This window comes from Stenotrophomonas sp. G106K1, from assembly GCF_037969685.1.
Lineage (GTDB): Bacteria > Pseudomonadota > Gammaproteobacteria > Xanthomonadales > Xanthomonadaceae > Stenotrophomonas > Stenotrophomonas lactitubi.
This window is the reverse complement of record NZ_JBBPFR010000005.1, coordinates 1-57,671: the sequence shown is the minus strand read 5'-3', so window position 1 is coordinate 57,671 and position 57,671 is coordinate 1. Positions and strand designations below refer to the sequence as shown.

51 protein-coding genes (1 of these 51 running past the window's edge) are annotated in these 57,671 nt (G+C 65.4%); 29 read left to right on the top strand and 22 right to left on the bottom strand.

Annotated features, from left to right (window positions below; genetic code table 11):
- From mtnA to ligA, 5 genes are all read right to left on the bottom strand, one after another.
- On the bottom strand, positions 1-22 hold the 5' portion of the coding sequence (gene mtnA, locus WKB25_RS06705) for an S-methyl-5-thioribose-1-phosphate isomerase (protein ID WP_099820757.1). The gene continues 1,043 nt to the left of window position 1, outside the view; only the first 22 of its 1,065 coding nucleotides appear in the window; it begins with the start codon at positions 20-22; its stop codon lies beyond the left edge, outside the window.
- A gap of 46 nt (positions 23-68) precedes the next feature.
- Positions 69-800, bottom strand: coding sequence for a DUF3011 domain-containing protein (locus WKB25_RS06700; protein ID WP_340569800.1), 732 nt, complete (start codon positions 798-800; stop codon positions 69-71).
- 137 nt (positions 801-937) lie between these two features.
- Positions 938-1,894 (bottom strand): EF-P lysine aminoacylase EpmA, encoded by a 957-nt coding sequence (gene epmA / locus WKB25_RS06695; RefSeq protein ID WP_340569557.1) that lies wholly within the window; start codon positions 1,892-1,894, stop codon positions 938-940.
- Positions 1,891-2,376, bottom strand: a complete 486-nt coding sequence (locus WKB25_RS06690; RefSeq protein WP_025876917.1) for a GNAT family N-acetyltransferase — start codon at positions 2,374-2,376, stop codon at positions 1,891-1,893. Before WKB25_RS06690 ends, epmA begins: the two co-directional genes overlap by 4 nt.
- A 50-nt stretch (positions 2,377-2,426) precedes the next feature.
- Entirely contained in the window at positions 2,427-4,898 is a 2,472-nt protein-coding gene (gene ligA, locus WKB25_RS06685) for an NAD-dependent DNA ligase LigA (RefSeq protein WP_340569799.1), read from the bottom strand.
- A gap of 182 nt (positions 4,899-5,080) precedes the next feature.
- Here ligA and WKB25_RS06680 point away from each other — a divergent pair, with 182 nt between their 5' ends.
- Positions 5,081-6,205 carry a pyridoxal phosphate-dependent aminotransferase gene (locus tag WKB25_RS06680; protein ID WP_340569556.1) on the top strand — a complete coding sequence of 375 codons (1,125 nt, stop codon included), beginning with the start codon at positions 5,081-5,083 and terminating at the stop codon, positions 6,203-6,205.
- 152 nt (positions 6,206-6,357) lie between these two features.
- Here WKB25_RS06680 and zipA read toward each other — a convergent pair whose 3' ends face one another.
- Together zipA and smc are read right to left on the bottom strand one after the other, a co-directional pair.
- The gene (gene zipA / locus WKB25_RS06675; RefSeq protein WP_340569555.1) at positions 6,358-7,095 is read right to left on the bottom strand and encodes a cell division protein ZipA; all 738 of its coding nucleotides are present in this window, start codon (positions 7,093-7,095) and stop codon (positions 6,358-6,360) included.
- Positions 7,096-7,141: 46 nt separating this feature from the next.
- Positions 7,142-10,645 carry a chromosome segregation protein SMC gene (smc, locus tag WKB25_RS06670; protein ID WP_340569554.1) on the bottom strand — a complete coding sequence of 1,168 codons (3,504 nt, stop codon included), beginning with the start codon at positions 10,643-10,645 and terminating at the stop codon, positions 7,142-7,144.
- 322 nt (positions 10,646-10,967) lie between these two features.
- Between smc and WKB25_RS06665 the strand changes: the two genes are divergently transcribed.
- Both WKB25_RS06665 and WKB25_RS06660 read left to right on the top strand, forming a co-directional pair.
- Positions 10,968-11,576 (top strand): DUF1963 domain-containing protein, encoded by a 609-nt coding sequence (locus tag WKB25_RS06665; protein ID WP_340569552.1) that lies wholly within the window; start codon positions 10,968-10,970, stop codon positions 11,574-11,576.
- Between the two features lie 9 nt (positions 11,577-11,585).
- The gene (locus WKB25_RS06660; protein ID WP_340569551.1) at positions 11,586-12,020 is read left to right on the top strand and encodes a hypothetical protein; all 435 of its coding nucleotides are present in this window, start codon (positions 11,586-11,588) and stop codon (positions 12,018-12,020) included.
- A 127-nt stretch (positions 12,021-12,147) separates the two neighbouring features.
- Here WKB25_RS06660 and rplI read toward each other — a convergent pair whose 3' ends face one another.
- From rplI to WKB25_RS06635, 5 genes are all read right to left on the bottom strand, one after another.
- Positions 12,148-12,600 (bottom strand): 50S ribosomal protein L9, encoded by a 453-nt coding sequence (gene rplI / locus WKB25_RS06655; RefSeq protein ID WP_099820764.1) that lies wholly within the window; start codon positions 12,598-12,600, stop codon positions 12,148-12,150.
- 105 nt (positions 12,601-12,705) lie between these two features.
- Positions 12,706-12,936, bottom strand: a complete 231-nt coding sequence (rpsR, locus tag WKB25_RS06650; protein WP_002804494.1) for a 30S ribosomal protein S18 — start codon at positions 12,934-12,936, stop codon at positions 12,706-12,708.
- Between the two features lie 11 nt (positions 12,937-12,947).
- The gene (gene rpsF, locus WKB25_RS06645) at positions 12,948-13,385 is read right to left on the bottom strand and encodes a 30S ribosomal protein S6 (protein WP_025876882.1); all 438 of its coding nucleotides are present in this window, start codon (positions 13,383-13,385) and stop codon (positions 12,948-12,950) included.
- 212 nt (positions 13,386-13,597) lie between these two features.
- Positions 13,598-14,143: a CbrC family protein gene (locus WKB25_RS06640; protein ID WP_340569550.1), complete on the bottom strand. Its 546-nt coding sequence runs from the start codon at positions 14,141-14,143 to the stop codon at positions 13,598-13,600.
- A gap of 323 nt (positions 14,144-14,466) precedes the next feature.
- Complete coding sequence (locus tag WKB25_RS06635; RefSeq protein ID WP_340569549.1) at positions 14,467-14,805, bottom strand: iron-sulfur cluster assembly accessory protein; 339 nt, start codon at positions 14,803-14,805, stop codon at positions 14,467-14,469.
- 130 nt (positions 14,806-14,935) lie between these two features.
- Here WKB25_RS06635 and asnS point away from each other — a divergent pair, with 130 nt between their 5' ends.
- The 11 genes from asnS to WKB25_RS06580 all read left to right on the top strand — a co-directional run bounded on the left by asnS (position 14,936) and on the right by WKB25_RS06580 (position 24,496).
- Entirely contained in the window at positions 14,936-16,330 is a 1,395-nt protein-coding gene (gene asnS, locus WKB25_RS06630; RefSeq protein WP_340569547.1) for an asparagine--tRNA ligase, read from the top strand.
- Between the two features lie 33 nt (positions 16,331-16,363).
- Complete coding sequence (locus WKB25_RS06625) at positions 16,364-16,663, top strand: hypothetical protein (RefSeq protein ID WP_340569545.1); 300 nt, start codon at positions 16,364-16,366, stop codon at positions 16,661-16,663.
- Positions 16,664-16,670: 7 nt separating this feature from the next.
- A complete protein-coding gene (locus WKB25_RS06620; protein WP_025876872.1) occupies positions 16,671-16,985 on the top strand; it encodes a hypothetical protein in 315 nt (104 codons plus the stop codon).
- 9 nt (positions 16,986-16,994) lie between these two features.
- Positions 16,995-17,633 (top strand): FMN-binding negative transcriptional regulator, encoded by a 639-nt coding sequence (locus WKB25_RS06615; RefSeq protein WP_340569544.1) that lies wholly within the window; start codon positions 16,995-16,997, stop codon positions 17,631-17,633.
- Between the two features lie 74 nt (positions 17,634-17,707).
- A complete protein-coding gene (gene can, locus WKB25_RS06610) occupies positions 17,708-18,370 on the top strand; it encodes a carbonate dehydratase (RefSeq protein WP_089236107.1) in 663 nt (220 codons plus the stop codon).
- 23 nt (positions 18,371-18,393) lie between these two features.
- A complete protein-coding gene (locus WKB25_RS06605) occupies positions 18,394-18,918 on the top strand; it encodes a 3-hydroxyanthranilate 3,4-dioxygenase (protein ID WP_340569542.1) in 525 nt (174 codons plus the stop codon).
- Positions 18,919-19,078: 160 nt separating this feature from the next.
- Complete coding sequence (gene kynU / locus WKB25_RS06600; protein WP_340569541.1) at positions 19,079-20,353, top strand: kynureninase; 1,275 nt, start codon at positions 19,079-19,081, stop codon at positions 20,351-20,353.
- A 29-nt stretch (positions 20,354-20,382) separates the two neighbouring features.
- On the top strand, positions 20,383-21,750 hold the full coding sequence (locus WKB25_RS06595) for an NAD(P)/FAD-dependent oxidoreductase (RefSeq protein ID WP_340569539.1): 1,368 nt from the start codon (positions 20,383-20,385) through the stop codon (positions 21,748-21,750).
- Entirely contained in the window at positions 21,750-23,189 is a 1,440-nt protein-coding gene (sbcB, locus tag WKB25_RS06590; protein WP_340569537.1) for an exodeoxyribonuclease I, read from the top strand. The genes WKB25_RS06595 and sbcB overlap by 1 nt, the downstream gene beginning before the upstream one ends.
- Positions 23,186-23,872, top strand: a complete 687-nt coding sequence (locus WKB25_RS06585) for a DUF2461 domain-containing protein (RefSeq protein ID WP_340569536.1) — start codon at positions 23,186-23,188, stop codon at positions 23,870-23,872. Before sbcB ends, WKB25_RS06585 begins: the two co-directional genes overlap by 4 nt.
- A 72-nt stretch (positions 23,873-23,944) precedes the next feature.
- Positions 23,945-24,496: a DUF2939 domain-containing protein gene (locus tag WKB25_RS06580; RefSeq protein ID WP_340569535.1), complete on the top strand. Its 552-nt coding sequence runs from the start codon at positions 23,945-23,947 to the stop codon at positions 24,494-24,496.
- A 159-nt stretch (positions 24,497-24,655) separates the two neighbouring features.
- On the opposite strand, the gene WKB25_RS06575 is transcribed toward WKB25_RS06580, so the two are convergent.
- From WKB25_RS06575 to WKB25_RS06565, 3 genes are all read right to left on the bottom strand, one after another.
- Complete coding sequence (locus WKB25_RS06575) at positions 24,656-25,600, bottom strand: 5'-nucleotidase (RefSeq protein ID WP_033831508.1); 945 nt, start codon at positions 25,598-25,600, stop codon at positions 24,656-24,658.
- A gap of 46 nt (positions 25,601-25,646) precedes the next feature.
- Positions 25,647-26,420 (bottom strand): NAD kinase, encoded by a 774-nt coding sequence (locus WKB25_RS06570; RefSeq protein ID WP_089236114.1) that lies wholly within the window; start codon positions 26,418-26,420, stop codon positions 25,647-25,649.
- Between the two features lie 211 nt (positions 26,421-26,631).
- Positions 26,632-31,608, bottom strand: a complete 4,977-nt coding sequence (locus tag WKB25_RS06565) for an NAD-glutamate dehydrogenase domain-containing protein (protein ID WP_340569532.1) — start codon at positions 31,606-31,608, stop codon at positions 26,632-26,634.
- 250 nt (positions 31,609-31,858) lie between these two features.
- On the opposite strand from WKB25_RS06565, the gene WKB25_RS06560 reads away from it, so the two are divergent.
- The 4 genes from WKB25_RS06560 (at position 31,859) to WKB25_RS06545 (ending at position 37,597) form a co-directional block, all read left to right on the top strand.
- Positions 31,859-32,515 (top strand): TetR/AcrR family transcriptional regulator, encoded by a 657-nt coding sequence (locus WKB25_RS06560; RefSeq protein WP_340569530.1) that lies wholly within the window; start codon positions 31,859-31,861, stop codon positions 32,513-32,515.
- Positions 32,515-33,780, top strand: coding sequence for an efflux RND transporter periplasmic adaptor subunit (locus tag WKB25_RS06555; protein WP_340569528.1), 1,266 nt, complete (start codon positions 32,515-32,517; stop codon positions 33,778-33,780). The genes WKB25_RS06560 and WKB25_RS06555 overlap by 1 nt, the downstream gene beginning before the upstream one ends.
- A 14-nt stretch (positions 33,781-33,794) precedes the next feature.
- Positions 33,795-36,968 carry a multidrug efflux RND transporter permease subunit gene (locus WKB25_RS06550; protein ID WP_340569526.1) on the top strand — a complete coding sequence of 1,058 codons (3,174 nt, stop codon included), beginning with the start codon at positions 33,795-33,797 and terminating at the stop codon, positions 36,966-36,968.
- 167 nt (positions 36,969-37,135) lie between these two features.
- The gene (locus WKB25_RS06545; protein ID WP_340569524.1) at positions 37,136-37,597 is read left to right on the top strand and encodes a hypothetical protein; all 462 of its coding nucleotides are present in this window, start codon (positions 37,136-37,138) and stop codon (positions 37,595-37,597) included.
- Between the two features lie 123 nt (positions 37,598-37,720).
- Here the strand turns inward: WKB25_RS06545 and WKB25_RS06540 are convergent, their stop codons facing one another.
- Entirely contained in the window at positions 37,721-38,869 is a 1,149-nt protein-coding gene (locus tag WKB25_RS06540; RefSeq protein ID WP_340569523.1) for an acyl-CoA dehydrogenase family protein, read from the bottom strand.
- 134 nt (positions 38,870-39,003) lie between these two features.
- On the opposite strand from WKB25_RS06540, the gene WKB25_RS06535 reads away from it, so the two are divergent.
- The 4 genes from WKB25_RS06535 (at position 39,004) to WKB25_RS06520 (ending at position 44,983) form a co-directional block, all read left to right on the top strand.
- On the top strand, positions 39,004-39,933 hold the full coding sequence (locus WKB25_RS06535) for a metalloregulator ArsR/SmtB family transcription factor (protein ID WP_089236121.1): 930 nt from the start codon (positions 39,004-39,006) through the stop codon (positions 39,931-39,933).
- A gap of 7 nt (positions 39,934-39,940) precedes the next feature.
- Positions 39,941-41,035 (top strand): homocysteine S-methyltransferase family protein, encoded by a 1,095-nt coding sequence (locus tag WKB25_RS06530; protein WP_340569521.1) that lies wholly within the window; start codon positions 39,941-39,943, stop codon positions 41,033-41,035.
- Between the two features lie 54 nt (positions 41,036-41,089).
- On the top strand, positions 41,090-43,774 hold the full coding sequence (metH, locus tag WKB25_RS06525) for a methionine synthase (protein WP_340569519.1): 2,685 nt from the start codon (positions 41,090-41,092) through the stop codon (positions 43,772-43,774).
- A 231-nt stretch (positions 43,775-44,005) separates the two neighbouring features.
- The gene (locus WKB25_RS06520) at positions 44,006-44,983 is read left to right on the top strand and encodes an alpha/beta hydrolase (protein WP_340569517.1); all 978 of its coding nucleotides are present in this window, start codon (positions 44,006-44,008) and stop codon (positions 44,981-44,983) included.
- 83 nt (positions 44,984-45,066) lie between these two features.
- Here WKB25_RS06520 and WKB25_RS06515 read toward each other — a convergent pair whose 3' ends face one another.
- From WKB25_RS06515 to WKB25_RS06495, 5 genes are all read right to left on the bottom strand, one after another.
- A complete protein-coding gene (locus tag WKB25_RS06515; RefSeq protein WP_340569516.1) occupies positions 45,067-45,750 on the bottom strand; it encodes a DUF2058 family protein in 684 nt (227 codons plus the stop codon).
- 10 nt (positions 45,751-45,760) lie between these two features.
- A complete protein-coding gene (locus WKB25_RS06510; RefSeq protein WP_025876828.1) occupies positions 45,761-46,000 on the bottom strand; it encodes a SlyX family protein in 240 nt (79 codons plus the stop codon).
- Complete coding sequence (locus WKB25_RS06505) at positions 45,993-47,342, bottom strand: UDP-glucose/GDP-mannose dehydrogenase family protein (RefSeq protein ID WP_340569513.1); 1,350 nt, start codon at positions 47,340-47,342, stop codon at positions 45,993-45,995. The genes WKB25_RS06510 and WKB25_RS06505 overlap by 8 nt, the downstream gene beginning before the upstream one ends.
- Positions 47,343-47,365: 23 nt before the next feature.
- Positions 47,366-48,343: an FKBP-type peptidyl-prolyl cis-trans isomerase gene (locus WKB25_RS06500; RefSeq protein ID WP_340569512.1), complete on the bottom strand. Its 978-nt coding sequence runs from the start codon at positions 48,341-48,343 to the stop codon at positions 47,366-47,368.
- A gap of 96 nt (positions 48,344-48,439) precedes the next feature.
- On the bottom strand, positions 48,440-49,027 hold the full coding sequence (locus WKB25_RS06495; RefSeq protein ID WP_340569511.1) for a glutathione peroxidase: 588 nt from the start codon (positions 49,025-49,027) through the stop codon (positions 48,440-48,442).
- A gap of 622 nt (positions 49,028-49,649) precedes the next feature.
- On the opposite strand from WKB25_RS06495, the gene WKB25_RS06490 reads away from it, so the two are divergent.
- The 6 genes from WKB25_RS06490 (at position 49,650) to WKB25_RS06465 (ending at position 53,993) form a co-directional block, all read left to right on the top strand.
- On the top strand, positions 49,650-50,009 hold the full coding sequence (locus tag WKB25_RS06490; RefSeq protein ID WP_012511573.1) for a GntR family transcriptional regulator: 360 nt from the start codon (positions 49,650-49,652) through the stop codon (positions 50,007-50,009).
- Positions 50,009-50,899: an ABC transporter ATP-binding protein gene (locus WKB25_RS06485; protein ID WP_340569508.1), complete on the top strand. Its 891-nt coding sequence runs from the start codon at positions 50,009-50,011 to the stop codon at positions 50,897-50,899. Before WKB25_RS06490 ends, WKB25_RS06485 begins: the two co-directional genes overlap by 1 nt.
- On the top strand, positions 50,896-51,921 hold the full coding sequence (locus tag WKB25_RS06480; RefSeq protein WP_340569507.1) for a hypothetical protein: 1,026 nt from the start codon (positions 50,896-50,898) through the stop codon (positions 51,919-51,921). The genes WKB25_RS06485 and WKB25_RS06480 overlap by 4 nt, the downstream gene beginning before the upstream one ends.
- A gap of 22 nt (positions 51,922-51,943) precedes the next feature.
- Positions 51,944-52,828, top strand: a complete 885-nt coding sequence (locus tag WKB25_RS06475) for a hypothetical protein (protein WP_340569505.1) — start codon at positions 51,944-51,946, stop codon at positions 52,826-52,828.
- A 30-nt stretch (positions 52,829-52,858) separates the two neighbouring features.
- Positions 52,859-53,461, top strand: coding sequence for a DUF2884 family protein (locus WKB25_RS06470; RefSeq protein ID WP_340569504.1), 603 nt, complete (start codon positions 52,859-52,861; stop codon positions 53,459-53,461).
- Between the two features lie 106 nt (positions 53,462-53,567).
- Positions 53,568-53,993, top strand: a complete 426-nt coding sequence (locus WKB25_RS06465; RefSeq protein WP_032951937.1) for a hypothetical protein — start codon at positions 53,568-53,570, stop codon at positions 53,991-53,993.
- A gap of 82 nt (positions 53,994-54,075) precedes the next feature.
- Here the strand turns inward: WKB25_RS06465 and WKB25_RS06460 are convergent, their stop codons facing one another.
- On the bottom strand, positions 54,076-55,515 hold the full coding sequence (locus WKB25_RS06460) for a class II fumarate hydratase (RefSeq protein ID WP_340569502.1): 1,440 nt from the start codon (positions 55,513-55,515) through the stop codon (positions 54,076-54,078).
- A 289-nt stretch (positions 55,516-55,804) separates the two neighbouring features.
- Here WKB25_RS06460 and purB point away from each other — a divergent pair, with 289 nt between their 5' ends.
- The gene (gene purB, locus WKB25_RS06455) at positions 55,805-57,172 is read left to right on the top strand and encodes an adenylosuccinate lyase (RefSeq protein ID WP_340569501.1); all 1,368 of its coding nucleotides are present in this window, start codon (positions 55,805-55,807) and stop codon (positions 57,170-57,172) included.
- Positions 57,173-57,671 lie beyond the last annotated feature (499 nt).

The following is a 57,671-nucleotide window of genomic DNA, read 5'->3' as shown; positions in this document are numbered from 1 at the left end:
CGAGGTCGGTGGCAGTGTTCATGGGCCCATTGTAGGGCCACGCCACGCGCGGATGGATCCTGTCCGGATCAGTTCACCGAGAATTCGGCGCGGCAGCCGCCGTCGACCCAGATGCCATTGCGGTTCCAGCCCCAGGTATTTCCTTCCTCGCACGGGGTGCTGGAAAGCTGGTTGGAGATGGTGGCGCTGGTGGAGATGCTGGCGCCACAGAAGCGGCGCTTCTTGGACTTGGATTCGCAGGTCAGCCGGCGCGGCATGTCGACGAAACGGCCCTGTTCGTCGGCCACCTCGAAGTCACCCTGGCAACCGCGGGTGGTCCATACCTCATTGCGCTTGTAGCCCCAGCCCTGCCCTTCCCGGCACGGCAGCACCGACAGCTGCCGCAGCAGCCGCACTGGCGCACCATCCAGGCGTACCGGACAACTCTGCGGGCGACCGTTGGACTCACAGCGCACGACCCGTCGCACCAGGCGCTTGCGACCCTCGGCCGAGGGCGCAGCACCATTCTCTGCACGGCGCGCGCGGAATTCGGCGCGGCAGCCCAGGGTCACCCACACGCCACTGCGGTCGGTGCCCCACTCGCTGCCACGGATGCAGCTGTTGCTGGACAACTGGCGGATCAGGTCGACGCCGTTGCTGACGTCGATATCACAGTGCACCCAGCCCATGTCGCGGGATTCGCAGGTCACCACTTCGGTGTCATAGCCAAGCGACTGCGCCGATGCGGTCGACGGAAGCAGGCCACCCCATATCGCCACGGAGTACATCGGTGCCGCTACGACCGCAAACCACTTGACCAAAGCCTTCCCCATGAATGGATGAACCACGACGCAAGTGTGCGGTATCGGCTGTGATAAGAGCATCATCGTGCTTGCTGAATCAAGCGCGACAAAGCGCGTTTTCGTTCAGCCTGCCAGGACCATGGGAAATCGTCGGGTCATGCGTGGGCGAAATCGAATGCAAGTACATCTGCAATGCGCGGTGTACGGTGCATCGCCATCAACAGGCGATCGATGCCAACGGCAACGCCGGCACAGTCGGGCATCAAAGGCAGTGCATGCAGCAACGCTTCATCCAATGCGGGCTGTACCTGTCCGCGGGCGTGGCGACGCTGCAGGTCATGCTGAAAACGCGCGCGTTGTTCAGCCGCATCATTCAGTTCGTGATAACCGTTGGCCAGTTCCACCGCGCCCAGGTACAGCTCGAAACGTTCGGCCAACGGCGGTGTGCCGGCGCGGATGCGCGCCAGTGCCGCCTGGCTGGCGGGCCAGTCGTGGACGACGGTCATGACCGCGTCATCGAAATGCGGTTGGATACGGTGGGTCATCAACAGATCCAGCCAGTCATCGCGGGTCAGGCCCAGCGGATCGATGTGCACCTCGCCCAGCGCGGCGCGCAGCGCTGCCTCATCAGCATCGAACGGGTCCACGCCTGCGTGCTGCTGGAACAGTTCGCGATAGCTCAGCACACGCAACGTCGCGCTGCGCCCCACCAGCGCCAGCGCCTGCCCCACCAGTTCAGCGGTTTCCTGCAGCAGGCGATGATGGTCCCAGCCAACCCGATACCACTCCAGCATGGTGAACTCGGGATTGTGGCGGCCGCCCGCTTCACCGTTGCGGAACACCCGGCCCAACTCATAGCAGTCGCCCACGCCGGCAGCGAGCAGTCGCTTGAGCGGAAACTCCGGCGAGGTGCGCAGCCAGCGGCGGCGACCGCCCGCATCGACGTGACCGCTGAAATCGGTGTGGAAGCTGTCGATGTTCGGCTCGGTGTTGCCCGCCACCGACAGGATCGGCGTCTCCACCTCCAGCACGCCACGCTCAGCGAAGAAGCGCCGCACCAATGCATTGAGGGTGGCGCGCTGTTGCAGGCTGCGCAGCAGTGCCTCGCTCACAGGATGCCCTCCGGGCGCGGATGGTCCAGCGGCAGGGTCAGCAGATCGCGGGTGTCGTCGATGTAGCCACTCGCCAGGTACAGGCGACGCGCCAGTTCGTTGTGATGGTTGACCTCCAGCCGCAGCCGGCTGACCCCGCGCCCCCGCGCGCGCTGTTCGCAGATGGCCAGTGCCCGCTTGCCACGGCCACGGCCACGCGCGCGATGGCTGAGATAGAGCTCGTCCAGCAGCATGAAATGGCCGCCCTGCTCCAGGCTGAAGCCCATCGCGATCACCGCATAGCCAACGACAGCTGCGGCCTCGTCCAGCCACAGCAGCACTTCGCCGTTGCGCGGATCGGCCAGCAGCGCATCGACACCACGGCGCACGCGCGCATCGTCGAATTCGATCTTGTCTTCGGCGTAGAAATCGCGCATCAGCGCGATCAGCAGTTCCTCGTCGGCACGGGTGGCCAGGCGGAAATCCAGCGGAGCAGTCTGCATCAGTGTTCTCTGCGGTTACGTGCCGGGCGCCTGCGCCCCCGGCCGGTTCATCATTCGTGTTCGGCCAGGTAGGCCAGCAGGCGCTCTTCATCCCACACCGGAACGCCCAGCGATTGCGCCTTGTCCAGCTTGGAACCGGCCTCGGTGCCGGCCACCACGAAACTGGTCTTCTTCGACACGCTGCCGGATACCTTGGCGCCCAGCCCCTCCAGGCGCTCCTTGGCGGTATCGCGATTGAGCTGGGCCAGCGTTCCGGTCAGAACCACCGTCTGCCCGTCCAGTGGGCCGGCAACCACTTCAGCCAGGGCCGGCGCACTGGCCAGGATGTGTTTCATCTCCACTTCGGCTGCCAGCAACATCGCGCCATGGCCCTCGCTGTCCAGCCAGTCGGCGACGCCGCGCGCGGTGTCATCGGGCAGGCCGGCGTTGACGAACTGGCCGTGCTCGGCGTCCAGCACCAATTGTGCGCTGGGCAGTGCTGCGACCAGCTTCTCGGCACGCAGGCGGGTGATGCCGGGAATCTCCGCTTCAACCAGCAGTTGGGCGAGGTCAAGACCTTCGCGCAGCTTTGCGCTCGGCGGATGCACGTCGCTGATGCGTACCTGACCCACCTGCAGCAGTGCATCGATGGCCTGCTGGTTGCCCTCCTGTTCGAAGAAGTGGCCCAGCGAGCGCGCCACCTCGCCACCGATATCCGGCACGCGCTTGAACAGCGGCCACGGCAGACGGCGGATCAACGCCAGATCGCCAAACCACTGTGCCAGCGCCTTGGCGGTGCTCTCGCCAACGTGCTCGATGCCCAGTGCGAACAGCACTCGCTCCAGCGTCGCATCACGGCTGGCGTCGATCGCAGCAATCAGGTTGTCAGCCCACTTGGTGGCGATCTTCTTCGTGTTCCATTCGAAGGCTGCCGGCTGCGCCAATGCCTGTGCGCGCCATCGCGCATCGTTGCCATCCAGCTTCAACACGGCGTTGAGCACCGCGCCGCTGCCTTCGGCCGGCAGGTGCAGTTTCAGGCTGGCTGCGAGTGCGGAAGGCTCTTCAGCATCCAGCACCAGCTTCAGGTGCAGCAGCTGGTCACGGGTGAGGCGGTACAGATCGGCCACGCTCTTGACGATGCCAGCGTCAACCAGGGTTTCGATGTACTTGTCGCCAAGGCCGTCGATATCCATCGCACGTCGGGAGGCGAAGTGGGCGATGGCTTCCTTGCGCTGTGCCGGGCAGGACAGCTCGCCCGAGCAGCGCCAGGCAGCAGCGCCTTCCTCGCGCACGATCTCCGAGCCGCATACCGGGCAGTTGGTCGGCATCTGCCAGGGCGTGGTGCCCGCAGGGCGGCGATCGAGGATGACGCTGACCACTTCCGGGATCACATCGCCAGCACGGCGCACGATCACGCTGTCGCCCACGCGCACGTCCAGCCGCGCGATCTGGTCAGCGTTGTGCAGGGTGGCGTTGGAGACGATCACCCCAGCCACCGCGACCGGCGCAAGACGTGCCACCGGGGTGGCAGCACCGGTGCGGCCGATCTGGATTTCGATGGCCTCCAGCGTGGTGCTCTGTTCCTGCGCCGGGAACTTGTGCGCGATGGCCCAGCGCGGTGCACGCGAAACGAAACCCATGGTCTGCTGGCCGGCGCGATCATCGAGCTTGTAGACCACACCATCGATATCGAATGCCAGGCTGTCGCGACGCTCGCCGATGTCCCGGTAGTACGCCAACAGGCCGTCACTGCCCTCCACCACCTTGCACAGGTCGCTGACCGGGAAGCCCCATTCGCGCAGCTGTGCCAGCGTGCCCGAATGCGTATCGGGCAACTCACCGCCCTGCACGTCACCGGTACCGTAGGTGAAGAAACTGAGCCTGCGTTGCGCGCTGATCTTTGGGTCAAGCTGGCGCAGCGAACCGGCGGCGGCGTTGCGCGGATTGGCCAGCACCTTGCCACCGTGCAGGCGCGCGCGCTCGTTGTAGGCCTCGAAGTCGGCGCGGGCCATGTAGACCTCACCACGCACCTCCAGCACATCCGGCCAGTCCTTGCCTTTCAGTCGCTTGGGGATGTCGCCGATCTCGCGCAGGTTGGCGGTCACGTCCTCGCCGGTGCTGCCATCGCCACGGGTGGCGCCCAGCACGAAATGGCCGTCCTCGTAGCGCAGGCTGATCGCCAGGCCGTCCATCTTCGGTTCGGCTGAAAAATGCAGGGTGCCGCGGCGCAGACGCTCATCAATGCGGCGCACGAAGTCGGCGACTTCCTCATCGCTGAAGGCATTCGACAGTGACAGCATCGGCACCGCATGGGTGACTTCGGCGAAGCGTCCCGAGGGGCGGGCGCCCACCTGCTGGGTCGGGCTGTCGGCACGGGCAAGATCAGGATGCTCGCGCTCCAGCACCTCCAGCTCACGCACCAAGCGGTCATAGTCGACGTCGGGGATCTCCGGCGCATCCAGCTCGTGATAGGCGCGGTTGGCCTGGGCGATCTGCCGGCGCAGGTCTTCGGCACGTTCGGCGGGGCTGGGGCTCATCGGAATCCGCGGGTTCTGGGATGGCCGGGAATTCTACCGCGCCTGCGCGTCAGGCCCTGTCTGTAGCGTCGAGCCAGGTTCAACGGGCGGCGAACAGCAGTCGAGCGTGGCATCGGCTCTACGCAACCGCTTGCCGGCAATCACTGCCAGCGCTAGCGTGCGTCGGTCGCCCTTCCGGAACCGCCTCCGTGACCTTGCCTGCCTCCCGTCGCCACTTCCTGCAACTGGCCGGCGCCGGCCTCGCCCTTGCCGGCAGCGGCCTGCCCCGGTCGGCCCAGGCACAGCCGGCGACCGTTGCCCCGCCAAACGCCGATGCGGGCGCGGTGCTGCTGAACTTCAACGAATGCCCCTATGGCCCCTCGCCCGCCGCCCAGCAGGCGGCGCGCGACAGCATCGCCGGCTGCGGGCGTTACCGCTTCGCCCTGGCCGGTGAGGTGCGTGACGCCTTCATCGCCCAGGCCGGCATTCCCGCCGACCATGTGCGCCTGTATCCGGGCTCCAGCGAACCGCTGAACCGTGCGGCGACACTGTGGACCGGCCTGCAAGCGGGCCTGGTGGTGGCCGACCCGACCTTCGAGACGCTGGGCGAGATGGCTGCCGCGCGCGGCGCCCAGGTGCAGAAGGTGCCGCTGCGCGGCGATGGCGCGCACGACCTGCGCGCGATGGTGGCCGCTGCCCACGCGCGACCGACCGGCCTGCTGTACGTGTGCAATCCCAACAACCCCACCGGCTCGATCAGTCCCGCCGACGAGCTGGCCTGGCTGCTGGCCAACAAGCCCGCCGGCACCCGCGTGCTGCTGGACGAGGCCTATCTGCAGTACAGCGAACAGCCCAGCCTGATTGCACAGGTGGCGCGGCGCGATGACCTGATCGTGCTGCGCACCTTCTCCAAGCTGTACGGCATGGCCGGCCTGCGTCTTGGCGTGGCTGCAGCACATCCGGAGCGCCTGCGCGAGCTGGCCAGCCTGGGCGAGAACCCGCTGCCGGTGCCCGCACTTGCAGCGGCACTGGCCAGCCTGCGTGACCCGCAGTTGATCCCGCAGCGTCGCCTGCAGAATGCCGAGGTCCGGCAGGCCACCATCGCCTGGCTGGGCAAGCGTGGCTTCAACTGCCTGCCGACCGAAGCGAACTGCTTCATGGTGGATGTGCAGCGTGACGGCGCTGCCTTCGCCAAGGCGATGGCGGACAACGGCGTGGTGATCGGCCGCAGCTGGCCGATCTGGCCGCAGCGCGTGCGCGTGACCGTGGGCACCGAAGACGAGATGGCGCGCTTCCGCAGCGCGTTCGCGAAGGTGGCGGGCGTGCCGGCCTGACCCTGTTGGTGGGGGCGAACCTTGGTTCGCCCCATCCACGCATGGCGTGGATCTACTACCGGCAGAACCTGAGTGCCCCCATCCACGCATGGCGTGGATCTACTGGTCTGGTGGGTGCCGACCGTTGGTCGGCACGCCAGGACCTGCTGCGCTTACCAGCGCGGGGTCTTTGTCAGCGGCGGGGCCTGGTGCTGGCGGTCATAGGCGCGCAGCTCATCACGGATGTGGGCGATGCGTTGGCGACCGAGCGCGTTGCGGCCGTCATCCAGTACCACGCCATCCAGCAGCTCGGCCATGCGCTGCACGGTCGGCAGCATCTTCTCCCAGGCATCCAGCGCGGTCAGCGGCGCCGGCAGGGTCAGGAAGAAGGCGATGGCCGGGGTTTCCATGGCGCGGATGTTACCCATGTCGAAGCTGCCCGGCTTCATGATGCTGGCCATCGAGAAGATCGGGCCGCGTTCGGGATGGCCCTCGACCAGCCGGTGGAAGACATTCATATGGCCAAACACCAGGCCGGTCTTTTCCGCTGCCACGACGATGTCTTCGCCACGCAGTTGTTCGCCGGCGCGGGCGGCCACGAACAATGAAACGATCTTGTCGAAATCCTGGGTCGCGCGCTTGCCCAGGTCGCTGGCCGCGCCATCGACGTCGGGCAATCCCAGTTCGGCCTGCTCGACCGTCTCGCCCATGCCAGGCTCGGCGCGGGCGTCGGCCACGGGCACGCCATCCTCGCCCAGCACCGGCTCACGGCGCTCGCCGCTGGTCGGCTCGGCGCTATCGAGGCGACGGCCCTGGGGCTTCTTCTTGGGACGGCCAAACAGGAAGATCGCAGCGACCAACAGCAGGCCGGCGGCCAGGATGCCGATGCGCAACAGTGCCGTGTCGGACATTCGTTAGGTTCTCCGGCTAGTTCATTCAGGTAACTAGGATGGCACGTCAGGCCGCGCCCGCCAATCGCGCGGCTTCTTCCAGGTCCACGCTGACCAGGCGGCTGACGCCCGGTTCGCGCATCGTCACGCCCGACAACTGGTGTGCCGCTTCCATCGTGGCCTTGTTGTGGCTGACGAACAGGAACTGCACCTTCTCGCTCATTTCCTTGACCATGTTGGCCAGGCGGCCGACGTTGGCTTCATCCAGCGGCGCGTCCACCTCGTCCAGCAGGCAGAATGGCGCCGGGTTGAGCTGGAAGATCGCAAACACCAGCGCCACGGCGGTCATCGCCTTTTCGCCACCGGACAGCAGCGAGATGCTCGAGACCCGCTTGCCCGGGGGGCGCGCCATGATGGTCACACCGGTGTCGAGAAGGTCTTCGCCGGTCAGTTCCAGGTAGGCGTGGCCGCCGCCGAACAGGCGCGGATACAGGGCCTGCACACCGGCATTGACCCGATCAAAGGTGTCCTTGAAACGGCCACGGGTCTCGCGGTCGATCTTGCGGATCGCATCTTCCAGGGTCTCCAGCGCCGTGGTCAGATCCACGTGCTGGGCGTCCAGATACTCCGAGCGCTGCGAGGCTTCGCCATATTCGTGGATCGCAGCCAGATTGACCGGCTCCAGCCGGCGCATGCGGCCATCGATCTGGTGCACGGCTTGTTCCCAGTCACCCAGGCGCGCCTCTTCGGGCAGCGTATTGATCACATCCTGCAGTACGAAACCGGCCTTCTCCACTGCGCCCTGCAGGGTTTCGGCACTGAGCACCAATGCCTGCTGGTCCAGCTTGCGCTGCGAAATACGCTCGCGCTGGGACAACGCCTGCTCGTCGCGCTGGTGGCGGGTCTGCTCGTAATTGCGCAGCTCGGCGTCGATGCCATCCAGCAGCGTGCGCGCCTCGGTCAGCACGCGATCGGCACGCACACGCTCTTCCAACGCGTTCTGGTGCTCTGCCTGCAGCGACTCGACCGGTGTATCGCCTTCGTCCAGCTGCGAATGCAGTTCGCCAAGGCGCGAATCCAGCTGGCCACGCTGGGTACTCATGCGTTCCAGCGCCTGGCTCAACGACGCCACCTGGGCGCGCTGCGATTCCAGGGTCAGCGCCAACGCGTGCGAACGCTCGCGCACCGCACGGGCGGCGTCGCGGGCCAGATCGCGCGCCTCGGTCAACTGACGGCGTTCGCCCTCCAGGGCCTGCCGGTTCGACTCCAGGTCGCCCATGCTGTTGACCGCATTCTCCAGCCGCGAACGCGCTTCACGCGCCTGCTCGCGATTGATGTCCAGGGTCTCCAGCAACTGGCGGAGCTCGCCTTCGATACGGTCGATGCGCGTACGCGCCGCCTCGACCTTGCCCTGCTGGCCCTGCAGCTGGCCGGCCAGTTCGGACACCGCACGGTGTGCCATGTACAGCGCCCGCTGCGCATCCTCGCGCTGCTGTTCGGCCGCCAACAGGTGCTCACGGAAATCGGCCAGCTGTTCTTCCAGTTCGGCTTCGCGCGACTGCAGCTGCTCGATCTGCTCGCGCAGTTCATTGATTTCGCGTTCGCGCAGCAGCGCGCCCTGCTTGGCGGCGCCGGAGCGCGATACGCGCACCCAGCCCTCGCCCAGACGCTCACCGCCCTGAGTGATGATGGAATCGCCCTCAGGCAGGTTGGCCTGCAGCGCATTGGCTTCGGCCAGGTCGCGCGCGCCGTGCAGACGCGCCAGCAGGCGACGGATCGGCGCCGGGCCACGCACACGTGCAGCCAGCGAGGTCGGTGCGACCTTCAGATCCGCGCCGTCATTGGCGACCAGCGCGATGCGGCCTTCGCCCAGCTCGCCCAACGCATCGACCAGGCTGGCCGGGTCGTCGACCAGCACGCCTTCGATCAACTGACCGAGGGCGCTTTCCACTGCGTTTTCCCAGCCGGCATCGACATCCAGGCGCTCACCCACGCGTGCGGCCGAATCCAGGCCACGCGACTTCAGCCAGGCCACCGCCGCGCCCTGCTCCTGGCCGAGTGCGGCCTGCTGCAGGGTTTCCAGCGAGGACAGGCGCCCCCGCAGACCATTGACCTGCTTGCGCAGTTCGGCCAGTTCGTTCTGGCCGTTGCGCTGCTGCTCCTGCACGGCGGCGACACCGTGCTTGCGCTCCTCGACCTGTTCGGTCAGTTCATCAAGCGCGGTCTTCTGCGTGTCGTGCTGCAGGTGCAGTTGTTCGAAGACTTCATCCAGCGCATCCACGTCAAGGCCTGCGCGCTCGGCCGCCAGCGCTTCGCGGCGACGATCGGCGTCAAGGATCTGCTTGTCCAGGTAGTCCACGCGGGTGCGCTCGACCTCGCCGGCGCGCGAGGCTTCCGAGCTCTGCGACGTGTGCTGCTCCCAACGCTGCTGCCAATCGGACAACCGCGCTTCCGCCTCGCGCAGGCCTTCCTGCTTGATCTCATTCTCTTCCTGCAGCGCTTCCAGCTGCGGGGTGGCCGCATCAACCGCTTCGCGCAGCACCATCAGCTTGGCTTCGTCACCACTGATGTGCTGGCCCAGTTCGGCCAGTGCCTGGCGGGTTTCATCGCGTGCCTTGTGCAGGCGCTGCGACAGTTCGCGCTGGTGCTGGATCTGCTGTTCGAGACGGGCCAGCGTGCTGCCCACCTGGTAGACCTCGGCCTGCGCGGCGTTGAGAGCGTCGGCGGCCTCCTCGCGGCGCACACGCGAGGTCTCGATCCGCGCCTCTGCGTCACGCTGGTCGGCAATCAGCTGCTGAAGCTTGGTTTCTTCCTGAGACAGGCCCTCGCGCAGCTTGGACAGGCGACCGTCCAGGCCGCGGTACTCCAACGCCTTCCACTCGGCGTCCTTGACCCGGCGCTCTTCCTGCAGCGCCTGGTACTGCTCGGCCTGTTTCGCCTGCCGCTTGAGGTGTTCGAGCTGCTTGGTGATTTCCTCGCGCAGGTCGCCAAGACGGTCCAGGTTCTCGCGGGTGTGGCGGATGCGCGTCTCGGTTTCCTTGCGGCGCTCCTTGTACTTGGAGATGCCGGCGGCCTCCTCCAGGTACACGCGCAGGTCTTCCGGACGCGCCTCGATGATCTGGCTGATCATGCCCTGCTCGATGATCGAGTAGCTGCGCGGGCCCAGGCCGGTGCCGAGGAACAGGTCGGTGATATCGCGGCGGCGGCATTTGGTGCCGTTGAGGTAGTAGTTGCTGCTGCCGTCACGGCTGACGGTGCGCTTGACCGAGATCTCGTTGAACGAGGCGTACTCGCCGGAAATCGTGTGGTCGGAGTTGTCGAAGATCAGCTCGACGGTGGCCTGCGAGACCGGCTTGCGGGCATTGGAACCGGAGAAGATCACGTCGGTAAGCGAGTCACCCCGCAGGCGGCTGGCCGAGCTCTCGCCCATGACCCAGCGCACCGCGTCGATGATGTTCGACTTGCCGCAGCCATTGGGGCCCACCACGCCGGTCATGTTGGTCGGCAGGTGCAGGGTGGTCGGATCGACGAAGGACTTGAAGCCGGACAGCTTGATCGTGGAAAGACGCATGGCGTGATTGGGTTCCGGGCAAGGGCCTTACGGCCGCCACCATAGTGGATGTCAGGTCAGCCAGCACCTCAAGCCATTGATTTCAAAAGAATTCAACAAGGCCAAGGGTGACGCAATGGAATGAGTATAGCGGGGCCAATGTTCCACGGGCGGGATGACGGGCGGGATGACGGGCGGGGAAAGCATCTAGCCGCCACCCGCTTTACGTCGAGATGTCGCTTTAAGGCCACACATATGCCTACCGTTTCAATCAAATAATTGATTCATATGGATATTTTTCAAAAGTCTCGCCGACCAACGGTCGGGGCGGCAATATTGGCGGATGAATAGAGCTAGCCAGCCCTTCTATCGAGAGCTGAGGTTTGAGAATCCCGGCCAGGCTTTGGATCTCGCTTTCCTGGGCGGTAGTCCGTACCTCTCTGTCGGCTCTGCATGGCCCTGCGAGACCAGCGGCAAGGCGATGCTTCATCTTGCAAGCCTCCCTGCATCGTTCATCCAAACGCACGTTCCGCAGGTCAACATCAAAGCGAATCTCTGCATATCGATTTTCACGCCCTATGACGTTCGGGACGATGCCTATATCGAGACTGCATTGCAGGCTGGCGGGCGGGTCATCGCCCATCTGCCGAGCGACCACAGCGTATCCAGCGCCAAGCACGCATTTACCCCACGCCTGATCAACACTGAGGCAATTCCCGCCCCGGACAGCGCCGATAACGGAATCGCCAAGATTGGGGGCATCCCTGCATGGCTTCAGGAACACAGCGCTGAAGGAGAGGAGTTCATTCTCCAGATCAACAGTTCCCGCTTGAACCGGGCAGCGCCGACGCATCGAGGAATTCTTGTCGGTGGGATGGGCTATCTGTTGCTTGATCGCAACATTCCCTCACCTTCGACAGACTGCGGACGATTCGTCATTCAGACGACTTGAGCAAGCCCAATGCAGATAAAGATCAGCGGCCAGTATGGCGATCCCCAGTCAGGAAACCTCTTCTTCCCACTTCAGCAGCGACTGAATACCTGCTTCGAGCACCATGTAACGGGGAACTACTTCCAAACCATCACAAGCCTGGCTATAGGCCTTCGCGTCTCCGGAAAGATCCAGGACTTCGAATCAGAGGGGCCTGAACGATTGAAGCTGTTCCTCAAGAAGCATCGGATGACGATGGATCTGGTCTACGCCCGCCAGCCGTGGGAAACGCGCAGCAGAACCATCCTCGCGCCTGTCGTGTCACACGATATCGCCTGTTGCCTCGGCATGATGGTCGAACGAGCGCGTCGCGCAGGAGAACTCCTCCAGCACGATCAATTACGAACCGATGTTGCCAATGCGCTCGCAGATTTTGAACGCCACTTCCTGCAAGTCGCTTCGTAGCAAGGGCTGGTACTGCAAGGCAACCAGTCGAGCATGGCTCGACTCTACATACCCGGCCATCGCCCAAAACAAAACGGGCACCCTTGCGGGCGCCCGTTCTGGTGATACCAGGCCTTGCGGCGTGGGATCAGGCCTTTTCGGCTTCAACCACGACCTTGACGGTGGTCTCGACGTCCGCGTGCAGGTGCACCAGGACTTCGTACTCGCCAATGTTGCGGAAGGCGCCTTCGCCCAGGATGACTTCGCTCTTGCTCAGCGGCAGGCCAGCAGCGGTGAAGGCATCGGCGATTTCGCGGGCGCCGACCGAGCCGTACAGCTTGCCTTCGGTCGAAGCGTTGGCGGCGACGGTCACGCTCGCGCCTTCCAGCTTGGCCTTGCGGGCTTCAGCGTCGGCGTGGATGGACTGGGCCTTGGCTTCGTATTCAGCGCGCTTGGCTTCGAACTCGGCCTTGTTGCTCTCGGTGGCCGGAACGGCCTTGCCCTGCGGCACGAGGAAGTTACGGCCGTAGCCCGGCTTCACGTCGACCAGGTCGCCCAGGTTGCCGAGGTTGGTGACTTTCTGCAGGAGGATCAGCTGCATGGTATTGCTCCAGATAAGTTATTCGTTAGCGAGGCGCGTGCCCCGCAACAAAGGCTGTCCGAATAGCTGGCACAGCGGGGGCAGCGCGAAGCTGCCCCGCTGGCATCAGACGTCGTGGTTGTCGGTGTACGGAATCAGGGCCAGGAAGCGAGCGCGCTTGACGGCGGTCGCCAGCTGACGCTGGTACTTCGACTTGGTACCGGTGACGCGGCTCGGCACGATCTTGCCGTTCTCGGTCAGGTACTGGCGCAGGGTGTTGAGATCCTTGTAGTCGATCTCCTTGACACCTTCGGCCGTGAACTTGCAGAACTTGCGGCGACGGAAGAACTTGGACATGTCAGTGCTCCTTAGGCGGCCGAAGCGGCGTCGTCGCCGGCATCGTTGTCAGCGGCGGGGGTGGTTTCGCCTTCTTCGTCATCACGACGACGACGCTCACCACGCTCGGGCTTGTCGCCCTTCTCATCCTTGCTCTTCATGATCAGCGACTGCTCGGTGTCAGCCTCGTCACGCTTGATGACCAGGTTGCGCAGCACGGCGTCGTTGAAGCGGAAGCTCTCGGTCAGTTCGGTCAGAACAGCCTGGTCGACTTCGATGTTCAGCAGCACGTAGTGCGCCTTCACCAGGTTCTGGATCGGGTACGCCAGCTGGCGGCGGCCCCAGTCTTCCAGACGGTGGATGGTGCCGTTGCCGTTCTCGACCAGCGACTTGTAGCGCTCGATCATGGCCGGGACCTGCTCGCTCTGGTCCGGATGGACCATGAACACGATTTCGTAATGACGACTCATGTTTTTCTACCTTTCGGATGTGGCCTTGCGGCCGGACAGCCCCCCGCCGTTGATACCGCGGTGGGGCAAGGGATCCTGCCAGAGAGGCAGGAAGCCGCGCATTATGGCGCAGATGGGGGGCGTGAACAAGGCGCTGACCTTCAGGGGCCAACGAGGGGCCGCAGGCAGCGCCCCGGAATCCAACCAATCTCCTTGAAATTCAACAACCTGAACTACGCCAGATCAACATGAAGCCGGTGCTGGCCGCACTGCAGGCACCGGAACAGGCAACCGACCATCTGCCCCTCGCGTGTCAGGTGCCGCAGCACCCAGTCGGCATCACGCGGGTTGACCGCTGCCACGTCGGGCCGGACCTCCTCCAGGATCGGCGCCAGGTCATCGCGGCCGGCATAGCCCAGGAACGCACAGGGAGTATTGCAGTGGGTCAGCCAGACCGGCTGCTGCCAGGAGAAGTAACCCGGGGTACGCTCGCAGATCTCCAGCAACTGCTCGCGGGGAATGGTCGGTGGCGGATCGGCCGGGTCCGGCGACACGCCCTCGATGTCGCTCCAGCCGATGAAATCGCCCTGGAAACGCTCAACCGCTCGGCCATCGGCAATGCACCAGGGACACAGATAGTCCGGCGCATCGCCGGCACAATAGAACGTGCACAGGTAGCGCAGCGCCCGCGGCTCGCCACAGCAATCGCAGACACCCGCCACCTCCTCGAAGGAGATCGCGTAGGCGTTGGGAGAATAAGCAAAAACCGGTCGTTCCATCCGTGGATCCTCTGCGCTAACGTCCAGCCATGGACCGCCTCACACGAATCCGAGACTGGATCAACCGCGACAATGGTCGCCTGTTCCGTGTGGGCAACGGCCCGATCAGCGGCGCTACGGCCCTGGGCTTTCTGAGCTTGGTGGCGGCACTGCTGATGCATCTTCTGCACGACGCCACAGGGCTGCCAGGCGCCTTTGCAGCGACCGGCCTGATGACAGGCGGGGCGTCGTTGGCCTGGGCTGCCTGGCGCAACCGTCGGTGACCAAGGCCAGAGCGCCGCAACGTCCGTGCCGACCAAGGTCAGCCCCCACCCAAGCGGGGCTCAGGCCTTGTCGGCGTCGGTGGTGAAGCTCTCGCCGCAGCCACACTCGGCGGTGGCATTCGGGTTGCTGAACGTGAAGGTCTCGCTCAGGCCGTGCTTGCCGAAGTCGATCACGGTGCCATCCACCAGGGCCAGGCTCTTGGCGTCGACGTAGATCTTCACCCCGTCCTGGTCGAACACGGTGTCGTCCGGGCGCTCGTCGCGGGCCAGGTCGGTGATGTGGCCCCAGCCGGAGCAGCCGGTCTTGGTCACGCCAAAGCGCAGGCCCAGCGCGCCGGGGGTCTGGGCGACGAAGCGCTGCACGCGCTCGAAGGCAATAGGGGTCAGGCTGACAGCCATGGTGGATCACTCCAGAGGTACCGGGACATTATAGGGAGCCGATGACCGCAGAAATGCCTCGCAAGCAGAACGCTGCAACCGGTAAACTCCCGTGTTCAGAGATCGAGTCGATCAGCAGAGGATTCAAGTCATGACGGTGGTCAGCGTTGAACATGCGCTTGCCGGGAAGATCCCGGAAGGTGGCGAAGTCACGGTACGCGGTTGGGTGCGCACGGTGCGCGGTTCAGCAAATCTGGCTTTCGTGAATGTGACCGACGGCTCCTGCTTCGCCCCGATCCAGGTCGTGGCCGGTGACGCGCTGGCCAACTTCGACGAGATCAAGCGCCTGACCACCGGCTGCTCGCTGGTGGCCACCGGCACTTTGGTGAAGTCGCAGGGCAAGGGCCAGTCGTTCGAGATCCAGGCCAGCGCGGTCGAGGTGGTCGGCTGGGTCGAAGACCCGCTCACCTACCCGATCCAGCCCAAGCCGATGACGCCGGAGTTCCTGCGTGAAGTGGCGCACCTGCGCCCGCGCACCAACCTGTTCGGCGCAGTCACCCGCATCCGCAACTGCCTGGCCCAGGCCGTGCACCGTTTCTTCCACGAGAACGGCTTCAACTGGATCAGCACCCCGATCATCACCACCTCCGACGCCGAAGGTGCCGGCCAGATGTTCCGCGTGTCCACCCTGGACATGGTGAACCTGCCGCGTGACGCCCAGGGCGGGATCGACTTCAGCCGCGATTTCTTCGGCAAGGAGACCTTCCTGACCGTGTCCGGCCAGCTGAACGTCGAGGCTTACTGCCTGGCGCTGAGCAAGGTGTACACCTTCGGCCCGACCTTCCGCGCCGAGAACAGCCACACCACCCGCCATCTGGCGGAGTTCTGGATGATCGAGCCGGAAATCGCCTTCGCCGACCTGGCAGAAGACGCACGCCTGGCCGAAGAATTCCTGAAGTACCTGTTCCGCGCGGTGCTCAACGAGCGCGGCGACGACCTGGCCTTCATCGCCGAGCGCGTGGACAAGAACGCGATCACCAAGCTGGAAGACTTCATCAACGCGCCGTTCGAGCGCATCGATTACACCGATGCGGTCAGCCTGCTGCAGAAATCGGGCCGGAAGTTCGACTTCCCGGTCGAATGGGGCCTGGACCTGCAGACCGAGCACGAGCGCTGGCTGACCGAGGAACACGTCGGCCGCCCGGTGGTGGTGACCAACTACCCCGAGCACATCAAGGCCTTCTACATGCGTCTGAACGATGACGGCAGGACCGTCGCCGCGATGGACGTGCTGGCTCCGGGCATCGGCGAGATCATCGGCGGCAGCCAGCGCGAAGAGCGTCTGGATGTGCTGGATGCACGCATGGCGCAGTTCGGCCTGGATCGCGAGCATTACAGCTGGTACCGCGATTTCCGCCGCTACGGTTCGGTGCCGCATGCCGGTTTCGGCCTCGGCTTCGAGCGCCTGGTGGTCTACGTCTGCGGCCTGTCCAACATCCGCGATGCGATCCCCTACCCGCGCGCCCCGGGCAGCGCGGACTTCTAAGCCCACACGCACGACCACGGAGGTACTGCCCCCATGACCCTGTTCTTCGCCCTGTGTTTCGTCGGCGTTGCAGTGGCCGGGTTCAGTGCCTTCGTGATTTTCTGGCCGCTGACCCTGGTGCATGTGCGCGATCGCCATCCGGCGCTGGCGCAACGCTTCGGCAGTGGCGCCTTCCTCAGGCCCGATGCGCTGGGCTGGCTGCTGCGGCGCGAATACCGCACCCAGCCGGACCGCTCGCTGTCCGGGCTGGCAACGCCCGCCTGGGTATCGCTGCTGACCCTGCTGGCCGGACTGGGCATGGCTGCCCTGCTCTGGCTGGCCTCGCTCTGGTAAGACACACATGAACGACCTTTCCCACGTCCGCGACAGCTGGTGGCTGGCCAGCCTCGGCAACACCCTGATCTGGGCACGCCTGCGCATCCGCGAAGCCGGCACCGCCGAAGTGCTGGACAGCGATGGCAATACGCTGAGCTACGACAGCGAGGACACCGCCCGCTCGCAACTGTTCGACGCCGAGTTCGTCGAGTACGACGGCCTGGATGAAGAAGATGCGTTGGTGCGCGGCTTCTCGCTGCATGAAGTGCAGCCACCGCAGGCAGGCAGCGACGAAGGCCTGCGCGGGCGCATGGTGCAGTCACTCGGCAGCCGCGCCTGAGGCCAACCGATGTTCACCCCGCGCGCTTTCGCCGAGACCGACCTGCTGTGGCTGGATCGCCTGTTGGCGCGCGATCCATTCGTCACCGTGCTCACCGCCGGTGGCGATGGCCTGCCGGAACTGACCCGGTTGCCGGTGCTGTACCAGCGCGACGGCGACCACATCGAGCTGCGCGGCCACTGGGCCCGTGCCAACCCGCAGGCACGCCACAACGGTGCGGCCAAGGTGCTGGTGGACGGGCCGCATGGCTATGTCTCGGCCAGCTGGTACCCGGACAAGGAACCTGCCGCGCGGGTGCCTACCTGGAACTACGCCGCCGCCGAGCTGCGCGGCCAGCTGCAGCCCTTCGACGAGACCGATGCCCTCGCCCAGCTGGTCAGCGATATCAGCAACCACTTCGAGGCCAGCGTCGGCCAGGCGTGGAAGTTCGAACCCGAGCGCGACGACCACCGGCGCCAGCTGCGCGGCATCGTCGGCTTCCGCTTCACCGTGGAACAGGTGCAGCTGAAGCTGAAGCTGAGCCAGAACCACCCCGAGGCCAACCAGCAGGCGGCGATCGCCGAACTGGAACGCCTGGACACCCCTCATTCCACCGAACTGGCGCAGTGGATGCGCCGGTATCGCGACGAAGCCGCCGCAGGCAGCTGAGCGCTCTGTTTCCCGCGACGACGCGACCAGAACGGCCGCGCCTTGCCCCCACCTGACGTCAGGGACATCCGAACATGAAAGACATCCACAAGCTGCTGCAGAACAACCGCGAATGGGCTGACCGGATCGAGAAGGAAGATCCGGACTTCTTCCATCAGCTGGCCAAGCAGCAGCATCCGGAATACCTGTGGATCGGCTGCTCCGACTCGCGCGTGCCAGCCAACCAGATCATCGGCATGGCCCCGGGTGAGGTGTTCGTGCATCGCAACGTGGCCAACGTCGTGGTGCACACCGACCTGAACTGCCTCAGCGTGATCCAGTACGCCGTGGACCAGCTGAAGGTGAAGCACATCCTGATCGTCGGCCACTACGGCTGCGGCGGCGTGCACGCCAGCTTGAACAACACGCGGGTGGGCCTGGCCGACAACTGGCTGCGCCATGTCGGTGACGTGGCACAGAAGCACGCGGCGATCATGGATGCGATCGAGGAGCCGGAGCTGAAGCATGCACGCCTGTGCGAACTGAACGTTATCGAGCAGGTGGTCAACGCCTGCCGCTCGACAATCGTGCAGGACGCCTGGGCACGCGGCCAGAAGCTGATGGTGCACGGCTGGGTGTACAGCCTGAAGGATGGCCGCGTGCGCGAAATGGGTATCGACGTGGGCGCACCGGAAGACCTGCAGCCTGCGTATGAGAAGGCCCTGTCCTACGTTCCGCGCCGCGGCCGCCGCGACTGACCCTCCCTCCCACGGACACTCCCATGCTTGCCTCCCCCATCAATCTGCTGGGCTGGATCGAGGAAAACCGGCATCTGTTGAAGCCGCCGGTCGGCAACAGGATGATCGACAACGGCGATTTCATCGTGATGGTGGTCGGCGGGCCGAACAGCCGCACCGATTTCCACTACGACGAAGGCCCGGAGTGGTTTTACCAGCTGGAAGGCGAGATGGTGCTGAAGGTGCAGGAGGATGGCGCGGTGCGCGATATTCCGATCCGTGCCGGCGAAATCTTCCTGCTGCCGGGCAAGGTGCCGCACTCACCGCGGCGCCCACCCGGCGGCGTCGGCCTGGTGGTGGAACGCAAGCGCCTGCCGCATGAGCGCGACGGCGTGATCTGGCATTGCGAGCGCTGCAACCACAAGCTGTACGAAGAGTACTTCACGCTGCAGAACATCGAGACCGACCTGCCGAAGGTGTTCGCGCGCTACCAGGCCAGCCTGGAACTACGCACCTGCAGCGAATGTGGCCACGTGGATCCGTTGCCGGTGCCAGCCCGGGCTGGCTGACAATCCGCCCTTGTAGAGCCGAGCCCATGCTCGGCTGTGGGCCCACGTAGCCGAGCATGGGCTCGGCTCTACAGGCTTGGCGGCATGCATGCATCCCCGCCACCGGCTACGCCATGCCAGGCGCTACACTGGCAGCCCCGTTGCAGCCTGTTGCCCGACCATGTCCGACCTGCTCAGCCGCACCCACGCCATTGCCCTTGATGCCGCCGATCCGCTGCGGCCGCTGCGGCAGGAATTCCTGATTCCGCGCCACGGTGGTGGTGAGCAGACCTACTTCGTCGGCAACTCGCTGGGCCTGCAACCGCGCGGCGCGCAGGCGGCGGTGCAGGAAGTGATGAAGCAATGGGGCGAACTGGCGGTGGAAGGCCACTTCACCGGGCCGACCCAATGGCTGTCGTACCACCGCCTGGTCAGCGCACAGCTGGCTCGCGTGGTCGGTGCGCTGCCCAGCGAAGTGGTGGCGATGAACACGCTGAGCGTGAACCTGCACCTGATGATGGTCAGCTTCTACCGGCCCACGGCCGAACGCCCGGTGATCCTGATGGAAGCCGGCGCGTTCCCGACCGACCGCCATGCGGTGGAGGCGCAGATCCGCTTCCATGGCTTCGACCCGGCCGACTGCCTGGTGGAAGTGCAGCCGGATGAAACCAACGGCACGATCTCGATGGCCGCGATCGAACGCGCGATCGCCACGCACGGTCCGCGCCTGGCGCTGGTGCTGTGGCCTGGCGTGCAGTACCGCAGCGGCCAGGCCTTCGACCTGGATGCGATCACCCGCGCAGCACGCCTGCAGGGCGCACGCATCGGCTTCGACCTGGCGCACTCGGTCGGCAACCTGCCGCTGCACCTGCATGACGTCGCCCCGGACTTCGCCGTGTGGTGTCACTACAAGTACCTCAACAGCGGCCCGGGCGCCGTGGCCGGTGCGTTCGTGCACGAGCGCCATCATCGCGACACCACGCTGCCGCGCTTTGCCGGCTGGTGGGGCCACGACGAAGCCACCCGTTTCCAGATGGCACCGCAGTTCCAGCCTGCGGTCGGTGCCGAGGGCTGGCAGCTGAGCAATCCGCCGATCCTTGGCCTGGCGCCGCTGCGTGCATCGCTGGACCTGTTCGAACGCGCCGGCATGGAATCGCTGCGCAGCAAGTCGCTGGCGCTGACCGGCATGCTCGACGCACTGGTACGCGCGCGCCTGCCGCAGGTTCTGGAGATCGTCACCCCGGCCGAGCCGGAGCGCCGCGGCTGCCAGCTGTCGCTGCGGGTGATCGGCGGCCGCGAGCGCGGACGCGCCCTGTTCGAGCATCTGCGCGCCATCGGCGTGCTGGGTGACTGGCGCGAACCGGACGTGATCCGCATCTCGCCCACTCCGCTCTACAACCGCTACCTCGACGTGCACCACTTCGTCGAGGAAGTGGAAGCCTGGGCCGGCCTGTAAGCCGCCCTCCCCTACTGCTGGACAGTTCGTTGATCGCACATGCATCCCGCTCGCTGAGCATTGTCGGCGCCGGCCTCGCCGGCTCCCTGCTGGCCATCCTGCTGTCACGGCAGGGCTGGCGCATCACTCTGTACGAACGCCGTGGCGATCCGCGCATCGCCGATTACGAAAGCGGTCGCTCGATCAACCTGGCCCTGGCCGAGCGCGGACGCAACGCGTTGCGCCAGGCCGGCGTGGAAGATGAAGTGATGGCGCGTGCGGTGATGATGCGCGGGCGCATGGTGCATCCGCGCGAAGGCGGGCCGCAACTGCAGCGTTATGGCCGCGACGACAGCGAAGTGATCTGGTCGATCCATCGCAGTGACCTGAACACCACGCTGCTGGAACTGGCCGAGCAGGCCGGTGCCACCGTGCATTTCCACCGCCGCCTGCACACCGTCGATTTCGATGCCGGCTACGCGCGCTTCATCGATGATCGTGACGACAGCCCGCACGATATCCGCTTCGATACGCTGGTGGGTGCCGACGGCGCCGGCTCGGCGCTGCGTGCGGCGATGAACCGGCGCGAACCGCTGGGCGAGGACATTGCCTTCCTCGACCATTCCTACAAGGAACTGGAGATCCCGCCTACCGACGATGGCGGCTTCCGTATCGAGCGCAATGCGCTGCACATCTGGCCGCGCGGCCACTACATGTGCATCGCCCTGCCCAATCACGAGGGCACGTTCACCGTCACCCTGTTCCTGCCCAACCAGGGCGATCCGAGCTTCGCCACGGTCACTACCGGCGCCCAGGCTGAAGCACTGTTCGCGCGCGAGTTCGCCGATGCCCTGCCGCTGATTCCCAACCTGCGCGCAGACTGGGAGCAGCATCCGCCGGGCCTGCTCGGCACGCTCACCCTGGAACGCTGGCACCAGCAGGACCGCGCCGTGCTGATCGGTGATGCCGCGCATGCCATGGTGCCGTTCCACGGCCAGGGCATGAACTGCGCGTTCGAGGACTGCGTGGCACTGGCCCGCCATCTGATGGAGGCGGACGACCTGCAGAGCGCGTTCGCCGCATTCGAAGCCGAGCGCAAGCCGAACGCGCGTGCGATCCAGCAGATGGCGCTGGAGAACTATCTGGAGATGCGTGACAGGGTGGCCGATCCGGCCTTCCTGCTGCAGCGTGAACTGGAGCAGGAACTGCAGCGGCGCTGGCCGACGCGCTTCGTGCCGCACTACACGATGGTGACCTTCCTGCACACGCCCTATGCCGAGGCACTGCGCCGCACCGACCTCCAGCGCGAGATGCTGATCGCCGCCACCGCAGGCCACGATACCCTGGACAACATCGACTGGAACGCACTGGAGGCGCAGATCCATGCGCGGCTGCCGGTGCTGGAGGGCGCACACTGATGGCCGACAGCTTCCTGTTCTACGACCTGGAAACCTTCGGCCAGGATCCGCGTCGCACCCGTATCTCCCAGTACGCGGCAATCCGTACCGACAGCGATCTCAACGAGATCGACACGCCGGTCAGCTTCTTCGTGCGCCCGGCCGATGATCTGCTGCCCTCGCCGATGGCAACGATGGTCACCGGCATCACCCCGCAGCAGGCGCTGGCCGAAGGCATCAGCGAAGCCGAAGCATTCGATCGCATCAACGAGCAGCTCTCGCGCCCCGGCACCTGCGCGCTGGGCTACAACACACTGCGCTTCGACGACGAGTTCATCCGCTACGGCCTGTTCCGCAACTTCCACGACCCGTACGAACGCGAGTGGCGCAACGGCAATTCGCGCTGGGACCTGCTGGACATGCTGCGGCTGATGCATGCCATCCGCCCGGATGGCATCCACTGGCCCAAGCGCGAGGACGGTGCCACCTCGTTCAAGCTCGAACACCTGGCCGAGGCCAATGGCGTGCGCGAAGGCGATGCCCACGAAGCACTGTCGGACGTGCGCGCGACGATCGGCATGGCGCGCCTGTTCAAGCAGTCGCAGCCGCGCCTGTGGGACTACGCATTGAAGCTGCGCGACAAGCGTTTCGTCGGCAGCCTGCTCGACATCACCGCTTTGAAGCCGGTGCTGCATATCTCCATGCGCTACCCGGCCAGCCGCCTGTGCGCCGCGCCGGTGCTGCCGCTGGCGGTACATCCGACCATCAACAACCGGGTGATCGTGTTCGACCTCGACGGCGACATCGATGACCTGCTGGAACTGCCCGCCGAAGTGATCGCCCAGCGCCTGTACCTGCGCGCCAGCGAACTGCCCGAAGGCGTCGCCCGGGTGCCGTTGAAGGAAGTGCACCTGAACAAGGTGCCGGCACTGGTGGCCTGGAACCACCTGCGCGCCGATGACCACGCACGACTCGGGCTGGACGTAGCAGCGATCGAAGCCAAGGCCGAACGCCTGCGCGCGTTCGCGCCGCAGTTGGCCGAGAAGGCGCGCCAGGTCTATAACCAGCCGCGCGCGGCGAGCGTTTCCGATGTGGATGCATCGCTGTACGACGGCTTCCTCGGCGCCGGCGACAAGCCGCTGCTGGCACTGGCACGGACCACGCCACCGGAACAGCTGGCAGCACTGGAAGGCCGCTTCCGCGACCCGCGGCTGCCCGAGCTGTTGTTCCGCTACCGCGCCCGCAATCATCCCGGCAGCCTCGCACCGGAAGAACGCGAGCGCTGGAATGCCTATCGCCGCCAGCGCCTGTTCGGCGAGGAAGGCCTGGGCGAACTCAATCTGGTCCAGTACCAGCAGCAGCTCGACGCGCTGGCGGCCGAGGCACCCGACGACGTTCGCCGCGCCACGCTGCTGCAATCGCTGCGTGACTGGGGCCAGCACCTGCAGGAGGACCTGTGAGCACCTATTTCTCCGATGCCAGTTTCAAGTTCCTGCGCAGCCTGGCGCTGCACAACGACAAGACCTGGTTCAACGACCATCGCCAGCAGTACGAAGACCACGTGCGGCAGCCGTTCCTGCGCCTGCTGGGCGACCTGCAGCCGGCGCTGACCGAGGTGAGCGGACACTTCCGCGCAGACACCCGTGGCGTGGGCGGCTCGTTGTTCCGCATTCACCGCGATGCGCGTTTCTCCCATGACAAGTCGCCGTACAAAACCTGGCAGGGCGCGCGCCTGTTCCATGAGCGCCGCCGCGAAGTGGCCGCGCCCTCGTTCTACGTGCACCTGCAGCCGGGCGAGAGCTTCGTCGGTGCTGGGCTGTGGCATCCCGAGCCGGAAACCCAGCGCCGCGTCCGCCACTTCATCCTCGACAACCCCGGCAGCTGGAAGGCAGCCGCGCATGCACCGGCGCTGCGCAAGCGTTTCGACTTCGAGGAAACCGAGAAGCTGGTGCGTCCACCGCGTGGCTTCCCGGCCGACTTCGAATTCATCGATGACCTCAAGCATCGCAATTGGGTGATGTGGCGTTCGCTGGATGATGCCACGATGACCGGCCCGCGCCTGCTGTCCACGCTCGGCAAGGACCTGGCGGCGTTGGGGCCGTTCGTCGACTACCTGTGCGCCGCGCTGGATCTGGAGTTCTGAACGGCGCCGGGGCCATCACAGGCATCACCCGTCGTTCACCACCAGCACCCCCACTTGCGGCAGGCTGTACACATGAAGAAGCTCATTGGCATCCTCGTTCTGCTGATCGTCGTGGTAGCGGGCTGGTGGTTCGGCGGCCCTTACCTGACCGTGCATGGCCTGTCCAAGGCCATCGAACAACGCGACACCGCGCGCCTGGAACGCTACGTGGATTTCCCCCGCGTGCGCACCAGCCTGCGCGCCCAGCTCAATGATTACCTGGTGCGCCAGGCCGGGCCCGAGGTAGCTGCCAGTCCTTTTGGCGCGCTGCTGTACGGGTTGGGTGACCAGTTGGGCGGCGCCGCGGTGGAAACCATGGTCACCCCCACCGGCATCGGCGCGATGCTTCAGGGCCACGTGCTGTGGAAGCGCGGCCGCAATGAACTGCAGGGGGGCGATGCCTTCGGCACGACCGAACCGGCGCGCCCATTGAAGAACGCCGAACACCACTTCGAAGCGCTGGACCGCTTCGTGGTCGACGTCGATCGCGGCCCCGGCCAGTCACCGTTGAAGGTAGTGCTGGAACCGCAGGGCCTGCGCTGGAAGGTGGTGGACCTGCAGTTGGGGATGTCGGGAAGCCCGTAGCCCCGCTCTGGTAGACGCCCACCTTGGTGGGCGCGGCTGCGCCGCGATGCCAACCAAGGTTGGCAACTACCAGGGCATGGCGCTCTGGTAGACGCCCACCTTGGTGGGCGCCGATACATGGCAGTGCCAACCAACGGTTGGCACCCACCGGCCATGGTTTCAGCCCTCGTTGGCGACACCATGCGGCACATGACCGGCGGCCACGTGTTCACGTGCACTGTCGATGTTGTGCTGCGAATCATCGAAGAAGATATCGGCACCGAACGCCTGCAGGAACGGGCCCTTGTGCCGGCCACCGAGGAACAGTGCCTCGTCCAGGCGCACGCCCCATTCGCGCAGGGTGCGGATCACCCGCTCGTGCGCCGGTGCCGAACGCGCGGTCACCAGCGCCGTGCGGATCGGCGCACTGTCGCCGGCCGGAAACACTTCCTGCAACGTATGCAGTGCAGAGAGGAAACCGCGGAACGGGCCGCCACTGAGCGGCTCGCGTGCACGCTCGCGTTCGTGCCGGCCGAAGGCTTCCACGCCCTGCTCGCGCGAAATTCGCTCGCTCTCATCGCCGAAGATCACCGCATCACCATCGAAGGCGATACGCAGCTGACCGGCCGGGCGGGTGATGTCGATCTGGTCGGCGGCAGCGGCAGCGGTCTCGCCCGGTGGCTTGGGCAGGATGGTCGCCGCGGCGATGCCATGGCGCAGCGCGCTGCGCACCGATTCCGGATTGGCCGACAGGAACAGGTCGGTGCCGAACGGCTTCACGTATGGCCAGGTCGGCTCACCGGCGGTGAAGGTCGCGCGGATGATGCCCAGCCCGTAGTGCTGGATGGAATTGAAGATGCGCAGGCCGGTATCGGCCGAGTTGCGCGACAGCAGGATCACTTCCACGCGCGGGTTCTCGGGGCTGGCGCCCTGGTTCAGCGCCAGCAGCTTGCGCACCACCGGGAAGGCCACGCCCGGCCCGAGGATGTCGTCCTCGTGCTGGCGCTGGTACTCGGCATAGGCGGCCACGCCATCGCTCTCGAACAGCGCATGGCTTTCTTCCAGGTCGAACAGCGCACGCGAGGTCACCGCGACGGTCAGCAAACGGGGGGAGTTGTCGCCCATCGGTGGGGTCCTTCAAGCGGTCGGCAGGGCCGGCCGCCTATTGTCGTCAAAAAACGAACTGTTCGCTCAGGATCCGGTCTTCCAGGTTGTGCTCCGGGTCGAACAGCAGGGTCACCCGGTGCTCGCGCGACTCACGGATCGTCACTTCGACCACATCGCGGGTCTCGTGCGAATCGGCGGTGACGCTGACCGGACGCTTGTAGGGATCGAGCACGCGGAAGCGCACTTCGGTGTCGGCCTTGAGGATGGCGCCGCGCCAGCGCCGCGGGCGATACGGGGCCAGCGGCGTCAGGGCGATGGTGTGCGAGCCCAGCGGCAGCACCGGCCCATGCGCCGAGTAGTTGTAGGCGGTGCTTCCGGCCGGGGTCGCCACCAGCACACCATCACCGATCAGTTCGCCCACCCGCTCCTGGCCATTGAGGTCGATGCCGATATGCGCCGCCTGCCGGGTCTGCCGCAGCAGCGAGACGTCGTTGTAGGCCAGCGACCCGGTGGTGGTACCCGATTCGGTCAGCGCCACCATTTCCAGCGGGCGCAGGTGGGCCGGCTCGGCGCGGGCGATACGCGCGTGCACGTCGTCGTCGCCACGGTACTGGTTCATCAGGAAACCCACCGTGCCCAGCTTCATCCCGAATACCGGCTTGCCCAGGTGTCCGTGCCGATGCAGGGTCTGCAGCATGAAGCCATCGCCACCGAGCGGGCACAACACGTCGGCCTGGTCCGGCGCGTGGTCGCCATAGCGCGAGACCATCGCTGCGCGGGCCATCTGCGCCGGTTCGGTGGTACTGGCCAGGAAAGCGATGCGGGGGGTGTCGCTCATCGGTGGATCCAGGGGAAGGCGTGGTGGAGAGCATAACCGAGCGCCGGGGGTTGGACCCCGCGTGGCGGATGACCGGCACATCCGCCTGACAGGTTCAAGGCCGGCGTCAGGTCAGGTGGTTGCAGAAGATCGAAGGCAGAAACAGAACGGCCCCGCTTTCGCGGGGCCGTTCCGGTTCACGCACGCCGGGCATGGCCCGGCGCTACATCACTTACGCGCCGTGGGCGGCGAGCTGCCCCAGGCGCTGGACTGCGACCGAAACGGTCGGGTAGTCCAGGGTCTTCTGCTCGGCCAGTTCGGCCAGCATCGCCAGGGTGAAGCGCAGGCTGCTGTCGTCACGGCCGATCCACGCGGCCACCTTGGCTTCAGCGGTGCCGCCCTTGGTGGCCAGCACCTGGCCGGCCAGGCTGCGGTGGTGTGCCGCCAGCTCGTCGCGCAGCACGCCACGTGCCACCGCGTGCCAGCGGCCGTTGACCTCCAGCGCGTCGATCTGCTCGAACAGCCACGGCAGCTGCAGGGCGTCGCCCAGGCGGAAGTGGATCTTGGAGACATCCACCGGCTTCAGCTTGCGGGTACGGGCCAGTTCGATGATGTCGAACGCCGGCTCCAGGAAGTGCAGTTCGGCCAGCTGCTGTGCCAGTGCCGACGGCAGGCCCTTTTCCTTCCACTCGGCCACCAGGGCTTCGTAGGTCGGACGCTGCGAATCCGGCAGTACACCCGACGCAACACGGATGTCGTTGAACGGACCCTGGTAGCGGTTGACCGCCTCGGTGATGCCCGGCATCGGGCCGGGGCGCGACAGCAGCCAGCGTACGAACGAACGCTGCAGCTTCCAGATCACTTCCAGCGCATCGATCTGCACCGACTCCGGCAGGGTGCCGTCAAGGGCGTCGATCTGCGCCCACAGCGCGCGGGCATCCAGCGTTTCGCGGCTGATGGTGTAGGCCTTGGCGACCTCGGCAATGGAGCGGCCGGTGTCTTCCTGCATGCGCATCAGGAAGGTGGCGCCCATGCGGTTGATGGTCTGGTTGGTCACGGCCGTGGCGATGATTTCGCGCTTCAGGCGGTGACGCTCCATCGCGTCGGCGTACTTCTTCTGCAGCGGGGTCGGGAAGTAGCGCTGCAGTTCCTTGGACAGGTACGGATCTTCCGGGATGTCCGAATCCAGCAGCTGGGCGAACGCCACCAGCTTGGAATAGGACAGCAGCACCGACAGCTCCGGACGGGTCAGGCCCTGGCCGCGCGCCTTGCGCTGGGACAGCTCGGCATCGGACGGCAGGAACTCGATCTGGCGATCCAGCAGGCCCTGCTGTTCCAGGGTACGGATGAAGTGCTGCTTGGAACCCAGGCGCTTGACCGCCATCCGCTCCATCAGGCTCAGGGCCTGGTTCTGGCGGTAGTTGTCGTTGAGCACCAGCGCGGCGACTTCGTCGGTCATCGACGCCAGCAGCTTGTTGCGCTGCTCGACGGTCAGCTTCTTGGCCCGCACCACATCGTTGAGCAGGATCTTGATGTTGACTTCATGGTCGGAGGTATCCACGCCGGCCGAGTTGTCGATGAAGTCGGTGTTGAGCAGCACGCCAGCCTGGGCGGCTTCGATGCGGCCGAGCTGGGTCATGCCCAGGTTGCCGCCCTCGCCCACCACCTTGCAGCGCAGCTCGCCACCGTTCACGCGCAGGGCGTTGTTGGCGCGGTCGCCGACATCGCTGTGCTGCTCGCTGGTGGCCTTGACGTAGGTACCGATGCCGCCGTTCCACAGCAGGTCGACCGGCGCCTTCAGGATCGCGCTCATCAGATCGTTCGGCGACAGTGCCTTGACGCTCTCGTCCAGGCCCAGCACCTCACGCACCTGCGGGGTGATCTCGATCGACTTCAGGCTGCGCGGATACACGCCGCCGCCCTTGCTGATCAGCTTGGCGTCGTAGTCCGCCCAGCTCGAGCGCGGCACGGTGAACAGACGCTCACGCTCGACGAACGTGGTCGCTGCATCCGGGTTCGGGTCCAGGAAGATGTGGCGGTGATCGAACGCAGCGACCAGGCGGATGTGGCGCGACAACAGCATGCCGTTGCCGAACACATCGCCGGACATGTCGCCGACGCCGACGGCGGTGAAGTCCTGGGTCTGGCTGTCACGGCCCAGTGCACGGAAGTGGCGCTTGACCGACTCCCATGCGCCGCGCGCGGTGATGCCCATGCCCTTGTGGTCGTAGCCGACCGAACCACCGGAGGCGAACGCATCGCCCATCCAGAAGCCGTGCGCGATTGCCAGGCCGTTGGCGATGTCGGAGAAGGTCGCGGTGCCCTTGTCGGCAGCCACCACCAGGTACGGATCGTCCATGTCATGGCGCACGACATCCATCGGCGGCACGATCTTGTTGTTGACGATGTTGTCGGTGATGTCCAGCAGGCCCTGGATGAACAGCTTGTAGCAGGCCACGCCGTTGGCGAAGATCGCATCGCGATCGCCGTTCACCGGCGGCATCTTGGCGAAGAAGCCGCCCTTCGCGCCGACCGGCACGATGACGGTGTTCTTGACCATCTGCGCCTTGACCAGGCCCAGCACCTCGGTACGGAAGTCTTCGCGACGATCCGACCAGCGCAGGCCACCACGGGCGACGGCACCGAAGCGCAGGTGGGTACCTTCCACGCGCGGGCCGTACACGAAGATTTCGCGGTACGGACGCGGCTTCGGCAGGTCCGGCACCAATGCCGAATCGAACTTGAAGCTGATGACATGGCCGTGCTGGCCGTTGGCATCGGTCTGGTAGTAGCTGGTGCGCAGGGTCGCATCGATCACGCCCATGAAGGAACGCAGGATGCGGTCCTCGTCCAGGCTCGACACGCGGTCCATCAGCTTCAGCAGCGCTTCGCGCGCGGCCTGCATCTGCGCATCGCGGTCACCCTTGCGGGCGTCGACCACGGTCTTGAGCACCTTCAGGGTTGCCTCGTCGCCGGCAGCCAGCACGTCGAGGTGGGCCTTCAGCTGCGCCTGGCCGGCGGCGATGTCTTCCTTGCTTTCATGGCCGGTGGCCGGATCGAAGCGGGCTTCGAACAGTTCCACCAGCAGGCGTGCCAGCAACGGGTAGCGGGTGAAGGTGCCTTCGACGTAAGCCTGCGAGAACGGCACGCCGGTCTGCAGCAGGTACTTGCAGTAGCCACGCAGCATGGCGACCTGGCGCCAGTGCAGGCCGGCAGCCAGCACCAGGCGGTTGAAGCCATCGTTCTCGGCATCGCCGTGCCACACGCGGGCAAAGGTCTCACCGAAGGCTTCATCGACGCTGGCCGCGTCGATCGCACCGGCGGTCGATTCGACCTCGAAGTCCTGCACGTACACCGGCGCGTTGTCCACCGACAGGCGGTACGGACGCTCGGCGATCACGCGCAGGCCCATGTTTTCCATCATCGGCAGCGCGTCCGACAGCGGGATGTCATCCAGCTGGCGATACAGCTTCAGGCGCAGGCCATCGCCGGACTCGCGCGGCACGGCCTGCAGGCTCAGGCGCAGGTCGTCCGGGCCGGTCAGCGCATCGAGCTGGCTGACATCGTTGGCGGCAACGGCGGTGCTGTTGTCTTCGATGTAACCGGCCGGCAGCGCCTTGCCGATACGCGCAGCGATGCGCAGGCCTTCGGCTTCGCCATGGCGGCTGACCAGCGCTTCGCGCAGGTCGTCCTGCCAGTTGCGCAGCACCTGGGCCAGCTTCTGCTCCAGTTCGGCGGTATCGACGTCGAGCATTTCGCCCGGCTTCGGACGCACGATCAAGTGCACCTGGGCCAACGGCGATTCACCCAGCACCACCGAGCTGTCCACGTACTCGCCGTGCAGCGCGTCCTTGAGCATCGCTTCGATGCGCAGGCGCACGTCGGTGTTGAAACGCTCGCGCGGCAGGTAGACCAGCGCGGAAATGAAACGGCTGTACTTGTCACGACGCAGGAACAGGCGGCTGCGCACACGCTCCTGCAGGCCCAGCACGCCCATCGCGGTGCGGAACAGTTCGTCCTCGCTGGACTGGAACAGTTCTTCGCGCGGCAGGGTTTCCAGGATGTGGCGCAGGGCCTTGCCGCTATGGCTGGAGCCAGCCAGGCCGGACTGCTTCATCACGTGTTCGTAGCGCTGGCGCACCAGCGGGATCTCCCACGGGCGGCGGTTGTAGGCGCTGGAGGTGAACAGGCCGAGGAAGCGCTGTTCGCCGATGATCTTGCCCTTGGCGTCGAATTCCAGCACGCCGATGTAGTCCATGTAACCGGCGCGGTGCACGCGCGAACGGGCATTGGTCTTGGTCAGGATCAGCGCGTCCTTCAGCCCGGACGTGGTGTTCAGGCCTTGGGCAGCCAGGGTCTTGACCGGACGTGCGGCCGACTTGTCCTTGCCGCGCATCAGCCCCAGGCCGGTGTCGTTCAGCGGCGCCAGCACTTCTTCCTTGCCCTGCTTCTCGACGCGGTACTCGCGGTAGCCGAAGAAGGTGAAGTGGTTGTCGGCCGCCCAGCGCAGGAACTCCTGTGCTTCCTTGCGCGAGGCAGCGTCGACCGGCAGCTGGCGGCTGCCGAGATCGTCGGCCAGCGCCAGCGCCTTGTCCTGCATCGGCTGCCAGTCGCGCACGATGGCGCGCACTTCGTCCAGCGCCTTGTTGATGGCCTGCTCGATGTCTGCCATGGCTTCGGCCGGCTGGCGGTCGATCTCCAGCAGCATCACCGATTCCAGCTGGCCCTCGCCCACCTTGGTCAGCTTGCCGGCCTTGTCACGGGTGAACTGCAGCACCGGGTGGCCCAGTACATGCACGCCAACGCCATGCTCGGCCAGCGACATGGTCACAGTGTCGACCAGGAACGGCATGTCGTCGTTGATGATCTGCAGCACGGTGTGCGGCGATTCCCAACCGTTGGCCTTCGCCGTCGGGTTGAAGACGCGGACGTTGGCCTTGCCGGACTTGCGGGCGCGGGCGAATTCCAGCGTTTCGGCAGCAAGCGCGGCCCATTCCTCAGCGCTGTGATGGGGGAACTCGTCGGCCTCCATGCGCTTGTAGAAGCTGGAGGCGAATGCCACTGCCTCGGCCTGAGCGGCCGCGGGGTAACGCTTGCGCAAGGCCGTGTACACCGGCTCCAGGGAGAAACCAGCGGTCACTGCGACCTCCGACTCAACTGGTTTGCTTTTGTTTTTCACGGTCTTGGCTGCGGTTTTTTGCGGTTTCATGGCAGAGCGGCGCGCTTGCTCAGTTGGGAAAATGAAATTGTAGCCCTACCGCACGAAAAGGCCTTGCTGCAGGACGGAATAACCAGATTCGGGTTTGCTGCGGTTTAGACGCCCTATTCAGTTCGCACCGGTATGGGCATCGCGGACGCACAGCGTTGCCGACAGGATCGGCAAAACGTGTTACCGGAAGACACATGCGGCAACATCGGCGCGATTCCACAATCCTGAACTGGACGGTATAGTCCACCGCGTGAATCCGGCCTACCTTCCTGTCGCCCTCGACGCGCGTGATGAGCGCGTGTTCGATGCCGTGCGCGAACTGCTTGCCCAGCAGGGCATGCAGATGAGCATGGACGCAGTTGCCCAGCACGCCGGCTGCTCGAAGCAGACCCTGTACTCGCGCTACGGCAACAAGCAGGCCCTGCTGCGGCGGGTGATGCAGCGCCACGTCGGTCACGCAACCGGGGCCATGCTGCGTGCACTCCGCGGTGACGACCTGCGTGGCAGCCTGCTGCAGTTCGCCACCGACTTCCTGGAGCACTTCAACCAGCCCCACGTCGGTCAGGCCTGCCGCCTGATCGCCGCCGATGCAGCACAGTTTCCCGAAGAGGCGCGTACGCTGTACCGGCATGGCGCCGGCGCGCTGACGCTTCATCTTGCTGAATGGATTGAAACCGTTTGCAGTCGTGGTCTGCTGCGGCATGACGACCCGCACTTCATGGCCGAACTGCTGCTGAGCATGATCGCCGGTCAGGATTTCGACAAACAGCGCTTCCATATCCCCCATCGTGATGACGCTGCGTTGCGTCGGCGCTGGGCAGAGTTCTCCGTCGATGGCTTCCTGCGCGCATTCGCGCCGCAGCCCTCGCCGGCCCCGTCTTCAAACCAACCCCGGAGTTCCTCCTGATGACCGCCCCACTCCGCACCCTTGCCTTGACGTGCGCCGTTGCTGTCGCCGTAGCAGCCTGCAAGAAGCCGGAACAGCCGACGCCCCCACCGCCGGAGGTGGGCGTGATCGACGCCAAGCCGCAGACCCTGCCGCTGCAGCGCGAGCTGGTCGGTCGCCTGTCGCCGTTCCGCAGCGCCGATGTGCGCGCCCGCGTACCTGGCGTGCTGCTCAAGCGCGTCTATCAGGAAGGCAGCGAGGTCAAGCAGGGCCAGACCCTGTTCCTGATCGATCCGGCACCGCTGCGCGCCTCGCTCAGCGCCTCCGAAGCCCAGCTGGCTTCGGCCCGCGCGACCTACGCCAACGCCAAGGTCGCCGCTGACCGCGCCCGTTCGCTGGCACCGCAGAAGTTCGTGTCCAAGGCCGACCTGGACAACGCCGAGTCGGCCGAGCGCACCGCGCTGGCCGCGGTCAAGCAGGCCGAAGCCTCGGTGACCAGCAGCCGCATCAGCCTGGGCTATACCAACGTCACCGCCCCGATCAGCGGCGTGGCCAACAAGCAGCAGGTGACCGAGGGCGCGCTGGTCGGCCAGGGCGATGTGACCCTGCTGACCACCGTGGACCAGCTCGACCCGCTGTACGTGAACTTCTCGCTGAGCGTGGATGAACTGACCCAGCTGCGTGCGCAGCAGGCCAAGGGCACGCTGGCCCTGTCCGGCGACGGCAAGGCCACGGTCAACGTCAAGCTGGCCGACGGCAGCACCTACAGCGAGCCGGGCACGCTGGACTTCTCCTCGACCACGGTCGACCCGGCCACCGGCGCGGTGTCGCTGCGTGCGGTGCTGCCGAACCCGCAGAAGATCCTGCTGCCGGGCGCCTTCGTCAGCTTCCAGGCCAACCTGGGCGAGCGCAACCACGCCTACCTGGTGCCGCAGCAGGCGCTGCTCCGTGACACCACCGGCGGCTATGTGATGGTGGTTGGCGCCGACGGCAAGGTCGTCCGCAAGAACGTCAAGACCGACGGCGCGCAGGACGGCAACTGGCTGGTCAGCGAAGGCCTGGCTGCCGGTGACAAGGTGGTCGTCGCCGGCGTGCAGAAGGTCAAGGAAGGCACGCCGGCCACGGCCAAGCCGTGGACCCCGGGCCAGGACGCCAACGGCAAGCCTGCCGCCGGCGGCGCTGCTCCGGGCGCGCCTGCCGCAGCTCCGGCCGACGCCAAGGCACCGGCCAAGGCTGACCAGGCCGACAAGGCCGAGCCGGCCGCCACCGAATCGAACAAGCAGTAACGGGACCTTCCGTCATGCCTAAATTTTTCATCGAACATCCAGTCTTCGCCTGGGTGGTGGCGATCCTGATCTCGCTCAGCGGCGTGATCGCGATCCTCAACCTCGGCGTAGAGTCCTACCCCAACATCGCCCCGCCGCAGGTGACCGTCTCGGCCACTTACCCGGGCGCGAGCGCGGACACCACGGAGAAGTCGGTCACCCAGGTGATCGAGCAGCAGCTGACCGGTATCGATCACCTGCTGTATTTCAGCTCCTCGTCCGCGTCCAACGGCCGCGCCTCGATCACCCTGACCTTCGAGACCGGTACCGATCCGGACATCGCCCAGGTGCAGGTGCAGAACAAGGTCTCGCTGGCCACGCCGCGACTGCCTTCGGAAGTCACCCAGCAGGGCGTGGTGGTGGCCAAGGCCAACGCCGGATTCCTGATGGTGGTGGCGCTGCAGTCCGATACGCCGACCATCAACCGTGACGCGCTGAACGACATCGTCGGCTCGCGCGTGCTCGACCAGGTCTCGCGCATCCCCGGCGTCGGCAGCACCCAGCAGTTCGGTTCCGAGTACGCCATGAACATCTGGCTCAACCCGGAGAAGATGCAGGGCTATGGCCTGTCGGCCAGCCAGGTGCTGGCGGCGGTACGGGCGCAGAACGTGCAGTTCGCCGCCGGTGCGCTGGGCTCCGACCCGTCGCCGGAAGGCCAGCACTTCACTGCAACGGTATCGGCCGAAGGCCGCTTCAGCTCGCCGCAGGAGTTCGAGAACATCATCCTGCGGGCCAATGCCGATGGCTCGCGCGTGCTGTTGAAGGACATCGCCCGCGTTGCCTTCGGCGCCAACAACTACGGCTTCGATACCCAGTACAACGGCAAGCCCACCGGCGCCTTCGCGATCCAGCTGCTGCCGGGCGCCAACGCCCTGAACGTGGCCGAGGCCGTGCGCGGCAAGATGGACGAGCTGCAGCCCAGCTTCCCGTCCGGCGTCACCTGGTTCTCGCCGTACGACAGCACCACCTTCGTCAAGATCTCGATCCAGGAAGTGGTCAAGACCCTGTTCGAAGCCGTGTTGCTGGTGTTCCTGGTGATGCTGATCTTCCTGCAGAACTTCCGCGCCACCCTGATCCCGACGCTGGTCATCCCGGTGGCCCTGCTGGGTACGTTCCTGGGCATGTGGATGATCGGCTTCACGATCAACCAGCTGACCCTGTTCGCGATGGTGCTGGCGATCGGCATCGTGGTCGATGACGCGATCGTGGTGATCGAGAACGTCGAACGCATCATGACCGAGGAAGGACTGGCGCCGAAGCCGGCCACGCAGAAGGCGATGACCCAGATCACCGGCGCGGTGGTGGCCATCACCGTCGTGCTGGCGGCAGTGTTCATCCCCTCGGCCCTGCAGGGCGGTGCGGCCGGTGAGATCTACAAGCAGTTCGCCCTGACCATCGCCATCTCGATGGCGTTCTCGGCGTTCCTGGCACTGGGCTTCACCCCGGCGCTGTGCGCGACGTTCCTCAAGCCGACGCACAACGACAACCCGAACATCGTCTACCGCACCTTCAACAAGTACTACGACAAGATCAGCCACACCTATGTGGGCCACATCACCTCCGCGGTGCGCCATGCCCCACGCTGGATGATCCTGTTCGTGGTGCTGACCGCGCTGTGCGGCTTCCTGTTCACCCGCATGCCGGGCAGCTTCCTGCCTGAAGAAGACCAGGGCTATGCACTGGCGATCGTGCAGTTGCCGCCGGGATCGACCAAGAGCCAGACCAACGAAGCGTTCGCACAGATGCGTGGCATCCTGGAAAAGCAGGATGGCTATGAAGGCATGCTGCAGGTGGCCGGCTTCAGCTTCGTCGGCTCCGGCGAGAACGTGGGCATGGGCTTCATCCGCCTGAAGCCGTGGGAAGAGCGCAAGTTCACTGCTCCGGAATTCATCCAGAACATGAACGGCGCGTTCTACGGCATCAAGGAAGCGCAGATCTTCGTGGTCAACCTGCCAACCGTGCAGGGCCTCGGCCAGTTCGGTGGCTTCGACATGTGGCTGCAGGACCGCAGCGGTGCCGGTTACGAGCAGCTGACCCAGGCCCGCAACATCCTGCTCGGCCAGGCCGCGCAGAAGCCGGACCATCTTGTCGGCGTGCGCCCGAACGGTCTGGAAAACGCCCCGCAGCTTCAGCTGCACGTGGACCGCGTGCAGGCGCAGTCGATGGGCATGTCGGTGTCGGACGTGTACAGCACCATCCAGCTGATGCTGGCCCCGGTGTACGTCAACGACTTCTTCTACGAAGGCCGCATCAAGCGCGTGACCATGCAGGCCGATGGTCCGTACCGCACCGGCCAGGAATCGCTGAAGAGCTTCTACAGCCCGTCCAGCCTGACCACCAATGCCGATGGCACCAACGCGATGATCCCGTTGAGCACGGTGGTCAAGTCCGAATGGGTCTCGGCACCGCCGTCGCTGAGCCGCTACAACGGCTATTCGGCGATCAACATCGTCGGTTCGCAGGCACCGGGCACCAGCTCGGGTGAAGCGATGCAGACCATGGAAGGCATCGTCAACGACGACCTGCCGGCGGGCTTCGGCTACGACTGGTCCGGCCTGTCCTATCAGGAAATCCTGGCCGGCAACGCCGCGACGCTGCTGCTGGTGCTGTCCATCGTGGTGGTGTTCCTGTGCCTGGCGGCGCTGTATGAAAGCTGGTCGATCCCGGTGGCGGTGCTGCTGGTGGTACCGCTCGGCGTGCTGGGTGCACTCGCCCTGTCGATGATGCGTGGCCTGCCGAACGACCTGTTCTTCAAGATCGGCCTGATCACCGTGATCGGCCTGGCCGCGAAGAACGCGATCCTGATCGTGGAGTTCGCGGTGGAACAGCGTGCGGCGGGCAAGACCCTGCGCGATGCCACCATCGAAGCGGCGCGCCTGCGGTTCCGCCCGATCCTGATGACGTCCTTCGCGTTCATCATGGGCGTCATCCCGATGGCGATCTCCACCGGTGCCGGCGCCAACTCGCGTCACGCCATCGGTACCGGCGTGATCGGCGGCATGCTGTTCGCCACCCTGCTCGGCCTGCTGATGATCCCGGTGTTCTTCGTGGTCGTGCGGCGCATGCTGGGCGACAAGCTGGATGAACCGTCGAAGGAATTCCTCGGCCGCCAGCGTGATGCGGAAAGCGCCCACCGCCCGGATCGTTGATCCGACGGTGAGTTGAAACGAGAAAGGCCCCGGAGCGATCCGGGGCCTTTTTCTTTGCTGCTTTTCTGTAGAGCCGAGCCCATGCCCGGCCGCTCATGTCGCAGCCGGATTCGTCAACTACGAGTCCCGATGAATTCAAGGGCCATAACGCACACGATATCGCCCAGATGGCGACCGCTCGGTTCCGACTTGAATCACAGATCGGTGAAGCGTTCACCGGTGCCACCACCAACTCCACCATCTGGAACAGCATGGCGACGTTTCTCTCTTCCATTGGCCTGAGCTTCGTCAGCAAGGCGCTTGGCATCGACGGAGCGATATACGTCATCACGTGGCGGGACGGTTCCAAGACAACCCTCCTCATCCGCGCCGACTCCGTTAACGAGGCCAAATACGTACAAGGCGGAAGCAAGGATGCACAGGGCAAACGCATCCCCGACGGCGCCGCCAGCAATCCGGATACCGCACAGGGCTTTGCTGGTGTCTATCAGTTCAAGGACAAGGAGGCGATGCTGCGCTGGATCGATACCGCACGCCTCTACGGCGTGACGGTCATCGAAGGCAGCGGCATCGCAGGCGGGCTGGATTGTCGCTGGGATGGACGGACACTGACCTGCAGAGGCAATTGATCGGGAAGCACACTCCGATGAAGAAGCCTTGGAGTGACCCAAGGCATTTTGCGCTGCGCTTCGAGGTGGGTGCGGACCTTGGTCCGCACCATCCACGCATGGCGTGGATCTACCCGATGGCTGTCAACGCAGCCCGGTCTCGTTGCGGGCGATCACCAGCCGCTGGATCTCCGAGGTGCCTTCGTAGATCTCGGTGATCTTGGCATCACGGAAGTAGCGCTCCAGCGGCATTTCCTTGGAATAGCCCATGCCGCCATGGATCTGCACGGCCTGGTGGGTGATCCACATCGCCGCTTCCGAAGCGGTCAGCTTGGCGATGGCGGCCTCGTTGCTGAAGCGCTTGCCCTCGCCCTTCACCCATGCCGCACGCAGGGTCAGCAGCAGCGCCGCGTCCAGCTTGCACTTCATGTCGGCGATCTTCGCCTGGGTCATCTGGAAGGTACCGATGGCCGCACCGAAGGCCTTGCGATCCCTCACGTACTCCAGGGTCGCTTCATAGGCGGCACGGGCGATACCGATCGCCTGCGAGGCGATGCCGATGCGGCCGGCGTCGAGCACGCCCATGGCGATCTTGAAGCCCTCGCCTTCCAGGCCCAGCACATCCTCGGGCTGCGCCACGTAATCGTTGAACTCGATCTCGCAGGTGGCCGAGGCACGGATGCCCAGCTTCGGTTCGGTCTTGCCGCGACCGAAACCGGCCTTGTCGGTGTCGATCATGAAGGCGGTGATGCCACGCGCGCCCTTGTCCGGCTCGCTCATCGCGAACAGCACGATGTACTTGGCCACGGGGCCGGAGGTGATCCAGCTCTTCTTGCCATTGATGACGTAGCTGCCGTCGGCCTGTTTGATCGCACGGCAACGCATCGCCGTGGCATCCGAGCCCGACTGCGGCTCGGTCAGTGCGAATGCACCGATGGCCTCGCCCTCGGCGATGGCACGCACGTATTTCTGCTTCTGCGCTTCGCTGCCATGGGTCAGGATGCCGTTGCAGAACAGCGAATTGTTGACCGACATGATGGTCGAATGCGCAGCATCACCGGCGGCGACCTCCACCATCGCCAGCACGTACGCGATCGGGTCCATGCCCGCGCCACCATATTCGGACGGCACTTCGATGCCCATCAAGCCGTTCTCGCCCAGCAGGCGGATGTTGTCCAGCGGGAACTCACCCGTACGGTCATGGTGCTCCGCACTTGGGGCGATCTTTTCCTGCGCGATCCGGCGCGCAACGTCCTGCAGCATCAACTGCTCTTCGGTAAAGCTGAAATCCACAACACCCTCCCGGGAAAATGGTTCACCGATTGTACCGGGGGCGGGGCATTGGCGGCTGACTCGGCCCAGGCTGCGGCTTGACCGGGCAGCCCCTGTCAGCGAATATATCTCTATATCGCGATAGGTAGATGTTTATGGATCTGGAAGACTGGTCGACCCGCCTGAAGGTGTTCGCCGACGCTACCCGTGTGCGCCTGCTGGCGCTGCTGGAGCAGGAAGAGCTGACCGTGGCCGAGCTCTCGGCCATCACCCGGTTGGCGCAGCCACGGGTATCGACGCATCTGGCGCGCCTGAAGGAAGCCGGCCTGGTGCGCGACCGCCGCGCGGGCGTGTCGGCCTATTACCGTTTCGACGAGGCCCAGCTGGACCCGGCGCAGCGTGCATTGTGGCATGCCCTGAGCAACGGAAGCGATGACCCGTTGCTGCGCCAGGATGCTGAACGGGTCGCTGCGGTGCTCGCCCACCGCGCTTCCGACCAGAACTGGGCCGACAGCGTGGCCGGCGACATGGAGCGCCACTACTCTCCGGGGCGCACCTGGGAAGCGCTGGCGCGCACCGCGCTGCCGTTGCTGGAAACCGGCGACGTGCTGGATATCGCCTCCGGCGACGGTGTGCTGGCCGAACTGGTTGCCCCGCACGCCAGGCGTTACGTGTGCATCGACACCAGCGCGCGCGTGGTGGCCGCCGCCAGCGAACGCCTGCGTCGCCTGCCCAATGTGGAAGTGCGCGAGGGCGACATGCATGCCCTGCCCTTCAAGGACCGCAGCTTCGACCTGGTCGTGCTGATGCACGCGCTGACCTACGCCAGCAAGCCGGCGCAGGCGGTCACCGAGGCCGCACGCGTGCTGCGCCCGGGCGGTCGCCTGCTGCTGTGCAGCCTGGCCCGCCACGAGCACAAGGCCGCGGTCGATGCCTATGGCCACGTCAACCTCGGCTTCAGCGACAAGGAACTGAAGAAGTTCGTCGACAAGGCCGGCCTGCAGGTCTCCAACCTGGAAACGGTCACCCGCGAAAAGCGCCCGCCGCATTTCGAAGTGATCTCGCTGATCGCCAACAAGCCCTGAGGTCGACATGCCCGCCCTGCCCTGGCTGCACCCGGAACGCGTGGAATTGCTGCTCGCCGCCCTGCGTGATCGCATCCTGATCATCGACGGCGCGATGGGCACGATGATCCAGCGCCACGGCCTGCAGGAAGACGACTACCGGGGCGAGCGCTTCGCCGGCGGCTACGACCACGCCCATGGCCGCGGCTGCGACCATGGCGGAACACCGGAAGGCCACGACCTGAAAGGCAACAATGATCTGTTGCTGCTGACCCGACCGGAGGTCATCGCCGGCATCCACAGCGCGTACCTGGAAGCCGGCGCAGACCTGGTGGAAACCAATACCTTCAACGCCACCGCGGTCAGCCAGGCCGACTACCACCTCGAACACCTGGTGTACGAGCTGAACAAGGCGGGCGCTGCCGTCGCCCGTGCCTGCTGTGATGCGGTGGAGGCGACCACGCCGGGCAAGCCACGCTTCGTCATCGGTGTACTCGGCCCGACCAGCCGCACCGCCTCGATCAGCCCGGACGTCAACGATCCCGGTTTCCGTAACACCAGTTTCGACGAACTGCGCAGCACCTACCGCGAAGCCATCGATGGCCTGATCGATGGTGGCGCCGACACGATCATGGTCGAGACCATCTTCGATACGCTCAACGCCAAGGCCGCGCTGTATGCCATCGAGGAAGCCTTCGATGCACGTGGCGCGCGGCTGCCGATCATGATTTCCGGCACCATCACCGATGCCTCCGGGCGCACCCTGTCCGGGCAGACCGCCGAGGCTTTCCAGGCATCACTCGCGCATGCACGGCCGTTGTCGATCGGCCTGAACTGCGCGCTCGGCGCCGACGCGATGCGTCCGCATGTGGAAACCCTGTCGCAGGTGTCGGACTGCTACGTCAGTGCCCATCCCAATGCGGGCCTGCCCAATGCGTTCGGCGAGTACGACGAAACACCCGAGGAAATGGCGGCCACCCTGCGCGGCTTTGCCGAAGATGGTCTGCTGAACCTGGTTGGTGGCTGCTGCGGCTCCACCCCGGACCATATCCGCGCGATCGCGCTTGCGGTAGCCGGGCTGCCGCCGCGCACCCTGCCTGCCGCCCAGGTGCAGGCGGCATGAACACCTCCGCCCCCTCCCGCACGCCCCCCTGTTGCCGCTGAGTTGCCGCCGATCATGACGCCTGTCCGCCCTACCCGCCTGTCCGGCCTGGAACCGCTGGTCATCACCCCGGACCTGCTGTTCGTCAATGTCGGTGAACGCACCAACGTCACCGGCAGTGCGCAGTTCCGCAAGCTGATCAAGGAAGGACGCTACGAAGAAGCGGTGGACGTGGCCCGGCAGCAGGTGGCCAGCGGCGCGCAGATCCTCGACGTCAACATGGACGAGGGCCTGATCGATTCGGAAGCGGCGATGACCCGCTACCTCAACCTGATCATGTCCGAGCCGGACATCGCGCGCATCCCGGTGATGGTCGATTCCTCCAAATGGAGCGTGATCGAGGCTGGCCTGAAGTGCCTGCAGGGCAAGAGCGTGGTCAATTCGATCTCGCTGAAGGAAGGCGAGGAGCTGTTCCGCGAGCATGCGCGCAAAGTACTGCGCTATGGCGCCGCCGCGGTGGTGATGGCCTTCGATGAGGCCGGGCAGGCCGACACCTGCGCGCGCAAGGTCGAAATCTGCACACGCGCCTATCGCCTGCTGGTCGATGACATCGGCTTCCCGCCGCAGGACATCATCTTCGACCCGAACATCTTCGCCGTCGCCACCGGCATTGAAGAGCATGACAACTACGCGGTCGACTTCATCGAAGCCACCCGCATCATCAAGCAGACGCTGCCGCACTGCCATGTATCCGGCGGCGTATCGAACGTATCGTTCTCGTTCCGTGGCAACGAGACCGTGCGCCAGGCGATCCACTCGGTGTTCCTGTACCACGCGATCGCCGCGGGCATGGACATGGGTATCGTCAACGCCGGCGCCATGCCGATCTACGACGAACTGGAGCCGGACCTGCGCGAGCGGGTGGAGGACGTGATCCTCAACCGCCGCCGTGATGCCACCGAGCGCCTGCTTGAAATCGCCGAGCGCTACAAGGGCAGCAAGGGCGCGGCGAAGACCGAAGACCTGGCCTGGCGCGAGAAGCCGGTGGACGCACGCTTGGCGCATGCGCTGGTGCATGGCCTGGACGCGTGGGTGGAAGCCGATACCGAAGAAGCCCGGCAGCGCTCCAGCCGTCCGCTGGACGTGATCGAAGGCCCGCTGATGGATGGCATGAACGTGGTCGGCGACCTGTTCGGTGCCGGCAAGATGTTCCTGCCGCAGGTGGTGAAATCGGCACGGGTGATGAAGAAGGCGGTGGCCTACCTGCTGCCCTACATCGAAGCCGAAAAGGCACGCAGCGGCGACACCGCCCGCAGCAATGGCAGGATCATCATGGCCACGGTGAAGGGCGATGTGCACGACATCGGCAAGAACATCGTCGGCGTGGTCCTGGCCTGCAACAACTTCGAGGTGATCGATCTCGGCGTGATGGTACCGGCGCAGAAGATCCTGGATGCCGCACGCGAGCACCACGCCGACATCATCGGCCTGTCCGGCCTGATCACGCCGTCGCTGGAGGAAATGAGCCATGTCGCCCGTGAAATGCAGCGACAGGGCTTCGATCTGCCGCTGATGATCGGCGGTGCGACCACCTCGCGTGCGCACACCGCGTTGAAGATCGACCCACACTACAAGGCGCCGACGGTCTGGGTGAAGGATGCTTCGCGTGCCGTGGGCGTGGCGCAATCGCTGATCTCGCGCGAGCTGCGCGATGCGTTCGTCGCTGCCAACGAAGCCGACTACGCCGAGATCCGTACCCGCCATCGCAACCGCGGCGACGCCAAGCGCCTGGTCTCGCTGGAACATGCACGCGGCCAGAAGTTCCAGGGCGACTGGGAGGCGTACACGCCACCCACACCGAAGCAGCCAGGCCTGCATGTATTCGATGACTACCCGCTGGCCGAGCTGGTGCCCTACATCGACTGGACGCCGTTCTTCCAGGCCTGGGAGCTGGCCGGCAAGTATCCGGCCATCCTCACCGATGAGATCGTCGGCACCCAGGCCAGCGAGCTGTACCAGGACGCGCGCGCGATGCTCGACCGCATCGTCAACGAGAAGTGGCTGCAGGCCAAGGCTGTGTTCGGCCTGTGGCCGGCCAACAGCGTCGGCGACGACGTGCGTGTGCAGCATCCCGATGGCGAGACCACCCTGCACTTCCTCCGCCAGCAGGTGGACAAGCCTGCCGAACGCCCTGACTTCTGCCTTGCCGATTTCATCGCCCCTGCCGACAGCGGCAAGCAGGATTGGATCGGCGCCTTCGCGGTCACCGCCGGCATCGGTATCGACGCGCACGTGTCCCGTTTCGAAGCCGACCACGACGACTACAACGCGATCCTGCTGAAGGCGCTCGCCGACCGCTTTGCCGAAGCCCTGGCCGAACGCCTGCACCAGCGCGTACGCACCAGCTTCTGGGGTTACGACCACGCCGAAACACTCGACAACGAAGCGCTGATCGACGAAAAGTACCGCGGCATCCGCCCTGCGCCCGGCTACCCGGCCTGTCCCGAACACAGCGAGAAGCGCCGGCTGTTCGACCTGCTGGGCGCGGAGACCAACGCCGACATGCAGCTGACTGAAAGCTTCGCGATGCTGCCGACCGCGGCGGTGTCGGGCTACTACTTCAGCCACCCGCAGAGCCAGTATTTCGTGGTCGGCCGTCTCGGCCGCGAGCAGGTGACTGACTATGCACGCCGCAAGGGCGTGGACCGCGCCCAGGCCGAACGTTGGCTGGCTTCGAATCTGGATTACGATCCGGAATGATGCCGTCGAGTCCGATACGTTGCGCACGGTGACCATCTGACGCATTCGACTAGTCCCCTGCGAAGCGGCGTTATCGCGACGGGGTGCCCCATCACCTGTTGAGTCGCAATTGCGACGACAATTGACGCGTGCAGCCAATATTCCTGAACGCGATTGCTTCAGAAGCGCGAGATCGGCTCCATTCGAGATAACGCTGTTTCATCCTGCCCGCTCCCCCGGAGTGGATCCCTCATGCGACTCTTCCTGCTTCTGCTCACACTGCTGGCGTCCGCATCTGCGGCAGCCGCGCCGCCTCCAGCGGCCTGGCCATCGAAGACCTTCTATCGCAGCATCGATGTTGATGGGCATCGCACCTTCTACCGGGAAGCCGGCGAACGCTCACGGCCCACCCTGCTTCTGTTGCACGGCTATCCGTCGTCGTCGCATACGTACCGAGAACTCATCCCTCTCCTGTCCGGCCACTACCATGTGATCGCACCGGACTACCTTGGCTCCGGCCTGACAGACCATCCCGACCCTACCGACGAGAACTACACGTTCCAGCGCCTGGCACGGCACATCGCCGCGTTCACCGACGCGGTGGGATTGCAGCGTTACAGCCTGTACATGCAGGATTTCGGTGCACCAGTGGGCTTCCGCCTCATGCAGCTGCAGCCCGAACGATTGCAGGCGCTGGTGGTGCAGAACGCCAATGCCTATCTGGACGGACTCACACCGGCACGGCTGCGCTTCTTCGAACAGGCACACCGTGACGCTTCCCCCGGCACCCTCCTGCAGTTGCATGGCCTGACCTCAGCTGAAGGCGTGATCAACCTGCAATACCTGCGGGACGTGAACGGTCACCCTGAGAAGATCAGCCCCGACGCATGGCAACACGATCTCAGAGGCCTGGCCAGCCAAGCCCAGCAACTGGCGCAGGTGCAACTCTTCCAGGACTACTGGACCAATATAGAGGCCTATCCGGAATGGCAGGCATTCCTGCGTACGCACCAACCTCCAGCGCTGGTGCTATGGGGCAAGCATGACCCCGCGTTCATCGCCGCCGGTGCACTGGCGTATCGCCGCGATCTGCCAGATGCCGACATCAGCCTGATCGATGCGGGACATTTCGCCGTTGAGGAGCACGCCGTACTGATCGCGCAACAGATAGTCACCTTCCTCGGGCGGCTGGAGCAGCAGGGGCAGCTAGCGCCCGACTCCACCCAATGAGCACGCACTGCGTCCAGAACAGTACCGCATCAAACAACGACGCCGGGCATTGCCCGGCGTCGTTGTTGTGACTTTCCAGAGACTTACCAGACCAGGTCGTCGGGCACCTGGTACTGCGGGTCGGCGTAGGGATCGTCCTCGGCCGGCGCATTCGGGTCGACCTTCAACGCCACCGAAGCCGCAAACACCGCTTCAGACTGGGCCAGAACCTCGGCCGTCACCAGCAGGTAGCGACCGTTGAGCTGGACCACGCCCAGTTCGCCGGCGTTGAGTGCCTTGAGCTGCTCGGCAGTGACGTAGATGCGCTTGATCTTGCCGCCGTACGGGAAGTGGCGCGCGATGTCGGCCGCTTCAGCATTCAGGCCCTTGTCCTTCAGCAGCTCTTCCAGCTTCACCTTGGCCTCGCGGCGCTGGCGTGCCTCTTCCTGCTTCAGGCGCTCGGTCTCGATACGCTCTTCCTTCTCGCGCTGGGCACGGATCGCGTAGGCCTTGGCCAGATCCATTTCCTCGGCGGTACGCGGCTTGCGCGGACCCTGCCCGTGGCCCTGGCCACGCTGCTGGCCAGGCTTGCCCGGGCCGCCACTGCCATGCGCCCGCCGCTCGCCAGGCTTGTGTTCGCCCTTGCCTGCGTGCTGCGGCTTTCCATTGCCAGCGCCACCCTTGCCCTGCGGGCGGCCATCACGGCGGGGGCCATCATTCTTGCGCTCGGGCTTGGGCGCGGGCTTGAAGCCCAGGCCCATCAGCTGGTCGCGGAGGGTATCGCTCATAGGATATGGATCAGTAGTGCGGCGGCGGCGGTTCGCTCGCCGGATCAGAAGAATTCAATGCATTGCGGACCTTGCCCAGGTCCTCCAGCAACACGCGCAGGATGCCGGCATTGCGGCTGCCTTCCATACGCGCGTCTGCCAGTGCATCGCTCAGTTCGGCCAACGCGTGTTCCTGGAAGGACACGCGCATCTCCAGCTCGACCAGGCGCGCTTCCAGCGCCTGCTCGCGTTCGGTCGGTACTTCAGACATGCAGCGAACGCCCCCGGCCTATGCCGTAGTACGCAAGGCCAGCGGCCTCGACGTCGGCCGGCTCATACAGATTGCGGCCATCGAACACCACCGCATCCTTCAGCCGCTCGCGCAGCATCTGGAAATCGGGGCTGCGGAACTGCTTCCACTCGGTTACCACGACCAGCGCATCGGCACCCTGCAGCGCGTCGTCGGCGCTGTCACAGAACACCAGATCATCGCGCTCGCCAAAGATCCGCTGCGATTCATGCATCGCCTCCGGATCGTAGGCGCGCACGGTCGCACCGCCCTCCCACAACTGGGCCAGCAGGCGGCGGCTGGAGGCCTCGCGCATGTCGTCGGTATTCGGTTTGAACGCCAGGCCCCACACGGCAAACGTCCTGCCGCGCACGCCTTCGTCCTCACCCTTGTCGTAGTGGCGCTGGATCAGGGCGAACAGGTGCCCCTTCTGCGATTCATTGACCGCCTCCACTGCGTTCAGCAGCTTCGGTTCGAGGCCGGCCTGCTGCGCGGTGCGGGCCAGTGCCTGCACATCCTTGGGGAAACACGAACCGCCGTAACCGGCACCCGGATAGATGAAGTGCCAGCCGATGCGCGGGTCCGAACCGATGCCCTGGCGGACCTGCTCGACGTCGGCGCCGACGCGCTCGGCAATGTTGGCGATCTCGTTCATGAACGAAATCTTGGTGGCCAGCATTGCATTGGCGGCGTACTTGGTCAGCTCGGCCGAACGCACGTCCATCTCCACCACGCGATCGTGGTTGCGATTGAACGGTGCGTACAGGCGCCGCATCACGGCGACCGACTCGGCATTGGTGGCACCGATGATGATGCGGTCAGGCCGCATGCAGTCAGCAACGGCGTCGCCTTCCTTCAGGAATTCAGGGTTGGACACCACATCGAAGGCGATATCCGCGCCACGTGCTGCCAGTTCCTCGGCGATGGCCGCACGCACCTTGTCGGCGGTGCCTACCGGCACCGTCGACTTGTTGACCACCACGGTCGGCACCGAGATGTACCGGCCGATGGTGCGGGCCACGGCCAGCACGTACTGCAGGTCCGCGCTGCCATCCTCGTCCGGCGGCGTGCCCACGGCGATGAACACCACCTGGCCGTGGCCAATGGCGGTCGCCGCGTCGGTGGTGAACACCAGCCGCGACGCGGCGTGGTTGGCCTTCACCATCGGCTCCAGGCCGGGCTCGTAGATCGGGATGATGCCCCGGTTGAGGCCATCCACCTTGGCCTGGTCGATATCGACACAGACCACCTGGTGGCCGACGTCGGCCAGGCAGGTGCCGGTCACCAGACCTACATAACCGGTACCAAAAATCGCAACGCGCATATCCGTGCTGACTCCGTGGTGGCTTACGGCAGAACGCCCAGCAACTCGACGTCGAAGGTCAGGGTGGCGTTCGGACCGATCGGACCACCCGGGGTGCCGTTCTCGCCGTATGCCAGTTCACCCGGAATCCAGAAGCGGTACTTCGAGCCGACCGGCATCAGGGCCAGGCCCTCGGTCCAGCCCTTGATGACCTGGTCCAGACCGAACTCGGTCGGACCACGGCCCGCGGAACTGTCGAACACGGTGCCGTTGAGCAGCTTGCCTTCGTAGTTCACGCGCACCTTGCTGGACGGCAACGGACGCTCGCCGCTGCCCGGACGGATCACCTGGTACTGCAGGCCCGACGGGGTGGTCACCACGCCCGGCTGGGTCTTGTTCTTGTCCAGGAACGCGTTGCCTTCCTGACGGTTGGTCTGCGCGGCCTGTGCGGCCTTGGCCTGCATTTCGGCCTGCTTGGCGCCCATGAACGCCTGGATGGTGGCAGTGGCGTCGGCTTCGGTCATCTTCGGCTGGCCCTTGCTCAGGCCAGTGTTGATCGCGTCAAACAGCGAGGCGGTATCGATATCATCCTTCAGCTGTGCCAGCGACGGCCCGACCGAATAGGCGCCGATCATCTGCGCGACCTTGACCCGGTCGACCTTCGCCGGCTGCGAGCCCGGCGCGACGCCCGGCACCTGCTGGCCGCTGCGGGCCATCACTACCTGGCGCAGGGCGGCATCGGTGGCCTTGGCCTGTTCCTGGGTGATCTGCGGCTGCAGGCCTTCGAAGGAACGTTCCACGGCAGTGCGCAGCGCGGCCGCATCGATTTCATCGGCGATCGGCGCGAACGACTTGGCCACATCCAGACCAATGGCGTAGCCGAGCTTCTGCTTGGGGGAATTCAAGGGTGCGGTCTCCTTGGCGGCCGAGGGAGCGGCCGGTTGTTGCGACAGGGCGACACCGGAGGTGCCCATCGCCAGAATCAGAACCGACGCCGCGGCGCCGCGCATTCCCATTTTCATTCGCTGCATTCCTGGAAGTGACTGGACGCCGACGTCGGCGCGAAAACACGTATTGTCGCACGCATGCCGTCGATGTCGAGGCATCCATGCCGGCATTCAATGTGCAGCTGGTGCTGCAAGCGCCTTGTCGATGGCCGCTTTCAGCTGCGGATCATCCGGGGTGACCTTGCTGGCGAACTGGGCAATGACCCTGCCATCGCGCCCGACCAGATACTTGTGGAAATTCCAGGCGGGCGCCACGCCGGTGGCGGCGGTCAAGCGCTGATACAGCGGCGTAGCCTGCGCGCCTGTCACGTGCACCTTTTCGAACATCGGGAATTTCACACCATAAGTAAGCGTGCAGAAATCCTGGATCTGCTTTTCGTCACCGGGCTCCTGTCCCTTGAAATCGTTGGACGGGAAGCCGAGCACTGCAAACCCCTTGCCGGCGTACTGCTTCTGCAGCGCTTCCAGGCCTTCGTACTGCGGGGTATAGCCGCACTTGCTTGCGGTATTGACCACCAGCAGCACCTGCCCGTGGTAACGCTGCTGCAGGTTGACCTGCTGCTTGCCCGCCAGTGGCCGATACGACAGATCCAGCAGATCGGCGGCAAACGCGCCGGCCGACGTGGCCAGGCCAGTGGCCAGCAGGGTCAACAGGGACAGGCCGCGAAGGCGGCGCGAGGAGGCAGTCGACAAAGGCATGGGAGACGTTCCGCGGTAGCCGTTCCAAGGGTCCGGCCGTGACCGGCCGGGAATCGGCCGAACTATAGCACCGGCGCCTGCACGCCTCTGGAGCACAGACGCTGACGCTGTTGCGCTTTGCACGGCGTGGCGGAAGTCGCTGGCAACGCGCCTCCGCCCTTATCTGATGACATAGCATGGACATGGCTGAATGGAAGACTGACCGAAAACAGCCCGCCGCATCTCTATTTTTCAATCAAAATCAAATAGTTGAAATAATATTTCAGTGCCATGACCACCCCTGCCATCAGTTGGGTAGCGGCAGGACTTGCACACAGGCGTGCCGGTGTTATAGTTGCATACAACACCAGTCACCTGAGACAGGGGGAACCATGAACACCCGGATGCGTCGCAGCCTTACCGCCCCCGCGGTCACCGCGGTATCGACCCTGTTCGTCCTGGTCTGGCTGACCATGCCGGCCCCCCCGGCCGCTTCCTCCCCCGCCCTCTCCGAAAACAGTACGCAGGACGCTGCAATACCCCCTGCAGGGAATGCCGCTCCCTCCCCCCCGCGTCGGCTGCACAGCTCCCTGTCCATGCCGTATTTCTCGTTCGCACAGCCGCTGACCCCACGGAGCTGAATATGAGCGACATCCAGTGGAGCGACGGCGCTCCCATCTACCGCCAGCTGAAGGAACGCGTTATCGCGATGATGCTTGACGGAATACTCAAGCCGGGCGATGCCCTTCCTTCGGTGCGTCAGGTGGCCGCCGATTACCAGCTCAACCCCATCACCGTTTCGCGCGCCTACCAGGAGCTGGCCGATGAAGGCCTGGTCGAGAAGCGCCGCGGGCTGGGCATGTTCATGACCGAACAGGCGGCCACGCAGCTGCGCAGCAGCGAGCGCGAACGCTTCCTCAATGAAGAATGGCCGGCCGTACTGGAGCGCATCCAGCGACTGGGCCTGAGTCTCGACGAATTGTTGCCCCAGGGGAAATTCTGATGAATGCCAGTCCCACTACCGCTGTACCAAGCGACACTGTCATTACCGCCCGTGGCCTTCGCAAGGCCTACAAGAACACGCTCGCGCTCGACAACGCCAGCTTCTCCATACCGGCAGGCCGCATCATCGGCCTGATCGGCCCCAATGGTGCCGGCAAGACCACCGCGCTGAAAGCAGTGCTCGGCCTGACCTCGGTGGAAGGCGAGCTGAGCGTGCTGGGCCGTGACCCGCGTGCGCACCGCGACGATCTGATGAACGACATCTGCTTCATCGCCGATGTCGCCGTGCTGCCGCGCTGGCTGAAGGTGCGTGAGGCGATCGACTTCGTCGCCGGCGTGCATCCGCGCTTCGACCGTGCCCGTTGCGAACGTTTCCTGGCCAATACCAAGCTGCAGCCCAAGCAGCGCGTGCGTGAACTGTCCAAGGGCATGATCGTGCAGCTGCACCTGGCCCTGGTGATGGCCATCGACGCCAAGGTGCTGGTGCTGGACGAACCCACGCTCGGCCTGGACATCCTGTATCGCAAGGAGTTCTACCAGCGCCTGCTGGAAGACTACTTCGACGAGCAGAAGACCATCATCGTCACCACCCACCAGGTGGAGGAGATCGAGCACATCCTCACCGATGTGATGTTCATCCGGGATGGCCGCATCGTGCTCGATGCGGAAATGGACGAGGTCGGCGAGCGCTATACCGAACTGCTGGTCGGCGCCGATCAGCTTGAAACCGCCCGCGCACTGAAGCCCATCGACGAGCGCAGCCAGGCCTTCGGCAAGACGGTCCTGTTGTTCGACGGGGTGCCACGCAGCCAGCTGGCCAGCCTGGGTGAAACCCGCAACGCCGGCCTTGCCGATCTGTTCGTCGCTGTCATGAAGGGGACCTACGCATGAATGCCGTCAACCATCCTGTCAGCCCTGCAGGCACCCTGCGCTGGCTGCTCAAGCGCGAATACTGGGAAAACCGCGGTGGTTTCCTGTACGCCCCGGTGATCGCCGGCATCGTCTCGCTGCTGATGAGCGGCATCGGCATCGGCCTGGGCCTGTTCGCCCTGCATCGTGCCGCGCGCGATGGCGGCCTGCACATCGACGGCGAGAACGTGAACATCAACGGCCTGGATCTGGCCGTGCTGACCCGCGACATCAGTACCAAGGACATGGCCGACCTGGGCAACGGCCTCGACCTGGCGATGGTACTGACCTCGTCCTGGCCGCTGATCGTGCTCGCATTCGTGGTGTTCTTCTACTGCCTGGGCGCGCTGTATGACGACCGTCGCGACCGCAGCATCCTGTTCTGGAAATCGCTGCCGCTGTCGGACACCCAGACCGTGCTGTCCAAGGTGTTCAGTGCACTGATCGTCGCACCGCTCATCGCCATCATCGCGTCCAGCCTGACCCTGCTCGTGTTCATGCTGATACTGTGCCTGGTGGTGGTCTCCCACGGCGGCGATGCGATGCAGCTGATCGTGGGACCTGCCAATCCGATGAGCCTGGTCATGGGCATGTTCGTGTCCATCCCGGTGTACGCCCTGTGGGCGCTGCCCACTGCGGGCTGGCTGCTGCTGTGCTCGGCCTGGGCACGGAGCAAGCCGTTCCTTTGGGCGGTCATGCTGCCGCTGTTTGCCGGCATCATCGTCAGCACCACCAAACTGATGCATCTGTTCGACCTGACCACCGGCTGGTTCTGGCAGCACATCGTCGGCCGCCTGTTGCTGGGCGCGATGCCGGGGATGGACCTGCTGTACCGCGCCGGTGGTGGCGAATCCAGGCAGGACCTGGACTCGATCGTGGCACTGATGTCGCCCGCCGCGCAGCTGAAATCACTTGCCATGCCCGACCTGTGGATCGGCGCGGCCTTCGGCGCGGTCTTCATCTTCCTTGCCATCCGTCTGCGCAAGCGCGCTGGCGAAATCTGACCTTCACCCTGGAGGTACCACCATGCGTTCCCTGATTGCCTGTAGTGCGCTGTTGCTGTTGCCCTTGTCGGCGCTGGCCGCCGATGCACCGAACTGCAAGTTCTCTGAACCACGCACGCTGAAGATCGACGCAACCGGCGCCAGGGCGGTGGTGTTCGAGATCAACCAGCATGACCTGAAGGTGGTCGCCAGCGCCGGTGGCGGCCAGCTCGAAGGCCGCGCGTGCGCGTCCAACAAGGACTGGCTGGACCAGCTGGTGGTGGACCAGCGGCGCGTGGGCGACAAGCTGGTGGTCAGCCTGCGCCGCGACAGCCGCGACTCCCTGTCGATGGGCAGCAGCTACGCCTGGCTGGATATCCGTGGCAGCGTGCCGGACAACCTGCCGCTGCAGTTCAAGATCGGCTCCGGCGACGGCAGCATCGAGAACGCGCAGTCGCTGAGCATGGACGTGGGCTCTGGTGACGGCATCGCCCGCCGCACCCGTGGCAGCGTGCATGCCGCGGTGGGATCGGGCGACCTGGATGTCGATGGTGCCGCATCGTTCAACCTGCTCTCGCTCGGTTCGGGCGACGTCAACGCCCGCAACATCGGCGGAGACGCCAGCATCGGCACCGTCGGTTCCGGTGACCTGAAGGTGACCGACGTGCGCGGCAACGCGCGGCTGGATACCGTTGGCTCCGGCGACATCGGCTTCAAGCAGGTGCAGGGCAACATCGAGATCGGTGGGGTCGGCTCCGGCAATGTCGATATCGAACAGGTCGGCGGCAACGTCCGGGTACGCAGCCACGGCTCGGGCGACATCGACGTCGACGGCGTGCGCGGCAGCCTTACCGTCGAGCACAGCGGCAGCGGCGACGTCCAGCATCGCAGTGTGGCCGGCACCGTCACCCTGCCCCGCGGCAAGTAACGCCCAACCATCCGATTCGAGGGGAATGCCATGAACCTGCTGCGCCTGCTGCCTGCTGCCCTGCTGTGCCTGCCGCTGATCGCCTGTGGCGGCACCTCCAGCCCCGACAAGACTGCCGGCAAGGCGGTGGCCGAGACCGCCGGCGGTGTCGGCCAGACCGTCAAGGAAGCGATGGACGATGCCCGCAAGGAAATCGCCGAGGGCAACATCAAGATCTCCGCCGACAGCCAGCCGCGCGCGGAGATCACCCCGCAGGGACAGCTGCTGATCGGCGGCAAGCAGGTGACGCTGGACGATGGCCAGCGCCGCCAGCTGCTCGATTACCGCGGCCACGTGGTGGCGGTGGCGATGGACGGCATGGACGTGGGCCTGGCGGGCGCCAAGCTCGGTGCCAACGCTGCCGGTGAAGCACTGAAGGGCATCTTCAGCGGCGACAGCGAAGGCATCGAAAAGCGGATCAACGCCGAGGCCGCCAAGATCGAAGCACAGGCCAAGCGCATCTGCGACCGCATGCCGGCCCTGCTGGCCAGCCAGCAGGCGCTGGCGGCCTCGCTGCCGGCGTTCAAGCCCTACGCCACGATGGACCAGAGCGATGTGGACGACTGCGGCAAGGACACCGTCGTCAACCGCTGACCCTGTGACAGATCAGCGCACCCGGCCGGCGGCGCACCTGCGTTGCCGGCCGCTGCGCCCCGGCGGGCTTACAATGAGGGCCCCGGATGCACTCGATTGAACTGCCATGAAAAAGCTGTTTCTGCTGCTGGCCGCCCTGCTCTGCCTGGGCCTGGTCGGCTGTGACCAGGATTATCGCAACCACCGCGCCGAGCGCGGCAAACCGAAGATCTCGGTCAGCGAAAGCATCGTGACCGTACGCCGCCAGCCGGCGCCGAACATCATCATCCTGCCCGACGGGCAGATGAAGATCGACGAGATCCTGATCCCGCTCAACGCCGAGCAGAAGCAGATGCTGCAGACGATGTTCGGAAAGCTGCAGGTGCTGCGCCAGAACACCCTGGTGGCCGCCCCGGCCGATCCCAACATGCAGCCGGTGAAGATCGTGCCGCCGGAAGGCATGCAGGTGATTCCGCCGGACCTGGTGCAGACCATTCCCGAGTTCAAGGATTACACCGAGACCTTCGGCAACATCGTCGCCGACCGTCGCTGAAACGAGAACGCCGCCCTCCCGGGCGGCGTTTCCGTTTGTAGAACCGAGCATAGGCTCGGCTCTACAGAGCGCAGATTGCAGATCAACCGCCGGCACCACCGCCACCGGCCTGGATGCCACCGGCGGTCAGCGCGGTCGGGTCCAGCAGCCGGCGCAGCTCCGCTTCGGCCAGGCCACTGTCTTCCAGCGCTACGTCCAGCACCGGGCGCTGCTCCTTGTAGGCACGCTTGGCGATCGCTGCGGCCTTCTCGTAGCCGATGATCGGGTTCAGCGCGGTCACCAGGATCGGATTGCGCGCCAGCGCTTCGGCCACACGATCCTCGCGCACCTTCAGTCCGGCAATGGCGCTGTCGGCCAGCAGGGTCGACACATTGGCCAGCAGGCCGATGCCATCGAGCAGGTTCACCGCGATCAATGGTAGCGTCACATTGAGCTGGAAATTGCCGGTCTGGCCGGCCACGGTGATCGCCGTGTGGTGGCCGATCACCTGCGCGCAGGCCATCACCGTCGCCTCCGGAATCACCGGATTGACCTTGCCCGGCATGATCGAGGACCCCGGCTGCAGCGCCGGCAGTTCGATCTCGCCCAGGCCCGCCAGCGGACCGGCATTCATCCAGCGCAGGTCGTTGGCGATCTTGATCAGGGCCACCGCCAGCGCATTGAGCTGGCCCGACAGTTCCACCGCATCATCCTGCGCGGCCAGGCCTTCGAACTTGTTCTCGGCGCTGTCGAACTTGAAGCCGGTCTGCTGCTTCAGCGCCTTGGCCACCTGCGCGCCAAAGCGCGGGTCGGCATTGATGCCGGTGCCGATGGCGGTACCACCCAGCGGCAGGCGGCGCACGCGCTTCAGGCTGTCCTCGATGCGCTCCTGTGCCGAGGCCAGCTGCGCCGACCACGCACCAAATTCCTGTTCGAAGGTCAGCGGCATCGCGTCCATCAGGTGGGTGCGGCCGGTCTTGACCACCTTGCGCAGGCTGCGGCCTTTCTTGTCCAGCGTCCTGCGCAGGTGCACCAGCGCCGGCAGCAGCTGCTCGTGGGTGGCCAGCACGGCCGACACGCGCAGCGCCGTCGGGATCACGTCGTTGGAGCTCTGCCCTTGGTTGACGTGATCGTTCGGGTGCACGGTGGTCTTGCCTGCCTTGCCGGCACGATTGGCCAGCGTGGCGATGACCTCGTTGGCATTCATGTTCGAGGAGGTGCCCGAGCCGGTCTGGTAGACGTCGATCGGGAACTGCGCATCCCACGTGCCGTCAGCCACTTCGGCGGCGGCAGACTGGATGGCCTTGGCCACGGTCTTCGGCAGATGCCCCAGCTCGGCGTTGACGCTGGCGGCGGCTCCCTTGACCAGGCCCAGTGCACGGATGAAGCCGCGCGGCATGCGCTGGCCCGACACCGGGAAATTCTGTACAGCGCGCTGGGTCTGCGCGCCCCACAGGGCGTCGGCAGGCACCTGCAGTTCGCCCATGCTGTCGTGCTCGATCCGGAAACCCTTGGGGGCGCTCTTGCTTGCAGCTTTGCTCATTGCATCAACTCCGCACTACTTCGGTTGGGGAAAGGGAAGCGGCGGCTGGCAGGATGTCGCTTCCCGGGCTGGCGGCTGCGACAACGATACTCCCTTGTCCGCAGCGTGGGATGGCGAGGACGGGCCAGATCGTTTCATCCGCATGGCCGATTGAACGGGTAGCGCCGGGACGCGCCCGGCGAGCGCGCAGCGCGGCCACCATCCGCCGGACATGGACCGGCGCTACCGAGCATGCAAAGGCCACGCGTCGTAGAATATCGGCCCCGCCGCCCGTCCCAGCCCTACCGACATGTCCGAATCCGCCCTGCTCGCCCTGTCCCCGCTCGATGGCCGCTATGCCGGCAAGGTCGACGCCCTGCGCCCGATCTTCTCCGAGTACGGCCTGATCAAGGCCCGTGTCACGGTCGAAGTGGAGTGGCTGCTGGCCCTGGCCGCCGAGCCGGGCATCGTCGAGCTGGCCGCGTTCTCCGATGCCGCCATCGCCCGCCTGCGTGCACTGGCCAGCGGCTTCAGCCCGGCCCAGGCCGCGCGCGTGAAGGAGATCGAGCGCACCACCAACCATGACGTCAAGGCAGTGGAGTACTTCATCAAGGAACAGCTGAAGGATGATGCCGAACTGGCCCCGGCGCTGGAGTTCGTGCATTTCGCCTGCACCAGCGAAGACATCAACAACCTCAGCTACGGCCTGATGCTGGAACAGGCCCGTCGCGAAGTGCTGCTGCCGACCCTGGACGGCGTCGCCGATGCACTGCGCACGCTGGCCCACGCCCAGGCGGGCCAGCCGATGCTGTCGCGCACCCACGGCCAGACCGCCTCGCCGACCACCCTCGGCAAGGAGCTGGCCAACGTGGTCGCCCGCCTGGAGCGCCAGCGCCGGCAGATCGCCGCGGTCGAACTGACCGGCAAGATCAACGGCGCGGTCGGCAACTACAACGCACACATCGCCAGCTACCCGGACGTGGACTGGCCGGCCTTCGCCGAGCGCTTCGTCACCGGCCTGGGCCTGGTGTTCAACCCGTACACCACCCAGATCGAGCCGCACGACAACATCGCCGAGATCGGTGATGCCGCCCGCCGCGCCAACATCATCCTGATCGATCTGGCCCGCGACATCTGGGGCTACGTCTCGCTGGGCTATTTCAAGCAGCGCCTGAAGGAAGGCGAAGTCGGTTCGTCGACGATGCCGCACAAGGTCAATCCGATCGATTTCGAGAACGCCGAAGGCAACTTCGGCATTGCCAATGCGCTGTTCGAGCACTTCAGCGCGAAGCTGCCGATCAGCCGCTGGCAGCGTGACCTGACCGACTCCACCGTGCTGCGCGCGCTGGGCACCGCGTTCGGCCACAGCCAGGTGGCACTGGATTCGCTGGCCAAGGGCCTGGGCAAGCTGGAAGTGAACCCGCAGCGCCTGGATGCCGATCTGGATGCGGCCTGGGAAGTGCTGGCCGAGGCCGTGCAGACGGTGATGCGCCGCCATGGCCTGCCGAACCCGTACGAGCAGCTGAAGGCGCTGACCCGTGGCCAGGGCATCACGGCCGAGTCGATGCGCACGTTCGTGCAGGGGCTGGAACTGCCGGCCGATGCCAAGCAGCGCCTGCTGGACATGACCCCGGGCAGCTATACCGGCCTGGCGGAGTCGCTGGCGAAGAAGATCTAAGGGGTTTCCTTTGCGGCGGCGGCCGCGGGCGCTGCCTGCGGCAGGCAACTGCAACTGCAACTGCAACTGCAACGTCAAAGGCGGCTCTGGGTTATTGCCTCGCTTGGCGGGGCGGGTTGGGTTCGCGGGGGACGCCGTGGATCCGTCCGTGGAGGCTTGGCCGCGGCATCCATGCCGCGGACACCCCCGCGAACCCATCCCGCCCCACCTCTGACAGTTGTCCGGTGACGGATCGAAGAGCATTGGGTTGTCGGGACGGAATTTGAAAGAGGGACGCGGCTTCGCCGCGTCCCTCTTTGTTTTGGTTTTTGGGGTCTTTGTAGAGCCGAGCCCATGCTCGGCTGCTTGTTCCAACAGCAAGCCGAGCGTGGGCTCGGCTCTACAGATGCACGAGCAAACGCAGCGCGCGACCCGCTCTTGCCTTTGATTTTCTTCTTCCATTCCGTGGCGGGCCACGCAGGAAACTGTCAGGGGCCGGGCGGGTGGGGCATGAAGGGGG

Bases quoted from the DNA above. Each gene is read 5' to 3' on its own strand.
- metH (WP_340569519.1), top strand. From the start codon at position 41,090: ATGACGCCTGTCCGCCCTACCCGCCTGTCCGGCCTGGAACCGCTGGTC.
- WKB25_RS06575 (WP_033831508.1), bottom strand. From the start codon at position 25,600: ATGGGCGACAACTCCCCCCGTTTGCTGACCGTCGCGGTGACCTCGCGT.
- WKB25_RS06570 (WP_089236114.1), bottom strand. From the start codon at position 26,420: ATGAGCGACACCCCCCGCATCGCTTTCCTGGCCAGTACCACCGAACCG.
- WKB25_RS06515 (WP_340569516.1), bottom strand. From the start codon at position 45,750: ATGAGCGATACCCTCCGCGACCAGCTGATGGGCCTGGGCTTCAAGCCC.
- WKB25_RS06625 (WP_340569545.1), top strand. From the start codon at position 16,364: ATGACCCTGTTCTTCGCCCTGTGTTTCGTCGGCGTTGCAGTGGCCGGG.
- WKB25_RS06635 (WP_340569549.1), bottom strand. From the start codon at position 14,805: ATGGCTGTCAGCCTGACCCCTATTGCCTTCGAGCGCGTGCAGCGCTTC.
- WKB25_RS06565 (WP_340569532.1), bottom strand. From the start codon at position 31,608: ATGAAACCGCAAAAAACCGCAGCCAAGACCGTGAAAAACAAAAGCAAA.
- WKB25_RS06615 (WP_340569544.1), top strand. From the start codon at position 16,995: ATGTTCACCCCGCGCGCTTTCGCCGAGACCGACCTGCTGTGGCTGGAT.
- WKB25_RS06690 (WP_025876917.1), bottom strand. From the start codon at position 2,376: ATGCAGACTGCTCCGCTGGATTTCCGCCTGGCCACCCGTGCCGACGAG.
- WKB25_RS06640 (WP_340569550.1), bottom strand. From the start codon at position 14,143: ATGGAACGACCGGTTTTTGCTTATTCTCCCAACGCCTACGCGATCTCC.
- can (WP_089236107.1), top strand. From the start codon at position 17,708: ATGAAAGACATCCACAAGCTGCTGCAGAACAACCGCGAATGGGCTGAC.
- WKB25_RS06485 (WP_340569508.1), top strand. From the start codon at position 50,009: ATGAATGCCAGTCCCACTACCGCTGTACCAAGCGACACTGTCATTACC.
- WKB25_RS06480 (WP_340569507.1), top strand. From the start codon at position 50,896: ATGAATGCCGTCAACCATCCTGTCAGCCCTGCAGGCACCCTGCGCTGG.
- WKB25_RS06605 (WP_340569542.1), top strand. From the start codon at position 18,394: ATGCTTGCCTCCCCCATCAATCTGCTGGGCTGGATCGAGGAAAACCGG.
- WKB25_RS06550 (WP_340569526.1), top strand. From the start codon at position 33,795: ATGCCTAAATTTTTCATCGAACATCCAGTCTTCGCCTGGGTGGTGGCG.
- WKB25_RS06465 (WP_032951937.1), top strand. From the start codon at position 53,568: ATGAAAAAGCTGTTTCTGCTGCTGGCCGCCCTGCTCTGCCTGGGCCTG.
- rpsF (WP_025876882.1), bottom strand. From the start codon at position 13,385: ATGAGTCGTCATTACGAAATCGTGTTCATGGTCCATCCGGACCAGAGC.
- WKB25_RS06620 (WP_025876872.1), top strand. From the start codon at position 16,671: ATGAACGACCTTTCCCACGTCCGCGACAGCTGGTGGCTGGCCAGCCTC.
- WKB25_RS06530 (WP_340569521.1), top strand. From the start codon at position 39,941: ATGCCCGCCCTGCCCTGGCTGCACCCGGAACGCGTGGAATTGCTGCTC.
- asnS (WP_340569547.1), top strand. From the start codon at position 14,936: ATGACGGTGGTCAGCGTTGAACATGCGCTTGCCGGGAAGATCCCGGAA.
- WKB25_RS06665 (WP_340569552.1), top strand. From the start codon at position 10,968: ATGAATAGAGCTAGCCAGCCCTTCTATCGAGAGCTGAGGTTTGAGAAT.
- rplI (WP_099820764.1), bottom strand. From the start codon at position 12,600: ATGCAGCTGATCCTCCTGCAGAAAGTCACCAACCTCGGCAACCTGGGC.
- WKB25_RS06510 (WP_025876828.1), bottom strand. From the start codon at position 46,000: ATGTCTGAAGTACCGACCGAACGCGAGCAGGCGCTGGAAGCGCGCCTG.
- WKB25_RS06490 (WP_012511573.1), top strand. From the start codon at position 49,650: ATGAGCGACATCCAGTGGAGCGACGGCGCTCCCATCTACCGCCAGCTG.
- sbcB (WP_340569537.1), top strand. From the start codon at position 21,750: ATGGCCGACAGCTTCCTGTTCTACGACCTGGAAACCTTCGGCCAGGAT.
- WKB25_RS06495 (WP_340569511.1), bottom strand. From the start codon at position 49,027: ATGCCTTTGTCGACTGCCTCCTCGCGCCGCCTTCGCGGCCTGTCCCTG.
- WKB25_RS06505 (WP_340569513.1), bottom strand. From the start codon at position 47,342: ATGCGCGTTGCGATTTTTGGTACCGGTTATGTAGGTCTGGTGACCGGC.
- rpsR (WP_002804494.1), bottom strand. From the start codon at position 12,936: ATGTCCAAGTTCTTCCGTCGCCGCAAGTTCTGCAAGTTCACGGCCGAA.
- WKB25_RS06460 (WP_340569502.1), bottom strand. From the start codon at position 55,515: ATGAGCAAAGCTGCAAGCAAGAGCGCCCCCAAGGGTTTCCGGATCGAG.
- WKB25_RS06470 (WP_340569504.1), top strand. From the start codon at position 52,859: ATGAACCTGCTGCGCCTGCTGCCTGCTGCCCTGCTGTGCCTGCCGCTG.
- zipA (WP_340569555.1), bottom strand. From the start codon at position 7,095: ATGTCCGACACGGCACTGTTGCGCATCGGCATCCTGGCCGCCGGCCTG.
- WKB25_RS06555 (WP_340569528.1), top strand. From the start codon at position 32,515: ATGACCGCCCCACTCCGCACCCTTGCCTTGACGTGCGCCGTTGCTGTC.
- kynU (WP_340569541.1), top strand. From the start codon at position 19,079: ATGTCCGACCTGCTCAGCCGCACCCACGCCATTGCCCTTGATGCCGCC.
- WKB25_RS06520 (WP_340569517.1), top strand. From the start codon at position 44,006: ATGCGACTCTTCCTGCTTCTGCTCACACTGCTGGCGTCCGCATCTGCG.
- WKB25_RS06660 (WP_340569551.1), top strand. From the start codon at position 11,586: ATGCAGATAAAGATCAGCGGCCAGTATGGCGATCCCCAGTCAGGAAAC.
- WKB25_RS06475 (WP_340569505.1), top strand. From the start codon at position 51,944: ATGCGTTCCCTGATTGCCTGTAGTGCGCTGTTGCTGTTGCCCTTGTCG.
- WKB25_RS06500 (WP_340569512.1), bottom strand. From the start codon at position 48,343: ATGAAAATGGGAATGCGCGGCGCCGCGGCGTCGGTTCTGATTCTGGCG.
- WKB25_RS06545 (WP_340569524.1), top strand. From the start codon at position 37,136: ATGGCGACCGCTCGGTTCCGACTTGAATCACAGATCGGTGAAGCGTTC.
- smc (WP_340569554.1), bottom strand. From the start codon at position 10,645: ATGCGTCTTTCCACGATCAAGCTGTCCGGCTTCAAGTCCTTCGTCGAT.
- purB (WP_340569501.1), top strand. From the start codon at position 55,805: ATGTCCGAATCCGCCCTGCTCGCCCTGTCCCCGCTCGATGGCCGCTAT.
- WKB25_RS06535 (WP_089236121.1), top strand. From the start codon at position 39,004: ATGGATCTGGAAGACTGGTCGACCCGCCTGAAGGTGTTCGCCGACGCT.
- WKB25_RS06580 (WP_340569535.1), top strand. From the start codon at position 23,945: ATGAAGAAGCTCATTGGCATCCTCGTTCTGCTGATCGTCGTGGTAGCG.